Genomic DNA, 57671 nt, shown 5'->3' on the forward strand with positions numbered 1-57671 from the left:
ATTGCTAATGAATCAGCTATTATTTCTAATACAGTAAGTGATATAGCTAATAATATCTTAGAAGATGTTAAGAAGAAAAGATTTTAAAATATTCAAGCCCAAAGAAAGGGCTTGAATATTAAAAATTATGCTATGATTTTGTATATTTTATAAAGGAAAATATATGAATTTATGGGATAAAAAGGCTAAAACTTACGCAAGATATCAAAACACTTTAAACACTATACAAAAACAAACTTTTGAATATTTACAAAATTTAAAGATTTCCTTTCAAGATAAAAGTATTATAGATATAGGATGTGGAACTGGGGTTTGGACTTTACATTTAGCCAAAGAAGCTAAAGAAATTTTAGCTCTAGATAGTGCAAATGTTATGCTTGAAATTTTACAAGAAGATGCAAAAACTCATGCTATATCAAATGTAAAAACTTTAAATTTAGATTTTGAAAACTTTTATAAAAATAATAACGCAAAATTTGACTTAGCCTTTTTGAGTATGTCTCCTGCTTTACAAAATGAAAAAGACTATAAAGCTTTTTTAAGCTTGGCTTCTAAAAAGGTGTATTTAGGCTGGGCAAGTAGGCGTAAAAGTAGCTTTTTAGATCCTATATTTGAGCATTTTAACACTCATTTTAAAGGTTTTTATGAAAGTGATTTGCAAGGTTTTTTAAATACACAAAATATCCCTTATGAGTGTGAAATTTTTAACGAAACTAGAGTGGTAAAAAGAGACAAACAAAGTGCGATAGAAAATGCTTTGTGGCATTTAAGTATGAATGGTATTAATACAAACAAACAAGAGTTAGAAAGCTTTGTAAAAGATGAAGTAGAAGAGATTATAGAGGCTAAGATAAAACTTTTAATCATTAGCTAGTATATACTAGCTAAGATTGATTTTTGAAATTTCATCTTGTATTTTTAAAGTCTCATTTAAAGTTTGTATGATTAAGGTAAAATGATTATGATCTATGTCTTCTTCTTTGTGGCTTTTTAAGTATTTATCTAGCACAGCATAGCCGCCTATTTTAAACTCATAAATTTCAAGACTTACTTTACTAAAATACAAGCTTTCATTTATGAAAAGTTCTTTTGTGCCTTTGTTGTATTTGATTTTTTGTATTTTGAAATTTTTATTTTTAATGTCTTTAAACAAAGCTTCGCCTACATTAAAATCTAACTCATCATTTTTTAATAAATGTAAATTTACAAGTTTTAAGCCTAGTTTGCTTAAATTTTTAAAAGTATTTTTATCTTTTGTAAAAGGAATTTTTGGAAAATCAATTTTTAAAAAATCAAGATATTTTTCTCTATAAATTTTATGAAAAAGCACAGCATAGATATAGCCTAGTATGTTTTCAGGTAAGAATTTTTCTTTGTAAAGCTCATCTATGAAAGTTCTAAAGCTTTCTTTGAAATTTTCTATTTTTGAGGTGAAATTTTCTTCATTAAAATTCGGATTTTCTTTTTTTAGGAATTTTTTACTTCTAGTTGTAGGGTAAAGATAAAGTGGAAAAATATAAGCACTTGCATTTCCTGTTTCCAAGATATGCAAATCAGTTATATGTTGTGTTATAAAACTATGATTGAATGTTTGTAATGACACAGTTCTATTGCAAATTAATCCTATATTTTCATTTTCTAAAAAATGCTCAAAAATATCATAAACAGGACGAGCCATAAACCCGCAATTTTTACCAGTATAACAAGTATATTTAAAATCAAAAGGGCGATAATTAACTTTGTATATAGAATTTTCAAATATTATGTTTTTAATGTCTCTTATAGCCCATTCAAGTTTCCAGCCACCGCTATCTTCACCAATATCATAAATTTTATATAACTCATCTTTAGTTTTTGTATTAAAGTCTTTAAGTAGTTGCATTAGATTTTCTTTTTTATTATGAAAAACTATATTATCTCTTTTTGAGCAAATTCCTACACCTGATACCATAAACATATCTTTTACACTTATGCCTTTGTTGTATTCTTCTAATAAATCATTATTTTGTGGTAAAAAAAGATAAAAAGGCTCGTTGTTTTTCACCAAAGTCCATTTTATAGAATTTAAGTCATTTTCATATAAAAATTCGTATTTATCTTTTCTTTTGCCGTATAAATCATGATAATAAATGTTTGTATTTTTAGCTTTTGAATTTTGTTTTATAAAGATATTTATACTCACACCTTGCATGATATCAAAGACATTATCATCTTTGCTTCCATCAGGAGCTTTTTCTTTTTTTCTAGTATCTCCGTGTAAATTAAGTATATAAATTTTATCAAAGCTTTGCATTAAAGAATATCTCATACCTCTAAAGGTAGGATTATCTAAAAAGCTATTATTTGAAATAAAAGCAAAAATTCCACTTTCTTGAGAGTCTATTTTGCTTTGGGCAAAGCGTATAAATTTTACATAATCATCTAAAAGCCATTTTGGATTTTTTTCATTTTCTAGTTTGTGTTTTTCATATATTGCTTTAAAAGTGTTTGTATTTTGCTTAGTTTTTTCTTGAAAATATAAATTTATATATTTTTTTTGTTCTTTGCTAAGATTTGCTTTGCTTGGTTCTAAACCATAGCTTATTTTGATCTCATCTTCGTATAAGCCTTTGTTGCTACTTGCTCCACTATAAGGCGGATTGCCTGTGATGATTAGAATTTGTTCTTCTTTTATTTTTTGTGCTTTTTTGAATTCTTTTGTTAGATCAATAAGAGTAAAAAGCGTGTTTTGATCATTTTGTTCTTTGGATATGCTTTTAAAATATAAAGTATTTGTTAGTGCTATTTTAAGACTTTCATCATCGTTTAATGGAGAGTTAAATTCTTCTTTAAAACTTTGAGAAATTTTTAAATATGCTATGGTGTAAGGGGCTATTAAAAATTCAAAACCACAAAATTTATCTATCAAAGCTTTTGGATTATAATTTACGCTATTTTTATTTATAGGTTCTAAGGCTTTTCTAAAAGCTTCAAGTAAAAAAGTCCCAGTGCCAGTGGCAAAATCAAGCAAGGTTATATCTTTGTTTAAAGCTTCGCTTAAGCCTTTTTTGTGATTGAAATCTTGTTTTAAAATTTCATCTATGGCATTTATGATGAAATTTACCACAGGCGCAGGAGTATAATACACTCCCCTTACTTCTCTAAGCTTTGGATCATAACTTGCTAAAAATGTTTCATAAAAGTGCAAATAAGGATCTTTGTGAGTAGATAAAATATCGCGATCAAATAGATCTTTTTCACTAGTTTTGTTTAGTTCTTTTATAATACTTGTAATGTCTATGTGATTTATAATGTTTATAATTTCTTCCAAAAGCCATTTTATATTTTCTAAATTTTCAAAACTATCATCTAAAAATCCACTCATAGAACGAATCAATGGAAATGATTTTGGTATGAATTTTTTGGCATTATTTAGATCTATTTCTTTTGTAGTGTTGTTATTTAATTTTGCTAAAAATAAACTATAAGTTAGAGTTTGTGCAAAAGAATCACAAAATTCTTCATAATGTAATTCTTTATAAAGTGTTTCTTTGAAGGTGTTAAATAAACTTATTAAAGTTTCATTTTTGCTTGATAATAAAAGTTCATCTTTTAAAATTCTTGTTCTTAAGCTTAAGTGATGTGCAAATTCCAAAGCTGAATTTATAGAATTTGGAATTTTAGAAAAAAATATGCTAAAAAGTTCGTTTAACTCTTGTGTTTTAGTATCTAGTAAAGATTGATTTTTAATAACGCTTTTTATCTCATCAAGAGAGCAGATTTTTACTTCTTTGCAAACTATCACTTCATTTTTCTCATTTAAGCTTAATAATATAAATCTTAAATAATCAGTAAGAATGATATTTGGACTTAATTTTGTGTATTTTAAAATTTGATCGCTTTTTATTATGTTGTCAAGATTTGCATTTACTCTTTTATTTTCAATATAACCTAAAGTTAAAAAATCTTTTGTAATCAAAAAATCCGGAGCGCCTCTACCTTCTTTGTCGTTATTTGGTTCTTGTTTTATGTGTATTTTGTTTTGTTTATCTTGATTTTCTTTTATGGCTTGTAATAAATTTTGCAAAGCTGTTCTATGGGTATGTTCTTTATCGTTTGTAGAAATATCTTTTATATTTTCTAAATAAGTTTTTAGCATTTCATGCCTTTTTAACTTGAAAATTTAAAGTTTTTCCTGCCATAAAAGGCACTACATCGACGTATTTTTGCGGAATTTGCCATTCTTGTTTTTCTAAGATGACGATTTTATCTTTTTCAAATTTAAGAGCGTGAATTTTACAAGCATTATCTGAAATAAATTTTTGTAAATTTGCTTCATTTGAATGTTTTTCAAAAAGTTCAACTAATACAGGTAAAATCACCGGTGCGCTAAAAACCCCAGCCGCACAACCACAACATTCTTTAGTGTGCAATGGATGGGGAGCACTATCGCTTCCAAACATAGCCTTTTCATAGCCACTAAAAGCAAGCTCACATAAAGCGTCTTTATCTTCATAGCGTTTTGCAATAGGCTTGCAAAATAAATGTGGATCCATCTTACCACCCACTACATCATCAAGCGTTATCATCAAATGATGCAAAGTGATAGTTGCGTATAAATTTTCATAATCTTTTAATAAATCACACAAAACCTTAGTGGTAATATGCTCCATTACAATTTTTAATTTTGGAAAGTTTTTAGCTAATTTTTCATATATTTTGGCAAAATTTGCTTCTCTATCCATGACAAAATCATTGGTTTCTCCATGCACAAGTAAGGGTATGTTTAATTCGCTCATAGTATTTAATGTAGGTTTTAACTTTTCTATATCAAAACTTGAAATTCCATTATCTGAGTTGGTAGTGATGCCTGCAGGATAAAGCTTGATAGCAAAAAGCTCGTCTTTAGCTTTTTCTAAAAATTGCTCATCATAGTCTTTGAAAAATAAAGTCATCAAAGGCGTAAAATCTTCATTTTTACATGCTTTTAAAATGCGTTCTTTATAAGCTTTTAATACATCTATTTCAGTAAGTGGGGTGATTAAATTTGGCATGATAACCCCTGCCTTAAAGTCTTTTGCACTAAAAGGAGCTACAAGCTCAAGCATACTTTCATCGCGTAAATGTAAGTGCATATCAAGTGGATTTTTAATTTTCATAATCATCTCCTATATTTTTAGCTGATAAAATCCATTTTTAAGACGCTTAAAAAGCTTTTTTTCTTCTAAAAATTTAAAAGTAGCGATGATAGTGGGCTTGCTTTGGTTTAATTTTTCTTCAAGCTCACTGATTTTAATCATAATAAAACCATTTTCATCAGCATTTTCGCATAAAAATTTTAACAATTCAAAACGCTTTTTTCCCAAAATTTCTTGTATTAAATTTTCAAATTTCATAAGTAAATACTATATAAAATAAAACTCCAAACAAAAAGAGCTAAAAGCACACTAAAAAACACTGCCGCACTCGCACAATCTTTAGCAATTTTTGCCTTTTCATGCCATTCATTTGTAATCAAATCAACACAAGCTTCAATAGCCGAATTTAAAGCCTCGATAATTAAAATAAGCATTAAAACACTTACCAACAATAAATGCTCCAAAAAACTAACTTTTAAGAAAAAACTACAAATTATCGCTGGGATAATAATACAAAGTTCAATTCTAAATGCCGTTTCATTTTTAAATAAAGCAAAAATCCCTTCTAAAGCATATCTTGAGTTATTTAAAAAATGATATTTAGGCTTCATGGATTTGCCTTAAGTTTAGGATTTAATAAATCATATTCTGGCTCATAAACACTTGTTTTTACATCAAAATATCCTAAAAGAGTACTAAAAAGATTATCTTGAGAAAGTTTTAAACCTTTATGCTCTTTAGCTAAATTCATTAATTTTTCATCATTACTCCAAAAAATAGCAGGGATATGGGTTTGATAACTTGGCGCTATAGCATAAGGCATACCATGAAGATAAATACCATTTTCACCCAAACTTTCGCCATGATCTGAAAGATAAAACAAAGAACTTTCATAGCTTTTTTGCTCTTTCAATAGTTTTATAATCTCACTTAAAAGATAATCTGTATAAAGTAAAGTATTGTCATAAGTGTTGATTAAAGCCTCGCTATCACATTTTGAAAGCTCATTAGTATCACAAGTTGGAGTGAATTTTTTAAATTCGCTTGGATAGCGTTTATAATAAGTTGGCCCATGAGAACCTTGCAAATGAAGAACTATTATATTTTGATCACTTAAATGATTTAATTTTTCTTTAAAAGGAGCGAGTAAATTTTCATCCAAATCACTAGAAAGTTTTTGACTTTGTCCAAGTCTATCACAAACTCCTTTGCAGCCACCTGAGTTGTTATCTATCCAAATGGTATTAACTCCACTTTTATGGAGTACATCCATCGCATTTTCTTGAAATTCTGAACTTGAATAATTTTCACGCTTAGAAATAGAAAACATACAAGGTAAACTTACCGCTGTTGCTGTTCCACATGATGAAAAATTATCAAAAAAAACTACATTATCTTTTTTGGTATAAAAATTGGTATCATTTTTAGCATATCCACCCAAAGAGTAATTTGCCGCTCTAGCAGTTTCACCCACTACCAAAACTAAAAGTTTTTTAGTGTGATTGTTTTCTCTATAAGCATCATTAGCTATAGTTTTAAATTCTGGCTTGACGCTATACTCTTTTTCTAAAAAACGAAATAAAGAATAAATTGGATAAAAAGGCGCATTATGAAATCTGATTTCATTATGAGATCTATAAAAAGGTATAAAGGTTTTAGTCAGTGGTATAAAAATTGCTAAAGCCACAGACAAACTTATTAGAATACTAAAAAATTTAATTTTAAGATGTATTTTAAAAGAGTTATAAATAATTTTTGTCTTTACAATTAAAATTATAACCACAAGCATAAGACAAAGAGTTAAAATAAGTTTTAAATTTAACAAATCTCTAACTTCTTTCATATCAGTGGCAAAAACATTACGAATCATATCAGCATCAATTATAGTCCCATAAAAATAACTAAAATAAAGACTGATAAAAGAAATGCTAATAAATATAATCGATAAAATTTTACTTAAAAATCTAACATATATTAAAGAAAAAATTGCTAAAAGTGTAAAGAAATAAATCCCAAAAAAAGCTAAATTTAGCCAAAAATCAGATAAAATATTACAAACATAACCAAAGAGTTTAAAATTTAAAATTGTAATTAAAATAGTATTTAAAACAATAAATTTAAACCATGTAATTTTTAACATTAAAAACCTTAATAAAAATAATAAAAATTAATTTTAAAAAAAACTTATTAATAACTTGTAAAGAATTAAATTTTTATGTTATGATTTACACTTTTAATGAAAATTTTAAGGAAAATAATGAAACTACTTTCATGGAATGTCAATGGCTTAAGAGCTATTTGTGATAAAAATGCACTTGATTGGATAGCACAAGAAAAAATTGATTTTATAGGTTTTCAAGAAATCAAAGCACATGAAGATAAATTTCCTAAAAAAATTTATGAATATCCTTTTAAACACATGTATTTTAATTCTGCTAAAAGAGCGGGATATTCTGGGGTAATGAGTCTTTGTAATTTTGATAGCGAAGTAAAAAAATGTGAATTTTTTGATGATGAAGAAGGCAGAGTTTTAGAACATCGCTTTAAAAATATCGCACTTTTTAATATCTATTTTCCAAATGGTCAAAAAGATGAAGAGCGTTTAAATTTTAAGATGAAATTTTATGCAGATTTTTTAGTATATTTGGATAAGCTTTTAAAGGAGGGATTTGAAATTATCATTTGCGGTGATGTCAATACCGCTCATAAAGAAATCGATCTTACCCACCCAAAAGCCAATGCTAACACTTCAGGTTTTTTACCTATAGAAAGAGCTTGGATTGATGATTTGCTAAAACTTGGTTTTATAGATACTTTTAGAGAAATTAATGGTGAAATCAAAGAAAAATACTCGTGGTGGAGCTATAGAATGAAAGCAAGAGAAAGAAATGTAGGCTGGAGGATTGATTATTTTTTCATTTCAAAGGGTTTAAAAGATAAACTTAAAAACGCTTTCATAAGAGATGATATTTTTGGCTCTGATCACGCACCTGTAGGTATAGAAATAGATATTTAATATCCCAAAAATGGGATATTATTTTTTAACGAATTTTTTTGCTTTTTCCCAAAGTCTTACACCGAGCTTTTTAGCTTTTTTGGAATTTAAATCTTTGTATTTTTCACTAGCAATTTTTTCTAATTCAAAAATTTCTTGTTTAAAACGATTTAATTTTCTTTGAGTAAGTTTGTTAAAATCATTAATCTTTGGATTTTTCTTAATATCATTTAAAACTAATATTAGTTGCTCTCTACTTTCACCTGCAAGACGTCTAAATTTAGCAAAAAGATTATCAAGCTCATGTTCTAGCAAATTCTCAACTATACTCTTACAAGGATCATTTTGCAATTGAATCTCTTTTTTTAAAAGAGCAATAAAATCATCTTCTATACCTATTAGTTCTTTGCTTTTTAAACTAACATCTTCTTCAAAATTTGCATAAGTTAATGAAGCTTTAAATTTTTCCATTGCCAAAACAATACCATCTCTTGTGCCTTTAATCACACCTAAGCAAAGATCTTTTGCATAAGCCATAGATTCATTGGCTATTTCAAAAGCAGTATTTAAAATAATACTTGAAATTTTTAAAATTCTTTCTTTTTCAAAATGAGCTTCACAAATGGCATTATATACGAGATTTTTAGCTATTTCACTACTTGTAAGTTCTATATCTTCAGCCTTTTCTAATGTAGTTAAAAAAGCACTTTCAGCGGTTTCTTTTAAGATTCCAAGCATTTCTATATCAAATAAAATAGCATCATTTAAACCACCACTAAATTCATCGCAAAAAGAACATTCTTGTAAAATATTCTCGAATTCAAAAAAATTATCGCTGATTTGATTTTTAATCAAATTCTTTTGATTTTCAATCTGTTTGTTTAATAATTCAGCTTCGCTAATATACTCATAAAGCGAATTTTGAGCATCTACAATACTCGCCTTAACCAAAGCTTTGATAACCTTTGTAACATTTTCATCATCAAAAAAATCAAGTTTTTTCAAAATAGTTAAAAATTCAACCAAAAGAGAATTTAAAACTTTTTTTGTTTCATGAGGATTATGCGAAATTTGCTTATATGCAAGATTAAAACTCAAGTCTTCAAGTAAATCACTTGCTTCATCTTTACTGAGATTTGATAAAGAATTTTCAAAAATAATTAAAGTATTTTTCATTTTTCCTTCTTTCTTAAAGTACAAATTTTGCTTTAGCTTTTAATTTATCAAATATATCCAAACGATCTTTTTTGCTATCAACATAAACATTTAATAAATAACTTTGATATTTTCCACTCGCACTTGAATTCGAATGTTCAAATTTATATTCTCTTTGGCCTAAAATTTCTTGAAAAATTTCACTTGCCCTAACATGCACCTCAAAAATCACCTTATAATCCCAAAAAGTAGGATAATTGATCTGGGGTTCTTTTTTAAGATCGCACAAATTTACCACTTTTGCCTCCTTCTTTGCTTTCAAGCACTATATCCGTAATCCTCATTGATTTATCTATAGCCTTAATCATATCATATATAGTTAAAAGTCCTATACTAACCCCACTTAAAGCTTCCATTTCAACCCCTGTTTTACCTTCACACTTAACTGTTACAATAAGCTTAAATGCACATTCTTTAACAAATTCCATAATATCAGTTTCGACTTTAGAAAGCATTAAAGGATGGCACATAGGAATAATTTCACTTGTTTTTTTAGCCCCCATTATAGCCGCAATAATAGCTGTTTGAAGAACAGGACCTTTTTTTGCGGTATTGTTTTTAATTACATCAAAAGCTTCTTGACTCATATATATCATACCACTAGCTGTGGCTATTCTTGAAGTAATATTTTTATCGCTTACATCTACCATTTTAGGATGATTTTTTTCATCTAAATGACTTAATTTCATAAATTCACCTTTTAAAAAATTATAAAAATTATAGCAAAACCAAACAAATTTAAGATAAAATAAGCTTTGTATTTTTATTTAAGGAGAAAACAATGGCTTATGAAGATGAAGAAGATTTAAATTACGATGATTATGAAAACGAAGATGAAGAATATCCACAAAATCATCATAAAAATTATAATTACGATGATGATGATTATGAATACGATGATGATAACAATGATGATGATTTTTATGAGATGGATTAAGAATGAGCAAAACCCTTAATCAAAAAGATATAAAAGTTTTAGGACTTTCATCATTAGGTGGAACTTTAGAATTTTATGATTTTATTATTTTTGTATTTTTTGCAAATTATATTTCAACAAACTTTTTTCCAAAAGATTTAAGTAGTTTTTGGCAAATGTTTAATACTTATGGAATATTTGCGGCTGGATATTTAGCGCGTCCCTTGGGAGGTGTGATACTGGCGCATTTTGGAGATAAATTTGGACGCAAAAGAATGTTTATGATTAGTATTTTGTTAATGGTTATTCCAACTTTTACTCTAGCTTTTATTCCAAATTACGAAAGCATAGGTTTTCTTTGTATTGTGCTTTTAGTTTTTATACGCATTTGTCAAGGCATTGCTATAGGTGGAGAACTTCCTGGAGCTTGGGTTTTTGTATACGAACACGCACCACAAGGTCAAAAAAGAACTTATTTGGGAATTTTAACCGCTTCGGTTGTAGGTGGAATTTTATTAGGTAGTTTAGTTTTTTTAATTATGAATAAAATTTATACCCAAGAAGAACTTCATGAATGGGCTTGGAGAATTCCATTCTTTTTAGGTGGAATTTTCGGGATTATTTCTGCTTATTTGAGAAAATTTTTAAGAGAAACTCCTGTTTTTGAACAAATGAAAAAAGACAAGGCTTTAGAAAAATTTCCTTTAAAAGAAGTGTTTAAAAAAGCTAAAATGGGAATTGTTCTTTCTATGATGATTACTTGGGTTTTGACAGGTTGCATTGTTGTAATGATTTTGCTTATGCCTAGCTATATGGCAAAAATACTTCAAATTAACACTTCTATACAAGCCTATCTTCAAATAGGTGGAATTTTACTTATTTGCCTAGGGTGTATTATAAGTGGAATTTTAGCGGATAAAATAGGCATTATCAAATCTTGTGTATTTTTTAGTGTTTTTTTTGGAATTGTAAGCTTGCTTTATTTTAATACTCTATATAGACAAAATGCTGATTTTAACCTAGTAGCTTGCTTATATTTACTTGTATGTTTTTTTAGCGGAGTGATGAATTTTTGCCCTTTAATAATGAGTGAAGTATTTGATGCAAAAATTAAATTTTCAGGACTTTCTTTTTCATATAATATTGCTTATGCTATAGCTGGAGGTTTAACTCCGCAACTTGCTTTTTTCTTGCATAGTTTTGCCTTAGATAATTTAAGTAATTTTTGGCGTTTTTCTTTGGGGATTTATGTTTTCTTTTTGGCTATTATAGCTTTGCTATGTGCATTTATTTTTTCTTATCTTAATAATACCCAACGCACATACTCTCAGTGATTTTAATACGCTTTTCAAAAGGAGCTGGGCTAAAAAAATGGCATTTTTCTATATAAATATGCTGATGATAATTTAGCCCTAAAAAATCATAAAATTTTTTTAGATTAACAAATTTAATCCCACAAATCTCCTTAAGCTCTAAAAGTTTGTAAATAGAAGAATTATTTTTTTCCACTAAATGAGAGGGGGCTAATCCAGTAAAAGAACAAAAAGCACTTGCCAATACAAAACCATTTAAACCACTACATTGCCTTAAAGCTTGCTGATGTTTTTCTAAAATGCAATTTCTATGCAAAAATATAATTCTTGTTCCTTGATATCTACCTATTTCTACATTTTTCCAAAATTTATAAGCATTTTTTGAAATTCCAGCAAAACGATGAAATTCGGCGTTTAAAATATAGTGATCTAAAAATTCATTAGGAGGTAAGATTAAACTTTTCATCACTATAATTTAGAGCCTTAAAAAGGCTCTTTAATCTTCTTTGTTTAAATTTTCCTTAGCTTTGCTAGGAAGCTTAGATAAAAGATTGTTTAAATCAAAATTAATTCCTTGAGTTTTTGCCTCTTCAAGTAAAGCAACTGCAGCTTTTGCGTTAAATGGAGAAGAGCCATCATGCGGAGCAAAAAGATGATCTGTTATTGCTAAAGCATAAGCGGATTTTTTCACTTCTTCACGAGCAGCATGAGGAGTGCGAACAAAACATATACTTTCAATCAAAACATCATCAAAATTCCAACGATGTAACAAAAATCCCAAGAAAGAAATATGATCTACGCCTAAAAATTCATTCTCCGCTAAAGCAAGATTTTCATTTTTATTTAAAAAAGCTAAAAAATCCTTATCCTTATGATTTTGTATAAGAAAATTTGAAAAAATAACAATACCAAGCCTTAAAAGCATTGCACAAGGAACTAAAAGATGAGAAAGTTTTTTATCTTCATCATTAAGCCAATTTGTAATAAAAGTTGCCTCTTCATTGCACGTTTTTAAAAAATTTTGAGTATTTAAACCATAAGGTGAAACATCTATTTTAAAATTATCTCTAATGGAATCAGCTGTAACTATATTGATGATATTACCAACGCCTAATAAAGTAATCACTTGATTTATGGTTGTAATTTCTCTTGTAAAACCATAATAAGGAGAATTTGCTAATTGCAAAAGCTTAGCCGTCATCAACGGATCGCTTGAAATGATTTCAGTAACTTTCATGGTTTCTATATTTGAATTAGCCTCGCTGACATATTTTCTTAACTTACTTACAGTATCAGGTAAAGGTGGCAATACTTCAACGCTTTTTAATAAAAGCTCATTCATATCCATTATTCATCCTTTAGGGTAACAAATTTTTGATACTTAGATTATAACTTATTTTTGTATATATTTTTCTAAGTTTTTTATAAAAATTTAAATAAAAAAAAATATAATTCTCCATATTCTGTAAGTTTATTTTTATAAGGAGTATTTTAATGCTTTTTTATAGCAAAAAATCTAACAATATTCAAACTTATCCATCTATGTTAAGCCTTTATATTACACAAAGCGAAATTCAAGAGAAATTAAAAAATCTTGAAATAAAACCTAAATTAGTACTTGGTTATATTATGCCCGATATGGATTTTAACTCTACTAGTCTTTTGATTAAAGAAACTTTAAATAATGATTGTTATGTAGTTTTAGCTAGTTCTTGTGGGCTTTTATGCAGCAAAAATACCAGTCAATTCTACGGAAATGGTATACAAGGAGAAGGCATAGTCTTGCAAATTTTTTCTGAGGATATGATTGAAAATGTGCATGTTGCAAGCATTAATTTAGGAATGAAAATTCAAAATACTAATGAACAAATCGCTTTTATTAAAAAAGAAATTCAAAATATTTCTATACCTTTTAGAATAGATTACAAAAATACCATAGCTTATACACTTATTGATGGATTAAGTGCAAGTGAAAGTTTTTTTATGGAAGCACTTTATAATGCAGAACAACTACCTTGTCTTTATATAGGTGGTAGTGCAGGAGGCAAGCTTGATTTTAAAAATACTTATATTTTCAATAATGATAAAGTCATTCAAGGTAGTGCGGTAGTAACCTATATAAAGTTAAAACCAAACTACCATTTTGGCATATTTAAATCTCAAAATTTTGAAGAAACAAATTACAAATTTACAGTGCTTTCAGCCGATGTTAAAAATAGAACAGTAAGTTTATTTTTAGATAAAAGCGGTAAAAATTCTATCAAGGCTATAGATGCTTTATGTAATTTTTTCCATTGTAAGGAAAATGAACTTGAAGTTAAAATGCAAGATTATACTTTTGGAATTAAAATTAATGGCGAATTTTATGTGCGTTCAGTATCTAAACTTGATTTTGAAAGTAAAAATATTTCTTTTTATTGCGATATTGAAAATGCTGAAGAGCTTATTTTATTAAAAAAAATCGATTTTCTTAAAGCAACTACGAAAGATTATGAAAAATTTGCCCTTCATAAACCTAAACCGATAGGAGCTATATTTAATGACTGTATACTAAGAAGGCTTAATAATAGTGATAAAATTAATGAACTAAATTTATTTAATGATATGAATGTTGTTGGTTTTTCAACCTTTGGAGAGCTTTTGGGAGTGAATATTAATCAAACTCTAAGTGCTATTTTCTTTTACAAAACAGATGAAAACTTTAAAGATGAATATATAGAAAGTTTTATACAAAGATACAGTTGTTTCAAAGCATATTTCTTGCAAAGAAAAATTAAACGTTTAGAACTTATAAATAATATTAGCAATTTAATGATAGAACAGCTTAAAATTAGCATTCCTGTCATTTCAAATGTTTCTCATACTCTTAGAAATATTTCACAAGATTTTAAGATTGTGCAAGATAGTCTTAATCATATGGATAATAATTTTAACACCTTTACAGCATCCCTTTCTCAAAGTCTTCAAGAAGGAAGTGATCGTATGAACCTTGAAAAAGATATATCTCAACTTTTGGAAAATATTACCAACTTAAGTAAAATTTTTGAAATTATTTCAGACATTGCCGATCAAACTAATCTTTTAGCTCTCAATGCAGCTATAGAAGCAGCTAGAGCAGGTGAATACGGAAGGGGGTTTGCGGTTGTAGCAGATGAAGTTAGAAAACTTGCTGAAAGAACTCAATTAAGCCTAAAAGAAACTGAAGTTTCAGTAAAAGCGGTAACTCAAACCATAGGGGTTATAGAAAAAAACACTCAAAATACTAGCAAAGATATGCTTGAAATTTCTAATCACTCGAATGAAATTTCTAAACTTATTTCAAATCTTGTAGCAAGCGGAAGTACAATTTCAAAAGATTTGAGCGATAAAGGACAAATAGGAGAAATGTTAGATGAAGAGCTTCAAAAGATCAAACATTACGAAGATATATTATCTATATTAAAAAATAAGAGAGTTTAAGTTAAAACTCTCATAAAGCATTTTTTGCAATTCTTGTTATTTTTGCAAAAGCAGCGGCATCATTCATAGCTAAATCTGCTAAAATTTTTCTATCAAGTTCAATACCTGCTTTTTTAAGACCATTGATAAATCTTGAATAACTTAAATCATTAAGTCTGCAAGCAGCATTGATACGCACAATCCAAAGACGACGGAAGTCTCTTTTTTTACGGCGTCTATCGCGATAAGCATAAACTAGACTTCTTTCTAATTGTTCTTTTGCTTTTCTAAAATGCTTGCGGCGTCCACTATAAAAACCACGCGCTAATTTTAAAATTTTTTTGTGTCTGCGGCGTCTAACAACACCTGTTTTTACTCTTGCCATTTTTATTTCCTTTCATAAAGTGGCGTCCAAATTTGGAGCTTGCCCTTGAAATTTTATCTCAGAGGGGAGTTTGAATGACTTTTAGTCAAAAACTTAAATTCCTAGCATTTTTTCAACAGCTTTTACATTTGTGCTATGCACATATTTAGCTGTGCGAAGATCACGCATTCTTTTTGCAGGTTTTTTAGTCAAAATATGACTTCTAAAAGCTGAGCCTCTTTTGATTTTATTTTTACCTACTTTGAAGCGTTTAACTGCGCTTTTAACGCTTTTCATCTTTGGCATACGCTTTCCTTATTTAGATAAATTTTTATTTTTCAAATTAAAAGAAAAGCTAAATACTATCAAATTTTTTCTAATTTTTGACTGAATTTAATTTTTAAAAAACTTGGCACACCTTTTGCTTATAAAAAATCAGCAATATTTTGGAAAGATTTAAAATGACTATAAATTCGGCAAATCCATATCAAAATTTAACCTTATCTAATCCTTTGCAGAATAGCTCTGCTCTAAATTTGATTAAAGATAGCAAAGCTTTGGATCAAGAAGGAAATGAAAATAGCTTAGAACAATTAAGTTATATTTTTAATAATACCACTTATGCTAGTGAATTTGGATTTAGAATCAATGAAGAAGGTTTTTTTGATAAAGATTTAAATAAAATTGCAAATATACCAGAATCTTATGATATCAACATTAAAAGTGTTAGAAGCATAGCAAAAGAACTCGCAAAACAAGATGAAAATTTAAACTATAATAAAATTGATCTACCTTATCTTTTAAATAGCTATCATAGTTCATTAAAATCTATAAATTCAGAATTTTTACAAGATGATAATGCTTATTTAAGTCGCGATCTTATTTCAAAACTATCATCAGGTTTTTCAACAGATAATGGAGAATTTTTAGGCCAAATTTCAAGAATTTACAACAATCAAGAAGAAATTGATTTGTCATTAAGCAATATCACAAATTTAAATACTTTAATGCTAGATAATAAAATAACTAATTTTCATTTTGATAAAGCCATAGAAAATACTTCTTCTAATGAAATTTTAAAACCTTATTTAACTAAAAATGCAGAAGTATCAAAATCTGGTCTTTTAATGAATTTTATCTACCATGATATAAAAACTCAAAACGAAAAAGAATTTAACTTTTTTATGAAACCTGCCACTTTAGAACTAAGCTCTCATCAAAATTTACAAAAAATTCTCAAGGGCGAAACAGATATAGAAGATTACATCAAAAAAGAAAATGAAAAAAAGATGAGTTTTGATCTTTATCTTTATGTTAATGGCGTAGATAAAAAAACAAGCACTCAAGACAAACTATCTGTATTTTTTCAACAATATATTAACTACCAAAAAGATATGGATTTAAGAGAATTTGCAAATTCAAGTTCAATATTTCAAATTTATATCGATCAAAATCGTAATGATTTTGATGCTCTTAAAAAACAATATCAAAACCAAAGTCAAGATACGCAAAGATTAGAAGAAGCAAATCAACTACGTTCTAGCTCTATAGAAAATTTTTTAGATCGTCGTCAAAAACAAGCAAATATAAATAAAATTTTAAACTCTTATATGTCTGTGATGGTTTAAAATAATTTTTTAAAAAATATATAAATTATAAATACTTTAATAATAATTTTTATATAATTAATTAATAAAATTTTAAGTATTATAGCATTATAATCCGCTCTCGAAAAATATAAATATAAAAGTACTCAAAACCATGACTTAATTATTTCGATGAATAATGATCTTTTAGATCATCAACATAAAGAACTTTTTGAAATTTCTAAAAAACTCTCTTTAATGAACCAACGTCATGTTGGAACAAAAGAGTTAAAAATTGTCTTAAGAGAGTTGTTGATAATGATCAATAGACATTTTTCAGATGAAGAAGCCTTTATGAGAGAAATAGAATATCCTTATATCAACCATCATACAAGAATTCATAGAAAAATTATCTTAGAAATTGAAGAAATTATCATCAGTGAAGCTAAATTTGTAAATATAATGACCGAAAAATTAAATCTCGTTGTTCAAGATTTTATCTTTAAACATACAACCAAAGAAGATTCAAAAATAGTAAAGTATTACGAAGAAAAATTTAAGAAATAGTATTTCTCATTTTTGCTATATAAAATTCACAAAATATTTCACTTTAAAATTTTACTTTAGCATTTTATTTTTGTTATAATTTTTAACCTAATTTTTATAAATTTTTGTTATTATCCGTTTTCAAATAAAGATAAAAAATATCCTAATTAAAATTAAGGATAAATTAAGGATTTTAAAGTGAAAGTATATTTAGATAACAACGCAACGACAATGCTTGATCCTAATGCTTATGAGTTGATGCTACCTTTTTTAAAGGATATGTATGGAAATCCAAATAGCCTTCATCAATATGGTAGCGCAACACATCCTGCCTTAAGAGAAGCTTTGGATAAACTTTATGCAGGACTTGGAGCAAATGACCTAGATGACATAGTTGTAACCTCCTGTGCGACAGAAAGCATTAACTGGGTGCTTAAGGGTGTGTATTTTGATCATATTTTAGATAAAGAACGCAATGAAGTGATTATTTCTAGCGTAGAACACCCTGCTGTTACTGCTGCTGCTTATTTTTTAAAAAATCTTGGAGTAAAAGTTATAGAACTTCCTGTAAATGAAGAAGGGGTTTCTACTGTAGAAGATTTGCGTAAAGTGATTAGCGATAAAACAGCACTTGTAAGTGTTATGTGGGCAAATAATGAAACAGGTATGATTTTTGATATTAAAGCGATGGCAGAACTTGCGCATGAATTTGGTGCTCTTTTTCATACAGATGCTACTCAAGCAGTAGGTAAAATAAAGGTTAATTTAACTCAAGTAGGAGTTGATTTTGCTTCATTTTCAGCACATAAATTTCATGGACCAAAGGGCGTGGGTGGACTTTTTATAAAAAAAGGACTTAAACTTACTCCACTTTTACACGGTGGAGAACACATGGGTGGTCGTAGAAGTGGGACTTTAAATGTACCTTACATAGTGGCTATGGGCGAGGCTTTGCGTATTGCAAATACTATGCTTGATTTTGAAGATTCTCATATACGCCGTTTAAGAGATAAACTAGAAGATCAAATTTTAGCCTTGCCTGATACAACAGTGGTTGGAAAAAGGGAACACCGTGTGCCTAATACAATCTTAGCAAGTATTAAAGGTGTTGAAGGCGAAGCAATGCTTTGGGATTTAAATAAAAATGGTATAGCTGCAAGTACGGGCTCAGCCTGTGCAAGTGAAGCTTTAGAAAGCAATCCTATTATGGAAGCTATCGGTGCGGAGCATGATTTAGCGCATACAGCTTTAAGGCTTTCTTTGTCACGTTTTAACACTGAAGAAGAAATTGATTATGCAGCAAAACAAATTAAAAATGCAACACAGAGATTAAGAGCAATTTCTTGTACTTATGCTTATAATCCAAATAATTACAAATAAGGATGAAAAATGGGAAAAAATAGTTTAATTGGTGGATCCATTTGGGATGAGTATTCACAAAAAGTTCAAGATAGAATGAATAATCCTCAACATATGGGAGAATTTAGTGAAGAAGACGCTAAAGCACGCAATGCAAAATTGATCGTAGCTGATTTTGGTGCAGAAAGTTGTGGCGATGCAGTAAGACTTTTTTGGCTTGTAGATGAAAAAACTGATAAAATTATCGATGCAAAATTTAAAAGTTTTGGTTGTGGTACAGCTATAGCAAGTAGTGATACTATGGTGGATCTTTGTATAGGAAAAACTGTAGATGAAGCAGTAAAAATCACAAATTTAGATGTGGAATTTGCTATGCGTGATAATCCAGAAACTCCAGCTGTTCCACCTCAAAAAATGCACTGTTCGGTTATGGCTTATGATGTAATCAAACAAGCAGCAGCGCATTATAAAGGTATAAGTCCTGAAGATTTTGAAGATCAAATTATAGTTTGCGAGTGTGCTAGGGTAAGTCTTGGAACTATTAAAGAAGTGATTAAACTTAATGATTTGCATAGCGTAGAAGAAATCACACAATATACTAAAGCGGGTGCTTTTTGTAAATCCTGTATCAAACCAGGCGGACATGAAAAAAGAGATTATTACCTTGTAGATATTTTAGCTGAAACTAGAGCTGAAATAGATAGAGAAAAACTCAAAAATACAATGAAAAGTGATGTGGCTTTTGATGAAATGACCGTAGTGGGACAATTAAAAGCAGTTGAAAGTGTTTTAGATGCTGAAATTCGCCCTATGCTTCATAATGATGGTGGAGATTTGGAAGTGATTGATATACAAAAGGCTGAAGGTGCAGCAATTGATGTTTATATTCGTTATCTTGGTGCTTGTAGTGGTTGTTCTAGTGGAAGTGGTGCAACACTTTATGCTATTGAAACAATTTTACAAGAAGAATTAAGTCCAAATATACGCGTTATGCCAGTTTAAAAAAATAGCAAGATAAAATCTTGCTATTTTATAGCTTTTGCTTGCAAATCAAGGGGTGGTAAATTTTCTATATAAATACTACGACTTGGGAAAGCAAAGGTTAAACCATTTTTTTCAATTATACGCATAAACTCAAGCATTAAACTTTGTCTAGCTTCTCTAAAATCTTTTCCGCCTATTTCTTTGGTATAAAAATAAAGCTCTATATTAATACTACTATCTGCAAATTCACTTAAAGCCACATAACAAGCATTTTTATAGCCTTCTAAATCATTAATAGATACAAGATTTTGACGATATTTTGTTGTATGATCGCCATATTTTAATGCACTATCCTCATCGTGAGCTACTAAATCACTTGTATGCAAAAATTCTCTTAGATCTTTTACGCATTGTTCTAGTTTTTCAGGAGTAGCATCATAACCAACACCCAAATACATTCTAACATGGCGACCCATGCGTCTTTTACTCCAATTTTTGATATTAGCTCCCATAATAGTTGAATTTGGTAAAAATACAAGACAATTATCAAAAGTTCTAATGGTAGTTTTTCTAAGTCCTGTTTCAACCACGGTTCCTTCTATGCCTGAAACCTCTACCCAATCTCCTTGATTAAAGCTATTATCAAAAAGTAAGAGTATAGAAGCAAAGAAATTTGCAATGATATCTTTCGCCGCTAAAGCAACAGCTAAACCACCAATTCCCAAAGATGCAATAATAGCCGAAATATTAAAACCAAGTTGAGCAAGAATATATAATAAAGCTATGATAATAATGACAAAATATAAAATTTTAATAATTAAATTTACAACTTCTTTTTTTCCACTTTTTTGAGCAAGTTTAGAAACCAATACCACGCCATAACCATCAAGCATTCTTAAAATAAGCCATGCAATTAAAACTGCATAAACTATATGAAAAAAATTACTTAAATTTACACTCAAAGGTGCAGGATAAGTTGCTATAGTAAGACAAAGAGAAATAGCATAGACAATCAACAAGAAACCTACGGGTTTTTTAATATTCTCAATAAAAATGACTTTAATATCATCTACATCATTTTTATTTCTATAAAAAAGCTGAACAAGGAAAAAATATACTATATTTGCAAAAAAACGTCTTAAAGATATAAAAAATACTAAAACCAAAGCAGAAATTACTATTTTTCCGATATTAACAAAACTTACCCCAATTGTCTCATTTATACGATCTATCCAAACTTGAAGCTCGAGTAATGAAAAAATATAATTACTTTCAAGCAAATCTGCATTTGAGCGTAAATACTTAAGAATTTCAGAATAAGAATCTACAGCATTACTGATATATCTTTCTTTTAGGGTAATTTTTTCCAATTCTTCTGGATTTGTAATTTTGCTTTTAAAACTATCTAAATTAACATTAGAAGAATTTTGTAAATTTTCCATTGCCTTATCAACAGTAGCAATCAAATCTTCACTGCTTGCTGTATTTTTAAAAAGTTTTTCCACTTCAAACAAAGAAGAATAAAAACTTTCCACAATATTAAAATAAACTAGATTAAGAGTGGCATCTGTATAAATATAAGGCTTATTAATATTCTTTTTTTGAACATCTAGTAATTTTTCTTTTGCTTTTAAAAATCTAGCCACTGCCTCTTCATTAATCTTTTGTCCTACTATCATATCGGGTATTTTTGCTAAAATAGTCTTTTTGTCTTTTTCAAATTCACTTAAAATACCATTAAAAGTGCTTGAATTTTCATCATTGTTTTTCTTAAATTCTTTAATTTGATTGTTAAGATCAACATATTTTTCAACTAAAGCATAAATTCCTTCATCCTCTTTACTAATATTTGCATCAATAAATTTAAATTCTTGTGCTCCAAGGTATAAAATAAAAAAACATAAACTAAAAATAATTTTTTTCATTGAACTTTCCTATCCTGTATTAAAGTAAAAATTTTTGCTTTAAAATCATACTCATAAATTTCACCTGTCTCTATAATATAATACCAAGCATGTACTTCTATTTTTCCTTCATCTAAAGCTTCTTGCACGCCTGGATAAGTAAGTATATTTTGCAAAGAATTTACTAAATTTAATTTTTCTGTAAGCCATGAACGCATAGCCAAATCGTCTCTTGCAAAAATCATCACATCTTTTTTTATCGGATCTAACATGGTAAGCCATTTTTTCACGTTAGGAATTTTATTTAACTCTTCATCAGAATAATAAAGAGCATTGCAACCTCCACAATTACTATGGCCACAAACGACGATATTTTTAATATGCAATGAATTTAAAGCATACTCTATTGCTGAAGTTGTCGCCAAGCAATCTTCTCCAACGCGATAAGGTGGAACTATATTTGCAATATTTCGTATTACAAAAAGCTCACCTGGACCCGTATTAGTGATCAAATTTGGAATTACTCTAGAATCAGAACAACCTATAAAAAGAGTATGGGGATTTTGCTTATTTTTTAGACTTTCAAAAAGTTCTTCATGCTCCTTAAAGTCTTCTTGCATAAACTTAATCGCACCGCTAATAAGATTTTCCATAAAACCAACCTGAAACTAAAATCTTGAAATTATAACAAAATTTCAGCAAAGATTTCATTTAAGCATAAGATATTATATAAATTAACTTTTTATTTAGTCTAATATGTTAGATTTCGCTCAAGATTTTAAAAAATCTAACAATTTTGCAAGGAGAATTTTATGAGTCTTTATGATAGAGACTACTCAAGATCAAAAGAATTTGAAAATACACGCTCAAGCGAATTAAGTATTTTTATTAAACAAACTTATCAACTTTTTGCTGCTTCATTATTAGCTGCAACAGTAGGTGCGTATGTAGGAATTTTTGCTTTAGCATCATTTTTTATACAATCACAAGTAACTTTTTGGATCCTTTTTGCTGTTGAAATCGGACTTTTATTTGCTTTGCAATGGAAAAAAAGAGAGGCTCCATTAAATCTTGTTTTACTTTTTGGTTTTACTTTCTGCTCAGGTTTAACGCTTACACCTTTACTTATTTCAGTTTTAGCTCTACCAGCTGGAGGAATTATCATCGCTCAAGCTTTTGCTTTAACAACAGTTGCTTTTGCAGGACTTAGTGTATTTGCTATGAATACAAAAAAAGATTTTACTGTTATGGGTAAAGCTTTATTTATAGTATTAATCGTTATTGTAGCAGCATCTTTACTAAACCTTTTCTTCCAAAGCAGTATAGTTAATCTAGCTATTTCAGCAGTAGCTGCAATATTATTTTCATTTTACATTCTTTATGATACGCAAAATATTATCCGCGGAAATTATGAAACTCCAATCGAAGGTGCAGTAGCACTTTATCTTGATTTTGTTAATCTTTTCGTATCTTTACTTAATATCTTAAGAAGCTTCAATAGCAGATAAGTTTTTGTGGGATTTTTCTCACAAAAACTTTTCAAGTTTCAAAACTTTTCAAGTTTTATTTAGCTAAAATAATCATTTAAAAATTAACTTTTAGGAAATTTCAATGATCACTCTTTTAATCATTTTACAATTTATCATCGTTGTAGTTATTTGTATAGCAGTTTTACTTCAAAAAAGTTCAAGTATAGGACTTGGAGCTTATAGTGGAAGCAATGAAAGTTTATTTGGTGCCAAAGGACCGGCTGGATTTTTGGCAAAATTTACCTTTGTCATGGGAATTTTACTTATTGCAAATACTATTGGTCTTGGTTATTTATACAATAAAGCTAGCAAGGACTCTCTAGCAGAGAAAATTAAAGTAGAAAACAACAACACTACTATTCCAAGTGCTCCTATTGTGCCTACTACCCCAAACACAAATTCTATCGCTCCAAGTGCACCACAACTTCCAAGCGATGTTAATTCAAGTAAATAATTAAAGGAAATGATAATGCTAAATGAAATTTTTAACAAACAAAAAACCCAAAGTGAAAAATCTTTAGAAGCCTTAAAAAAAGACTTTACCACTTTAAGAACTGGAAAAGTTAATACCCATATTTTAGATCATATTACAGTGGATTATTATGGAACTCAAACTCCTTTAAATCAAGTAGCAACTGTTTTAGCAAGTGATGCTTCAACTATTAGCATCACTCCTTGGGAAAAACCTTTACTAAAAACCATAGAAAGCGCTATTGCAGCTGCAAATATCGGTGTCAATCCAAACAATGACGGCGAAAGTGTAAAATTATTTTTCCCTCCGATGACTAGAGAGCAAAGAGAAGAAAACGTAAAGCAAGCTAAAGCTATGGGTGAAAAGGCAAAAGTTTCTATAAGAAATATACGCAAAGATGCCAACGATGCAGTTAAAAAACTAGAAAAAGATAAGGCAATAAGCGAAGATGAAGCAAAAAAAGCTTATGATGAAGTGCAAAAACTTACCGACACCTATACAACAAAAATTGATGAGAGTGTAAAAAGCAAAGAAAGTGAACTTTTAAAGGTTTAACGATGAATTTAGAACAAATTTATAAAGATTGTGGTGCTTATTTAGAAGGGCATTTTTTACTAAGTTCAGGTAAACATTCGCAATTTTATCTTCAAAGTGCAAAAGTTTTAGAGGATCCAAAATTAGCAGCAAAACTTTGTGATGAACTTGCAAAGATTATTGCAAGCTATAAGATAGAATTTGACAGCATTTGTTCTCCTGCTTTAGGTGGAATTTTAGCAGGTTATGAGCTTGCAAGAGCTTGTAGCAAACGTTTTATCTTCACTGAAAGAGTAAATAAAGAAATGACTTTAAGACGTGGTTTTGAAGTAAAAAAGGGTGAAAAATTTATAATTTGTGAAGATATCATTACTACAGGTGGTAGTGCTTTAGAGAGTGCAAAAATCATTGAAAGTTTAGGTGGCATTATTGTAGGTTTTGCAGCATTGGCAAATCGTGGTTTTTGTGCAGTAGAAAATTTAAAATCTCCAAGAAAAGATAATGCGAAATTACCTGAAAATTTACCACTCTTTACTCTAGGAAATTTTGAATTTGAAATTTATGATGAAACAAATTGCCCACTTTGTAAAAAAGGGAGTAAAGCTATAAAACCAGGAAGTCGTGGAAATTAAATGAAAACTAAAGCAAAAATTAGCTCTAGATGGCTAAGATTTAGAGCTTTGCTTATAGATATTTTTCTTATTTATGTTCCTATTTTGTATTTATTTTATTTTCTATTAGGCTCTAAAGAAGCTTTTTTAAACAACCATTTTATCACAACTTTATGTACTTTTTTATTTGGTTTGATTCAAGCTATTTTTTTAACAAAAAAGGCACAAAGCCCAGGTCTTAAAGCATATGATTTATATCTTATTGATATAAAAACGGGAAAGAAACTAAGTTTTCTTAGAATTTTACTAAGATATGTGATATTTATTATAAGTTTTGGCTTACTCTTTGGTTTATTTGTCAGTTTTGTAAGAAAAGATCGTTTAAATTTACACGATATTTTAACTCAAAGTTGTATAGCTACTAAAGCATAAAGAAAGGTTAAAAATGCAAAGAAAAAGAATTTACAATCCAAGTTCAAATGAAACCCTAGGAGATCGTAAAGTTTTTGATGGTAACCCACATGGAATTTTAAATTTCACTAAGGCAAAATATACTTGGGCTTTAAAACTTTGGGATTTAATGGAGGCAAATACTTGGTTTCCAAAAGAAGTGGATACAACTAAAGATGCACTTGATTATCGCTGTAATTTAACTGCAGGTGAAAAAAGAATGTATGATTTGGTTTGGAGTCAGCTTATTTCTATGGATAGTTTTCAAACCAATAATTTAGCAGACAATATCAACCCTTACATCACAGCTCCTGAAATCAATGCAGTTTTGGCACGCCAAGCTTATGAAGAGGCAAACCATTCAAAATCTTACGCTGTTATGGTAGAAGCGATTTGCGATAATACAGATTTGATTTATGAAATGGAAAAGCATGATGAAACTTTGCGTGAAAAAAATGACTTTATTTCAAGCATTTATGAAGAATTAGCAGGCGATGTAGATGATAATAAACTTCTTTTAGCTATGGTGGCAAATCAAATTTTAGAAGGAGTATATTTTTATAGTGGTTTTACTGCTATTTACGCACTTGCGCGTGCAGGAAAAATGCTAGGTTCAGCACAAATGATCCGCTTTATCCAAAGAGATGAAATCACACATCTTTTATTATTTCAAAATATGATCAATTCAGTACGCAAAGAAAGACCTGATTTGTTCCATGATGAAAATATCAATAAAATTTATGATATGTTTAAAAAAGCTGGAGATCTTGAGATCAAATGGGGTAAATACATCACTCAAAATCAAATCATGGGCTTTACTGATGATATCATAGAAGAATACATCCATTATCTTGTAGATCAAAGATTAAGTGCGATCAATTTAGATAAATTATACAATGCAAAACATCCCATTAAATGGGTGGATGATTTTTCAAAATTTAACGATCAAAAGAGCAATTTCTTTGAAAGTAAAGTAACGAATTATTCTAAGGGTAGTATAAGCTTTGATGATTTCTAAAACTTCTTTAGCCTTGCTTTGTGATTTTTATGAATTTACAATGTCTCAAGGCTATTTCAAAAACAATAAAAAAGATCAAATTTGTTATTTTGATATATTTTTTAGAAAAATTCCAGATTCAGGTTCTTTTGCTATTTTTGCAGGTCTTGAAGATATTTTAGACTTTGTTGAAAATTTGAGTTTTGATACAGAAGATATAGAATTTTTAAGAAAACAAGGTATTTTTGATACAGAATTTTTAGATTTTTTATCTAGCTTTAAATTTAAAGGCGAGATTTATGCCATGCGTGAAGGAGAAGTGATTTTTCCAAATGAACCTTTACTTTGCGTTAAAGCTACAACTATAGAAGCACAGCTTTTAGAAACTTTTTTACTTTTAAGTTTAAACCACCAAAGCCTTATTGCTACCAAAACCAATCGTATCGTGCGTGCAGCTAAAGACAGTAAAATTTTAGAATTTGGTTCACGCAGAGCACAAGGAAGTGAAGCAGCCTTAAAAGGAGCAAGAGCAGCTTTTATAGGAGGTTGCATAGGAAGTGCTTGTACTTTAGCAGGAAAAATTTATAATATCCCTATCAATGGAACTATGGCACATTCTTGGGTGCAAATGTTTGAAAATGAACTTGAAGCTTTTAAAGCTTATGTGAAAATTTATCCAAAAAATCCTGTTTTTTTGATCGATACTTATGATTGTCTAAATAGCGGACTTAAAAATGCGATTAAAGTTTTTAAAGAATTTGGTATCCAAGAAGGCGGTGTGAGAATAGATTCTGGAAATTTGCTTGAGTTGAGTTTGAAAATCAGACAAGAACTTGATCAAGCAGGACTTCAAAAATGTAAAATCATAGTTTCTAACGCCCTTGATGAATGGAGTATTAAAAAACTCAAAGAACAAAATGCACCTATTGATATCTTTGGTGTAGGCGAAAGATTGATCACTGCTTCAAGCAATCCTATTTTTAGTTGCGTTTATAAACTCGCAGCCTTAGAAGATCAAGGCATAAAACCTAAAATCAAAATCAGCGAAAATAACGAAAAATCAACCCTACCTCATTTTAAAAAGCTTTTTAGGGTTTATGATAAAAACACGCAAAAAATCCTTTTTGATGAGCTTTATGTTTTTGACGAAAACCCAAATCAAGATGAAAATTTAGAACGCAAAGAACTTTTAGAATTAGTCTACAAAGAAAAAAGACTTCTCAAAAAGTCATCTTTAAATACTATTCAAGATTATACAAAAGAGCAAATTTCAAAACTCGATGAGAGTTTTTTAGATCTTGATCGTTTTGTGAAATTTGAAGTAAAACTCTCGCCTAAACTTCAAAATATCACTGAAGATCTTTTAAAAACTCGTTTTTAAAATCCACATAATTTAAAGCGGATTGTTTTAGAAAGCTGACTTCTTCATCGTTTAATTCACGCACAAATTTTGCAGGATTTCCAAGTATCAAAGAGCGTGGCGGAAATTTTTTACCCTTTGTTACAACGCTTCCAGCACCCACTATGCTATCTTCTTCTATCAAAGCATTATCCATGATAACAGCATTCATTCCGATTAAAACACGATTTTTTATCACACAAGCATGGATAACGCAATTATGTCCTATAGTTACATCATCTCCTATTATTGTAGGAAAACCAGCGTCTTTTAACTTTCCTTTTTCATCAAATTCCCTATGCCAAACATGGACTGTGCTAAGATCTTGAATATTGGTTCTTTTGCCAATTTTTATAAAATTAACATCGGCTCTTAAAACACAATTAAACCAAATACTACTTTCATCTCCTATTTCTATTTCTCCTATGATTTTAGCGCCCTCTGCAACAAAAACATTTTGACCTAATTTAGGACTATGATTTTTAAATTTTATAAGCATTTTTTTCCTTTTTATTTAAGTATAGCTAAGTTTAACTCTATTTCAACTTTTTTAGTTACAATTTTTATTTAAATTTATAGGAGAAGTAATGAACGCATTTGAACAAAAAAGATGTCAAAATATGGCTGAAGAAATTGCACAAAAAGTTTTTATCAATGAAGAACTTTTTAATGCTTTTTGCCAAATTCCGCGTGAAATTTTTTCTCCTTTAAAAGCTCATGCTTATCGCCTTGATGCTTTGCCTTTGGCAAATTCTCAATGGATTAGTTCACCTTTAACTGTGGCTAAAATGACTATGGCTTTAGATTTTAAAAATGCTGATAGTATTTTAGAGATAGGTTGTGGAAGTGGCTATCAAGCTGCGATTTTAAGCAAAGTCATAAGGCGTGTTTTTACCATAGAACGCATAGAAAATTTAGCCAAAAAAGCCGCTCAAACTTTCAGAGAATTAGAACTTTTTAATATCAATGTAAAATTTGATGATGGGCAAAATGGCTGGAAAAATTATGCTCCTTATGATAGGATTTTATTTTCTGCTTATGCGACACAAATTCCTGAAATTTTACTCGATCAATTAAGTGATGACGGGATTTTAGTCGCTCCTATTTTACACAATGGCAAACAATTCATCACACGCCTTAGAAAAAATGGCACAAATTTACAAAAAGAAATTTTAGAAGAATGTTTATTTGTGCCTATAGTAGATGGGAAAGAATAAACTTTTTTTACAAAATTTATTAAAAACTCTTTAGAGCCTTTCTTAACTTTTCACTCATTTCATCAATATGTTCTTTTTGCAAAATCAAAGGAGGTAAAAATCTCAAATCATTCTCCCCGCAACTTATCAGTAAAAGTGCATTTTCTTGGCATTTTTGAATGACCTTAGCTACTTTTACATTTTTATCAAGACTCAGCCCTTGCATAAACCCTAAGCCTTTGCGTTTTTTACAAAAATCAAATTCTTTGATCAACTCATCTAAACTTTGCTCTAAATAAGGCGTGAGTTTATTGACATTTTCTAAAATTTTTTCTTCTTTAAAAATTTCAAAAACCGCATTCACTCCTGCACAAACCAAAGGATTTCCTCCATAAGTGCTTCCATGATCACCCGCTTCTAAAGAATTGCTTGCTACCTTTTGATTAATCACAAAAGCACCCACACTAAGCCCACAACCTAAGGCCTTAGCCGAAGTCATGATATCGGGTAAAATTTGCGCGTGCTCATAGGCAAAAAATTTTCCACTTCTACCCATACCACATTGAATTTCATCAGCGATTAATAATATATCTTTTTCATCGCAAAGCTTTCTTAAGGCTTTGTAAAAATCTTTATTTGCAGGATTTATCCCACCTTCTCCTTGCACGCTTTCTAAGATAATGGCGCAAGTTTTTTCATTTACCAGTTTTTCAACGCTTGAAATATCATTATATTTTGCAAATTTAACCCCTGAAATTAAAGGTTTAAAAGGCTTTTGATATTTTTCATTAGCAGTAAGCGATAAAGCCCCTAAAGTACGCCCATGAAAAGAATGCTTAAAAGCGATAAATTGTCCACCCTTAATACCTTTGTTAAAGGCGTATTTTCTAGCTGTTTTCATCGCTCCTTCTATACTTTCTGTACCAGAATTTGTAAAAAAAACACGTTCTAAAGCACTAGCTTTGGCTAAATTTTTAGCTGCAGCGGCTATGTTTTCATTATAATATAAATTGCTAGTATGCAAAAGCTTATCCACTTGCGCTTTGATTTTAGCATTAAATTTAGCATGATTATATCCTAAAGCACAAACACCTATGCCACTTGAAAAATCAAGATATTTTTTAGCCTTATCGTCAAAAAGATAAACCCCCTGCCCTTTTTCTAAAACTATATCAAAACGCTTATAAGTAGGGATAATATGACTTTGTTCTTTATAATCCATTTTTCATCCTTTAACCCACCAAAGTGCCTATACCTTCATCGGTAAAAAACTCAAGCAACAAAGAATGCTTCACGCGCCCATCTAAAATATGCACCTTTTTGACTCCATTTTCACAAGCATCAATGCAAGATTTTAATTTTACATGCATGCCGCCTTCTATTTTAGGCGCTAAAATTTTAGCCTGTTCAAGGCTGATTTTAGAAATTAAAGAATTTTTATCATTAAAATCCTCATAAAGCCCTGCAGTATCGGTTAAAAAAGCAAGTTTTTCAGCCCTTAAAGCCTTAGCGATCGCACAAGCTGCGTTATCAGCGTTGATATTGTAAGTATTAAAATCCTCATCCATGCCAATAGGAGCAATGATGGGTAAAAAATCTTTTTCCAAAAGCTCTTCTAAAATTTTCGAATTTACCTTTTGTATCGTGCCAACAAAAGCTAAATTTTCATCTTTTTTCACACATTCTAAAAGTGCGCCATCTTTACCACAAAGCCCTATGGCTTTAACTCCTAAATTTTGCAAACTATGGACTAAATTTTTATTGATATGATTTAAAACCATGCTAGCTACTTCTGTAGTGGCTTTATCGCTAACCCTAAGACCGTTTTTAAACTCGCTCTTTACACCTAATTTTTCACACATAGCAGAAATATCTTTTCCTCCACCATGTACGATGATAGGCTTTAAACCCACGAGTTTTAAAAGAGCTATATCTTGCATCACGCAATGCTTTAGCTCTTCATTTTCCATAGCTGATCCGCCGTATTTTATAAGTATAATCTTGGAATTAAATTTGCGTATATAAGGCAAAGCTTCGATTAAGACATTGGCTTTTTCTAAATATTTTTGCATGATCATTCCTTAAGCATTAAAGCTAGTTTGATTATACTCATTTAAAGAAAGATCGTAATAATTCGCATCCTCTCTTAAGGTAAAACCATAATGTTTCCAAAACTCATTGCCTAAATCATTGTTTTTAAAAGCGATTAAGGCGATTTTATTGATCTTTTGAGCTTTTAAGGCCTCAAGACAAAATTTTGTCATCTCGTGTGCTATACCCTTTTTTCTATGATCTTTATGCACACATACATGATAAAATCCCCCTGTGCGTCCATCATGCCCGCAAAGTATGCTTCCTACAATTTCTTCACCAAGCACTGCTACAACACTAAGATCTGGGTTTCTATCTAAAAAATTTTCTATATTTTCTTTGCTATCATCAATGCTTCTTATCCCAAAGCCTTTTATCTCACACCAAAGCTTATAAACGGCTTCATAATCGCTTTTTTGCATAGCTCGTATTAACATTTTTATCCTTTACAAATTTGCAAAGAATTTAAGTCCTTCATCTTCATCAAAATCAAACATTAAATTCATATTTTGAACAGCTTGTCCTGCTGCACCTTTGATTAAATTATCAATAGCACCAAGCACAATAACACGCTTTGTGCGTTGATCTACACTAAAATTTATATCCGCAAAATTGCTTGATTTAACCCACCGAGTCTGCGGAAGCGACTGCGGCGGTAAAAGCCTTATGAATTTATTGTTTTGATAGTATTTTGTATAAATATCGCGTATATCTTGTTCTTGCAAATTCTCTTTTAAATTTGCATAAGCACTGATTAAAATTCCTCTTTGCATAGGTACAAGATGAGGGGTAAATTGTAGAGTGATTTTCTCTTTGGCCGCATAGCTTAAATGCTCTTCAATTTCAGGAGTATGGCGGTGTGAAGCTAAACCATAAGCTTTGATATTTTCATTAACTTCGCAAAAAAGATTTTCCACCTTTGCACTTCTTCCTGCTCCACTTACTCCACTTTTTGCATCAATAATAACTGAGTTAAAATCAATGATCTTTTCTTCAAAAAGCGGATAAAGACTTAAGATAGAACAAGTGGTATAACAACCTGGATTTGCCACTAAACTTGCTTTTTTTATTTCTTCTTTATAAAGTTCGCAAAGTCCATAAACCGCATTTTGTAAAAGCTTTTGATTAGGATGAGTGAATTTATACCAAAGCTCATAATCTTTAGGATTTTTAAGACGAAAATCCGCACTTAAATCAATGATTTTCATCTTTTTTAACAAATTCTCATTTAAAAGCTTAGCACTAAATTCATGCGGAGTAGCCAAAAACAAAAGATCAAGTTCAAGTTCGTCTAAATTTTTATTTTCAAAATATAAATTTAAAGAGGTATTAGGATAAAGATCTTGATAATTTTGCCCCACGCTAGAACTCGAACCTAAATAGGAAATTTCAACTTTGGGATGATTAAGCAAAATGCGTACAAGCTCATTGCCTGCATAACCACTCGCTCCTAAAATCCCAACTTTTATTTTCATCTTTATCCTTTAAATGTAAAAGCAAGTATTATAAACAAAAAAAGCTTAAAATAAAAATACAATTTTTAAATTATTTTTTATTTAAAAACTATATCTTAAATTAGCATTTACACTCCAATCCACATTTAAATCGCCAAAAAATGTCTTTTCAAATTCAAAACTAAAGCGTGTTTTATCATTAAGCTTATAATCACTTCCTAAATTTATAAACATTCTTTGATCTTTTTTTCCTTCATATCTTCTCTGACTTGCTTGATCCTCTAAAATTTGATCTCCTGTTTTAATCAGATCTGCATACAAACCAAGTCCTGTTCTAAAATTTAAATTTTGATTTTGACTTCCTATGAAAAATGCTGTTTTTGCGACTAAAGGAACATAAGAAGATCGTTTTAAACTAGCAATATCTCCTTTTAGATCCATAGCTCCTACATAACCACTGATAAATTCCAAACTCGGCTCAAGATAAAATTTATCATAATTTTTTCTATAACCTAACTCAGCACTTAAGATGATATTATGCGAACCATCATTATCATCTAATCTACCTTGATTTCCTGGGATAAAATTTGCATTTACTTCATTTTGATGATAAATATATCTTAAAACAAAATCACTATAAAAACCTTCATTAAACAAAAGGCTAAAATACTGTCCTATTCCATAACCATTTAATTTCGCACTCAAATCAGTAGCACTTAAATTCATATTTGTATAATTGATCATCACCCCGCTATAAAGCTCGAAATTCGAATATTCATTTAATTTATCATATCCACTTTGAATTTCAAAGTATTTTCCACTATTATACTCATCACTCGTACCCCCTCCAAAAGTTCTTAACCATACACCACTTTCGTAAGGATTATTGCGTAATTCCCCCATTCTTTTATGCATATTATTCCATTCTATCATGGAGCCTAAAGTAGCTTGAGCAAGTATAGATTTAGCTTTTGCAATAGCTTGAGTATTATCATTAGTAAAAAAATACTCATCTTTAATTTTAGAATCAATTTTTTCTAAATTCCACTGGGCAAAATTTTCCTTATTGTGAGAAAAAACAACATTTGGGGTATAAATACTAAAACCTTGCTCCACATTTGGTATAGTAAAAAATTCCTTTGTTAAATGTTTATTTTCATCTTTTAAATGAGCTAGTAAGATATTTAAACCCTCTTTTTTACTAGGATTATTAAGAAAATTTAATACTAAAGTATTATTTGTTCCTTGCGCGCTTTCCTTAGAATTAACATAATCTGCTTTAGATTTTTCAAAATCCACATTGATTTTAAATATTGTATTATTTGCATTTAATTTGTTTGTATCAACTTTCCCATAAATGGCACTTTTTTCTGCTTGAATATTACTCATTTGTATATTAGACTCAAGCAAAGAATCTTTAATCACAAGATTTTTTTGTGCATCATCAACACCTTTAATATTACCGCTAAAAACTATGTTTTGTAAAGTAGCATCAGAATGATCAAGATTTAAATTCCCGCTAAAATAAACCTTTTCTATCTTAGCATTTTGAGTATTTTGAAGCTTTTACTCAAAAGCCATTTCTTTGCCAACTCCTGTTTGTGCAACATCTCCATAAGAATAATCATCAGTCTTATCAATAATATTTCCCCCATCTTTTTCATCGATCCATAAATTTTTACTTCCAAGCTCTATTTTAGAATTTTTAGCATTAAGATTTTCTACTTTTAAGCTTGCATTACGCCCTAGATAAAACTCGCTTTTTTCTAAATTAAGCTCTTTTAAAACAAAAACCCTATCTTCCCAATCTTCTTGTGTAAAACTTACAGGTTTGGTTAAAGCACTTAAACCTTGCTCTTGAAGTTTTTTAGCTTGTTCTTCGCTTACATAAGCGTGTATTCTAGCATGTCCTTGAAAATTTAACTTGGCATTTTCTGCCTTAAAAACACCTTCTTTATTGTAAATATTGCCATCAAAAATCAAAGCTTTATCTGTATTAGCACTAATTGTTATGGCCTCATCTGAAAAAATATTGCCATGATAAAGATAATTTTGCTTGTTTTTTAAATTTAAATTTGCCCCTGCTTTAGAGCTTGTAATAAAAACATTATTAGAGTTAGCTTTAATTTGATCAAAATTTAATGTTAAGCCCGATAGATCCAAAGCTCCACCATTCATATATAAAGTATCAGTTTTTAAATTTTGTGCGTTTTTAAATCCTAAAGTTCCGCCATTCATATAAATTTCGCCAAAACTCAAACCTCCACCCTCAAGACTTACCTTGCCCTCACCCATTCTAAGTCCTGCATCCACACTTTGACTTTTGACAACAAGCTCTCCTTCGCCCATTTTATAAAGAAAATCATCTTTTTTGGTTTTAACATTATATTCTACACTTGAACCCTTATCAGCATAAATTCCGCCATGTATAAGCCATTTATCGCCTGTTATTTTCCAATGTGAATTTTTATCAAAATTTAAAACACTAGCGCCTAAATCCACATCGCTATTTAAATTTATACTTCCATTTTGAGAAAAATACAAATCCTTGCTATTTTGCATTTCTTCAATTCTCTTATCATATTTAGTCTTATCATCAAAAGAATTTTTATAGCTTACATAACCCGCATTAGTCCCAGAAATCAAACTTACATTTTCTATTTTTTTACCATCTTTCATTAAACCATCACTACTAAGTGTATAAGTTCCAGATCCTATGGCTACTTTATGAGTATTTTGAAATTCATTGATCTTTGCTTGATTGATCAAAGCATAATCAACCTGTGAACAAGTATATCCATCAGTAAAATGGGCATTACAATTACTCGTACTTACTACACCCACTAAATACCATTTTTTATCAATCTTATCATAAACATAAACTCCACTTCCAGAATCCCCAGGTGTTGATGAACTTGTAAAAGGATTTCTTTTATCATTGGTATAATTAAGAAATTGCAACTTAAAACGCTTATCTTCAGTATTTTTAGGAGCTAAACTGACAAAACCTCCTAAATTAATTTCATTAGAATCAAAAATCTTAATGGGTACTTTATTTGCATCTTCCAAACCTAAAGCTACAATACCACTTCCCTCTCTTACAAAGTACTCATAACGCGAACTATCAAAAAGCTTGCCTTTGCCTTTAGAATAATCACATTTTCCACTTTGACAACTATCCCAAAAAGGATCCTTGTATTCATAAATATCTCCACCATCGCCAGAATCTTTTTCAATAAAATTGAAATCTTTACTCAAATTTGCACTTTTATTGAGATTGATCTTACTCATTTTTAAAACAGCAAAATCCACATTTTCTTTCTTATAAGTAAAATTATCACTTGAGCTTACGATTCTATTTGCTACACCTCCAAAGTGTAAAACACTACCTTGTTTCACATAGCCTTTATTTACTTCCCCAGTATTTGAACTTGTACTCATATGAGAAGCACTGACTATATAAGATTGTCCTATATTGGTAAATTCTCCTTGGAATTTTCCTCCACGATTTGAAGTAGAAAAATCAATCATAGGTACATTGAAAGAGATGTTTTGACTAGGATTTTTTGCTAAAATTTCAAAGCCAATTTGACCTACTTGAAATTTACCCTTATTGCTAGCAAAATCAAGATATTCTTGAAAATAAAACTTTGGATCAATGGCCGAAGCAAAAAGATAATTAGAAAAACCAAATGCCATTAATGCACAAAAAGATAATTTTAGTTTCATAAATCCCTCCTTTTTATAAATATAATTTTAGCACAAAATTTAATTTTTAACTAAAATATAAAGTTGTTCATGAAGATGGATATTACGATTTTTAAGATTGCGAGAAGCTCTAAAAGTATTATATTTTTGTTCTAAAATCCGACATTTTCCAAGAGTACTTAAACGCTTTAAAAAAATTTCTTTTTTTACAAAACCTTCACAATTATAAGAAAGTAAAATCACTCTTGCTTTTAAATCATTAATAAGTTCAAATAAAGCATCTTGGGCAAATTTTGGCTTATTAAAAGTACTGCGGTTCCAATCTTTTGGAATGCCACTGATTTTAGAAATTTCTTCAGGTTTTTTATAATTTGCGATTAAATTTAGCATAAAATAATTAGAACTATAAGGGTGCTGATTATAAGGGGGGTCAAGATACACTACATCAAAAAAATCAAGTTCTTTTGCAAGCATGCTTGCATCCTTTTGCATCACTTCAAATTCACAAGAAAAATTTGAAAAAATAGGCATTTTAAGCTCTATTTCTCCTTTAATGCGTTTAAGTGCATTTTGTCCTTCGCCACCAAATTTTCCGATGCCATCCTTACCCTTATAAAAACCTTTAAAAACTCCACTAGTATTTGAATGAACACTGGCTTCATAAATCAAAGGAGCTATAAAGAAATGCCTCAATTCTTTTGGAATTTCATTTTCGATTTTTTGCCTTATAGTATCAAGATATAAAGCATTTTTAAAAGTATAAAAAACCCTTTCATTTTTTTTAATATCATCATCATCTTTTGGAGCATAAAGCTCACTGATAAAACCTTTTTGAAAATCTAAATTTTGGATTAAATTTTTATAATACTTTTTTATATTTTGAAGTAAATCTTTGTCTTTATTAGCAAGATAACACTCATTGATGAGTTTTGAATAATCCTCTAAATCATTGGCTAAAATATAATTTGAGTGCGCTTTTGCAAAACGACTTACAACACCTGAGCCACTAAATATATCACAAAAACTAAATTTATCTTTACCAAGTTCTTTTTTAGCTACCTTAAAGCCCTTATTTAAAAAACTTAAAAGCGCTCTTTTATTTCCAAGATAAGTTATAATTTGCTCTTTTAAAAAAGAAGGATTTTCTTTCAAAATTTAAAACCTTTAAAAGTCTTATCCACAAAAGTGGATTAAGCTTTTTTTGGAGTTACAAGCATATTTACATAACGACCTTCAAAATTTGGCTCTTTATCACGATTAGCTTCATTTTCTATCATAGTCCAAATTTTTTCAAGCAAAGCTACACCTGCTTCAGGAGTTGCCATTTCACGTCCTTTTAAGAACACACGAAATCTCACATGCTTACCTTGTTCTAAAAATTCTAAAGCATGTTTTACCTTGTAATTAATATCATTTTGAGCAATTTTTACAGAAAGTTTGATTTCTTTTATATCAATCACTTTTTGTTTTTTCTTTGCTTCTTTTTGTTTTTTCTCTTGTTGATAACGGAATTTACCATAGTCCATGATCTTGCAAACAGGTGGCTTAGCATCTGCAGCTATCATTACAAGATCAAGTCCTAAACGATTTGCAATTTCTAAAGCTTCATCACTACTGATAATACCATAAACTTTGCCATCATCGCCAACACATCTGATTTCATCCGCTCTTATTTCTTCATTGAGCAATACTTCTTTTTCTTTACTCAAAAGTGTACCTCACTCATTTTCTCCTTAACTAATTTAATAAATTCATCTAAGCTAAGATTTTTTTGTTCTTTAGCTCTTCTATCTCTTAAAGCAACGCTACGCTTTGCCACCTCATCATCGCCTAAAACTAAAATCATAGGTAATTTTTGTTTTTCAGCGATACGAATTTTCTTACTTAAACTCTCATTTTTTTCATACACCTCGCTATCGATATTAAGCTCTAATAATTCTTTTTGAATTTCTTTTGCGTAAGCAATATGTGCTTCGCCTATTGGCACTATACCCACCGCAGTTGGTGCGATAAAAAATGGAAACTCACCCGCACAATGCTCGGTTAAAATTCCTATAAATCTTTCAAAAGAACCTAAAATCGCACGATGCAACATTACAGGCTGTTTTTTTTCATTATCACTATCAGTGTATTCAAGTTTAAAACGACTTGGCAGGTTAAAATCTACTTGTATGGTTCCGCATTGCCACTTTCTTTTTAAAGCATCGGTGATTTTAATATCAATCTTTGGCCCATAAAAAGCCCCGCCACCTTCATCAATACCGTATTTTAAACCTTGTTCATCTAAAGCTTCTTTTAAAGCCTGAGTCGCTACTTCCCAAATTTCATCATCACCTATAGCTTTTTCAGGTTTAGTTGAAATTTCCATTTCATAGCTAAAATCAAATAATTTCATCAAATTATCCACAAAGGCTAAAATTTCTAAAACCTGCTCTTTAATCTGACTTGGCATACAAAAAATATGTGCATCATCTTGAGTGAATTCTCTCACCCTAAAAAGTCCATGCAAAACCCCACTTTTTTCATGACGATGCACTACGCCATATTCAAAAAATTTCAAAGGCAAATCACGATAACTTCTTACATCACTTTGATAAATTTTAATATGCCCCACACAGTTCATAGGCTTAATGCCATATTCTTGTTCATCAATTTGTGTAAAATACATATTTTCTTTATAGTTTGCATAATGCCCGCTGATTTTCCATGCATCTGCTTTTAAAAGTTCAGGCCCGCGCACAGGTTCATAACCACGTAAACGATGAATTTTATAAAGCATATGTTCAAGTTTAGATCTAAGTCTTGCACCATTACTTAACCAGATAGGAAGACCTCCTCCGATCTCATCATCAAAAGTAAAAAGCTTAAGCTCTGTTCCAAGCTTTCTATGATCGCGTTTTTTAGCTTCTTCGATAATGGTTAAATACTCTTTTAAACTTTCCTTATCTGCAAAAGCAGTTCCATAAATTCGAGTAAGCATTTCTCTTTTTTCATCGCCACCCAAATACGCTCCTGCAACACGAGTGAGTTTAAAAAAGCGTAAAAATTTCGTATTTGGCACATGAGGACCACGACACAAATCTTCAAATTCACCTTGTTTATAAATACTTACAGCTCCATCAGGAATACGCAATAAAACTTCTTGTTTTAAATCATCATTTTGAAATTTAGCCAAAGCTTCGCTTTTTGTAATTTCATATTTTGAAATTTCAATCTTTGCTTCAGCAAGTTCTTTCATCTTTTTTTCAATTTTTACTAAATCTTCTTCGCCAATCTTACTTTCTACACGAAAATCATAATAAAATCCATCTTCTATAACAGGACCAACGAAAAATTTAGCTTCAGGATACAAACTCTTAATCGCCTGTGCCATTAAATGCGCACAAGAATGACGGATTACTTCTAAACTTTCTTTAGAATTATCAAAATAAATTTCTTTTAAATTTGTATTTCTCACACTTTGAGAGTCAATTATTGTCTCATTGTCCAAATACGCAATAACTTCTTTTTCCATATTTTTAACCCTTTGTCGCTCACTTACCCTGTGAGTGTTTATGAAGTTCTAATTTTAACTTTCTAAGACTTAATTATTTTTGAAATTCAGCTTATTTTTAAAAAAAATCTTAGAATAAATTTAATATTTATTTATAGCTTAAATTCACTTCCAGCATTTAAAATCCCACTATAATACAAATAAAAGAAAACAAATCCTAAAATAATACGATAAATTCCAAAAGGGATAAAGTCGAATTTAGAAATAAATTTTAAGAAAAATTTTATAACTAAAACTGCAACAATAAAAGCAGTGATAAAACCTATGCCTAAAGGAATTAAAGAATTTGCATTGCTAAGAAGCTCAGGCTCTTTATAAATGCTATAAGCTGTAGCGATAATCATCGTTGGAATGGCAAGCAAAAAACTAAACTCAGCCGCAACTTTTCTATTAAATCCTAGCAAAAGTCCACCAATAATACTTGCTCCACTTCTTGAAGTACCAGGAATCATGGCTAAAGATTGAAAAATACCTATGCAAAAAGCTTGTTTAAAACTTATTTCTTCTAAAGAATTGATACGATATTGTTTATTTTTATGTGCAAGTTCTATAAGAATAAACACAACACCGCCAAAAATGAGCATTCCAACCACAACCCAACCATTAAATAAAGCATTTAAGTATTTTGCCACAAAAAGCCCTATAACTCCAGTAGGAAAAAATCCAACTGCAAGTTTTAACCAAATATCAAGCCCTTGAAACAATTTACGCCAAAATACAAAAATGACCGCCAAAATAGAACCAAGCTGGATGATAATCAAAAAGCTTTTCCAAAACTCATCTATATCGATACCTAAAATAGTCGTACCTAAAATCATATGTCCTGTTGAAGAAATAGGTAAAAACTCAGTCAGACCTTCTATAATTCCAAGTATTAAAGCATATAAATTTTCCATTTTAATCCTTGAATGATAATTGCAAAAGAAAAATTATATCAGAATGGATTAAATGGGGTTTTAACCCCAAAAATTAAGCATCTTTTTTAACAATACGCTTAATGAAATATAATACAACTCCCACAAAAAAGATAAGTGCAAAAAGCTCGCTATCATGAAAATTTGCTAAATTTAAAGCTAAAGGATTTTCACTACCACCCATACTTACTGAAAATACAGTAATTCCTGCGATAATTACCCCAAAAATACTTTCACCCACTATAAGCCCTGAAGCAAAAAGCGTGCCTCTTTGCTCACAACTTGCAAGTTTTTCTTCTTTATGAGAATTTTTTGCATATTTTTTAGTCAAGTATTGCATTACAATATATTTTAAAATTCCGCCTATAACTAAAGGTATATTTACAGCAGGCGGAAGGTAAATACCTATTCCAACGGCTAAAGGCGGCAAAGACATTTTCTGTGTTCTTCTTAAAATTTTATCTATAATAATCATTAAAATTCCTACAAATACACCAAAAGCCATATAACCCCACTCTATATTGTGATGAAAAATTCCTTGAGCGATAGTACTCATTAAATTCGCTTGCGGTGCTGCTAAAGCCGATGAAGCATCCATACCTTCTCTTGGCATTGCTCCAACAAAACCATAGGCTTGATAAAGCAAATTTAAAACAGGAACTATAGCCAAAGCACCAAAAACACAGCCTACAAGTAAAGCAACTTGTTGCTTCCAAGGAGTAGCTCCGACTAAATGTCCTGTCTTTAAATCTTGTAAATTATCATTCGAAATAGCAGCTGTAGCCAAAATAACACTAGTAGTAAAAATAGCTAATGCTACTGCAAATTTAGAAAGCATAGGATCTTGAAAAAGTTCCACACCTAAAACCAAAAAAACAATAGAAGAAATAATAACACCAATAAGTCCGATTCCAGAAATAGGACTAGAAGAAGATCCTACAAGTCCTGCCATATATCCGCAAGCTGCTGCAACAAAAAAACCTATTAAAACAGAAACTAAAGTTCCAACAAATGAAAATAGCATTTGATAATAAATACTTAAGTTAGCATCTTCAACAAAACTATAAAAAGTAATAAATAAACCCACAACCATTAAAACAAAAAGTATAAAAATACTTTTTAAAGAAAGGTCTATATTTGTTCTTTCATTTTTTTCTTGATTAGTAATTTTAACATTTTTAACAATTTCTTTAATACCTTCAATAACGGGTTTTAAAAGTTCTATTAAAGTCCAAAGCGCTGCTATAGCAATAGCTCCTGTTCCTATAAGCCTTACTTTAGAACTCCATACATTAGAAGCTAAATCTACGGCATTTTTTGCACTATCGAATTCAAAATTTGAAAGATAGGGAGTAAAAATACCCCAAGCTAAAAACATACCTACAAAAAGAGCTATAGCACCTGCTAAACCAACTAAATAACCTGCTCCTAAAAGTGCCAAAGAATATCCCATAGAAAAACCAAAAGCCATTTTATTCCAAATAAAAGCAAAATTACTCTCACTTGCAGCGAGTTTAAAACCATTGCTTAATAAACTAAAAATAGCAGCTATAAAAGAGCCTAATGCTATTTCTTTAATGCCTTGTTTTCCTTTTTTATTACTCTGATCTTTATTGGCTACTTTTAAAATTTCAGCTGCGGCTCTACCCTCAGGATAAGCAAGTTTGCTTTCAACCACCATAGCCCTTCTTAATGGTATAGTAAAAAGCACTCCAAGTCCGCCACCACAAAGACATATCATAAAAGTTTGCCAAAGTGGAAATTCACTCCAATACCCACACATAAAAAGCCCTGGGATAACAAAAATAACCGATGATAAAGTTCCTGCTGCTGAAGCTTGAGTTTGAACCATATTATTTTCTAAAATATTTGAAGTCTTAAAAAGACTCAAAACCGCCATGGAGATGACCACAGCTGGAATTGATGATGAAAAAGTAAGTCCCACTTTTAACCCCAAATATACATTTGAAGCTGTAAAAATAATAGTTAAAATACTTCCCAAAATCAAACCCCTTAAGGTAAGTTCTGGTAAATTTTGTTTTTTGTACATCATTTCTCCGTTTTAAAATTTACTTTCAACTTAAAAAATATTCTTATAAGTTTAAATTTATAATTTTTCTCTAAAGCAAAATAAAATAATACAAAAAAACGCTTATATTTTTATAAATTTTTGACTCAAAAATATCATAAAACAATGAACCAATCATTGAAAAATCAAAAGTTCTTTTATTTTAATTATATTATCCCAACTACCTCAGCAAAAATCAAGCAAATAATACTTATACCCCATATATAAAAAAAGCTTCTTTTGATATGATCTTTAATATTAACCTCTGCTAAACCACAACCTAGCAAAGTTGCAGGCACAACAGGAGAAATAAATGTCGCACAATTTCTTGCTATCACCATGATAATAGCTATAGTCAAAGGTTCAGCGCCAAAAGCCTTAGTTACACTCAAAACTATAGGCATCACTCCATAAAAATAAGAATCTGTACAAAAAATAATTGCCATTGGAACAGCCAATATCCCTACCATCAAAGGAATATAAGCGCCTAAATAATCTGGAACAAAATTTAAAATCAAAACACCCATTTTCTCCATAATACCACTTTTATCAAATACGCCTATTAATATCCCAGCACCAATTAAAGTAATATACATAAGCATTGCACCACCACTTGCACGATCTAAAACTTTTTTAGCTGTTTTTAAATTAGGATAATTAAGCGGTAAAATTATTACAAGTCCTATCATAAAGCAAATATAACTAGGAATAATACCGCTAATTAAAAGCCCAATAACCCCAATAGCTACAAGTAAATTTAACCAAAACCATTTTTCATTATGGTGTTCGCTTTTTTCTATATTTAAATTTATTCCCGACAAGTTACCTACACCTGCGCCTCTTTTTATTTCTATCTTAGCAATCCAAATTGCCAAAAGAAGGGATAATACCAAACCTACAATCTGAATAGGTATAATATGGTGCCAAAGCAAATTTGCATCCATTCCTATATTAGTAGCCGCTCTTAAAGTAGGACCACCCCAAGGAATAACATTCATAACCCCCATAGCCGAAGTAATAATCAATAACATTGAAGTCTTTCTTATACCTAAACGCTCATAAATAGGTAATAATGCAGGTATTACAATAAGAAAAGTAGAAGCACCCGAACCATCTAAATGTACAGCAGCAGCAATAAAAACAGTAAGAATGCAAACTTGATATACATTAGCTTTCATTTTTGATAAAAATGCATTTAAAATTTTAGTAAAAAAACCACTTGCATTTAAAACACTAAAAAAGAGTATAGAAAAAACAAACAAAGCTGCCGTATCCGTTACGCTTTTGACTCCATCTTTAATAAAAGCAACCAATGTTTTAATATCAAAAACACCTCCTTTAACCCCTAAAGCTACACCCACACCAAAACCAAGCTGTTCAAGAATAAGTAAAATACAAGCTACACTAATACTTACACTTATAAAAGCTAGTGCTGGAGTAGTATAATCTTTTAGCAAAAGCCAAACTATCAATCCTAACGAGAAAAAACCCAATAAAGCTAAAAAAATTTCCATATCCTATCCTTTTGTATCATTTTTATTCGATAATAAAATAGGATATTTTAAGTCCGACTTATATGTGCTTAAATTATAGCTTTTTGAAAAAAATATATTTTCCAATGTAACCATTTTAAACAAGAATAAAAAATAATTTTTAATTATTTTGCTATAATTATGAATATTTTAATTTATACTATCAAAGGAAAAAATGAAATTTTTCAAACTTTTTTTCTTGGCTTTAGTTGCCTTTTTTGTAGTGGCTTGCGGTTCTTCAAATCCTGAAGATTTAGCTAAAAATTTTACAAAAGATCTTTACAGTGGTGATGCTAAATCTGTTATGAGCTACATTGATCTTAGCGAAGCTAAAAATGATGAAGAAAAAACATTTGTTAATGGTAAAATCACTCAAGTTGTTGCTGAAAATGCAGCCAAAGCAAAAAGAATGGGTGGTGTTAAAGATATTCAAATTGAAGAAAAAACAATCAATGAAGATTCTGCTAAAATCAGAGTTTTAGTATTATTTAATGATGATAATAATCAAAGCAGTAATGTTTTCCTTGTTAAAAAAGATGGAAAATGGCTTGTTTTACTTAAATAAAATTTTATATTTTTTCTTAATTTTATTTTTATTGATTGGAATTTGGGGTTTCTTTCTAAATTCCAATCCTTCAAATCAAATCATCAAAAAACCCCATCTACCTTCTCTTGAAATAGGCGATCTTGTCTTTCGTGCAGGAATAGGAAGTGAAAGTTTTTTAATAGAAAATTTAAGTCAAAGCCCTTATTCTCATATCGCTATGGTAGTTAAAACTTCTCCAACTATACTCATACATGCTACAACAGATGATGACAAAAATGCTAAAAACCAAGTTATTTTAAGCTCTATGGATGATTTTTTAAAACTGAGTCATAAAATCGCTATTAAAAGATTAAAATTTGATGAAAAAACCAAGCAAAAAATAGTTACTAAAGCTTTGGAATATTTAGGCAGAAAATTTATCATAAACACAGACAAAGATGCTTTTTACTGCACTACTTTTTTAGAACAATCTATTAACTCCATTACCCCATTTCATCTTCAATACACTCTAATCAAAGCTCCTTTTAATGAAGGTTTATATCTTTTTCCACAAACTTTTTTTGAAAATAATCAAAGCGTATTAATTTATGAAAGTCAAAATTTTTAACTTCACATTCACTTCACTTAAAAATTTTATAATGTCATCACTTTACATTAAGGAGAAATAATTATGAAAAAAAATATTTTATTCGCATCAGCACTTTTAACTAGCTCAATGCTTTTTGCAGATAGTCTAAAACTTGAAGGTACTATTGCACAAATTTATGATAACAATAAAACCTTACTTATTGACTCAATTTATGGCGGACAAATGGCTATAAAAGTTCTACCAAATACCGAAATAGAAATGGATGATTGTGGTATTTTTGGAACAGATAAAGATGGAACTTTTAAAGATTTACAAGTTGGAAATTTTTTAGAAAGTAAAATTTCTTATGGAGTACCTGCTACACCAAATACTCAAGCTATTCCAGTAGCTAGAAAAATTGAAATTCAATGTTATAAAAAAGCTTATTAATATAAATCCCTTAACAAGGGATTTATAAAAATCATTCTTTACTAAACTACTTCATCACTCTTAAATAAAAATTTAAACTCTTTTTTAACAAGCAATTTATAAAATAACACTTATATTTTCATCTAAGGCAAATAATGAAAAAATGGATTTTTATTGTTTTTTGTTTTATATTAGGTTTTATTATTCATATATTTTATATAGGATACACTAACGAACTTTTATTTAATAAATTTATTAAAAACAGCAATCCTGATTATACAATTACAGATATTTACTTCAAAAAAGGTTTTTTAACTTCTAAAGGAAGTTTTACTTTAAATCACTCTCATACACAGCTTTCAACCAAAATCAACCTTAAATTTAATAATTATTTTTTCTTAAATAAAATTATAAAAGGAAATTTTACAAATCCTTTTGATTTTTTAGATGAAGTGTTAAAAAACAATAAATTAGGAACCTTTACTCTCAAATTACACGATAACAACTCTAAAATATTTCTAAATATTAAAGATATAAATTTAAGCAATGAAGGCGGAGATACCATCATAAACGGTGGATATATTGAAGCTTTAATGAATAAAAATTTAGAAATTAAAAACATTAAAATACATTTTGATATGATTAATTTTTCTCAATTTTATACTAAATTTGTATTGCAAAATTTAAATTACGAACAATTTTTTAATAATCCTGTGCAATTTTATGAGTTAAATTTATTTAACGATAGCCAACAAGAGATCAACTTTGATTATCTTATACTAGATAATAATAAAATCAATTCTTTTTATAGTAAAAACCAAATAAATTTTAATGAAAAAAATTTAGTAGTAAACTTAAACATACAAGGAAAATCCAATGAAATTAATATTGATCTTAAATCTTTATTGGGTCAGAATTTGAATTTTAACAAAACAAAATTTAATATAACCATAAATAAATTTCTTAATTCAAATTTCAATATCTCTCATTTTATTCAAAAAAATCTTGATCTAACAATACAAAATTTAATTCTTGAAAAAAATAAACAAAATATCAGCCTACAAGGCAATTTAAATATTAACAACTCTTATCAAGCAAAATTGCAAGTTATCAGTTCAGATGAGCCTGATGAAATTTTTCCTTGGACAAAGGATTATGGAGGTTTAAATCAATATTTTTTAAAAGAAAATAATAACTTTTTTCTAAATTTATCTTATGATAGTTTAGCCAATCCTCAGCTAAAAATTAATGGTAGTGAATTTTCAAATATGGATTTAAATTAATGAGCCTAGCTTTGACCTTTCGCCCTGAACATTTTGATGATATTTTAGGACAATATGAGCTTATAGAAATTTTCAAAAAATTTACTGCTTTACAAAAACTTCCTCATAGTATTTTTTTTGGAACAGCAGGTTCTGGAAAAACAACTTTTGCTAGAGTTGTAGCCAAAGAATTTGGCTTAGATTTTTATGAATTTGATGGAGGAAATTTTAAACTCGAAGAACTAAGAAAAATTTTAGATAATTATAAAAATAGTCTTTATAAACCTTTAATTTTTATTGATGAAATTCACCGCCTTAGCAAAACCCAACAAGAAATGCTTTTAATTCCTATGGAAAATTACCGTTTAATTTTAATCGGCGCAAGCACTGAAAATCCCTATTTTGTTTTAAGTTCTGGCATAAGAAGTCGTTCCATGCTTTTTGAATTTAAATCTTTAGGGGTAAAAGAACTTGAAACTTTACTCTTGCGTGTACAAGAAAAAATGAAATTTAGTATTGATAAAGAAGCTAAAGATTTTCTACTTAAAAGCGCTGATGCAAGAGCTATGCTAAATTTGCTTGAATTTGTCTTGGTTTTAGATGAAAAACATATCAGTCTTGAAAATCTTAAAAAACTTCGCAACACCATAAATAGTGAAGGTGTTAGCTCAAAAGATACACATTATATTTTAGCAAGTGCAATGATAAAAAGTTTACGCGGAAGTGACGTTGATGCAGCTATTTATTATCTTGCAAGACTTATTGATGCAGGAGAAAGTGCGGATTTTATCGCTAGGCGTTTAGTGATTTTTTCAAGTGAAGATATCGGAAATGCCGATCCAAATGCTTTAAATTTAGCAGTTTCGACTCTAGAAGCTGTTAAAAATATAGGTTATCCTGAAGCAAGAATTATCCTAGCCCAATGCGTAGTTTATTTAGCAAGCACAATCAAATCCAATGCAAGCTACAAAGCTATCAATGAAGCTTTAAACTATGTAAAAAATAATGAAGCTTTAGAAATACCTAATTATCTTAACAACAATCATCAAGAAAAACAAAACTATCTTTATCCACATGATTTTGGTGGCTGGGTAGAGCAAAAATATCTTAGTAAAAATTTAAAATTTTATCATAGCAAGGGCTTAGGAGAAGAAGCAAAATTGTTAGATAATTTATATAAATTAAAAAACTATAAAGCTTAATTTTATTATTTAAAATTTACAAAATAAATGCTAAAATCAATATTTTATTTTCAAGGAAAAAGATGATTAAAATAGGAATTTATGGCGCTAAAGGACGAATGGGAAAACAGATTGAAGAATGTTTAAAAAGCGAAACACAAGTACAAATTTCGATACTTTATGATAAGGGTGGAAATTTAAAAGAGCTTTTTGAAAAAAGCGATGTGATTATTGATTTTTCTTCCCCAAGTGGAACTCATGAGCTTTTAAATTATGCAAGAACTATGCCTAAACCTTTGGTAATAGGTACAACAGGGCTTGATGAGAAAATTTTACATTTAATGCAAAGTGCTAGTGAAGTAATGCCGATTTTTTACGCGACCAATATGTCTTTAGGTGTTGCGGTTTTAAACTATCTTGCTAGTAAAGCCGGTCAAATGCTAAGAAATTTTGATATAGAAATTTTAGAAATGCATCATCGCCATAAAAAAGATGCACCAAGTGGTACAGCTATGACTTTAGCTCAAAGTGTAGCAAAAGCTAGAAATTTAGAACTTGAAAAAGTAAGAGTAAGTGGAAGAGATGGCATCATAGGTGAAAGAAGTAAAGATGAGATTGCCGTGATGAGTTTAAGGGGTGGCGATATAGTAGGACGTCATACGGTAGGTTTTTATGAAGATGGAGAATTTTTAGAACTTAATCATACCGCTACTTCAAGGGCGACTTTTGCTAAAGGTGCGATTAAAATCGCTATTTGGCTTAGTAAACAAGAAGCAAAAATGTATTCAATCAATGATTTTTTAGGAATTTAAAATGTGTGCAGTTGTAGGAGTTATTAATTCAAAAAATGCTAGTACTTATGCGTATTATGCCCTTTTTGCTATGCAACACCGTGGACAAGAGGCAAGTGGTATTAGTGTGAGCAATGGTAAAAATATTAAGACTATTAAAGCTAAAGGTGAAGTGAGTCAAATTTTTAATCCCGATAATTTAAAAACTTTAGAAGGTGAAATCGCTATAGGGCATAATCGCTATTCTACAGCAGGAAATTCAAGTTTAAACGATGCCCAACCCATAGCAGCCACTTCGGTTTTAGGTGATATTGCTTTAGCGCATAATGGAAATTTGGTCAATAAAGAAGAAGTAAGATCAAGACTTATTCAAGATGGGGCTATTTTTCAAACCAATATGGACACAGAAAATGTTGTTCATCTTATCGCAAGAAGTAAGCAAGAAAGTCTAAAAGATAGATTTATTGAGAGTTTAAAAGAATGTATAGGAGCTTATTGTTTTGTTTTAGCAAGCAAAGATAAACTTTATATTGTAAGAGATCCTCATGGGGTACGTCCTTTGTCTTTAGGACGTTTAAAAGATGGAGGCTATATAGTTGCTAGTGAAACTTGTGCTTTTGATCTTATAGAGGTTGAATTTATTCGCGATGTTAAACCAGGGGAAATGCTTATTTTTACTCAGGGAAATGATAAATTTGAAAGCATAGAACTTTTTTCTCAAACTCCTAGAATTTGCGCTTTTGAATACATTTATTTTGCTAGACCTGATAGCATAGTAGAAGGTAAAAGCGTGTATGAAGTGCGTAAAAAAATGGGCGAAGCTTTAGCTAAAAAATTTGCTTATAAAGCAGACTTTGTCGTGCCTGTGCCAGATAGTGGAGTAAGTGCAGCTATAGGTTTTGCTCAATATTTACAAATCCCTCTTGAAATGGCAATAGTAAGAAATCATTATATAGGAAGAACTTTTATAGAGCCAACTCAAGAGCTTAGAAATTTAAAAGTAAAATTAAAGCTTAACCCTATGCGTAAAGTTTTAGAAGGCAAAGAAATCGTAGTCATTGATGATAGCTTGGTGCGTGGCACTACTTCTAAAAAAATAATTTCCTTACTTCGTGCTGCAGGAGCGAGCAAAATCCATCTTGCCATAGCTTGTCCTGAGATCAAATTTCCTGATACTTACGGTATAGATACTCCAACTTTTGAAGAACTTATCAGCGCAAATAAAAATGCTGAAGAAGTGCGTGAATATGTAGAAGCTGATACGCTAAGTTTTTTAAGCATAGAAGAGCTAACTCAAAGCATAGGCAATGAAAGAAAATATTCTTTAATCAGTTTTGATGGAGATTATTTTATCAAATAATTTTATTTTAAATTAGGATTAGGCAAGGTTGCACTTGCACTTCCTACATTTATATTTTGAGTTGGTGGCAAAGGAGTATTTGGCGTATCAATTTGACTTAAGAGCTCTAAAGTTTGGTTAAATTCAAAGCTTTCCTCAGGGTTTTGTCCTAAGAATTTTTGCATAAATTCTTTTTTAGAAATAGCTTCATCAAGTTCTTTATCACTTCCTTTTTGATAAGCACCAATGCGAAGCAGTACTTCATTTTCTTTTAAAAGCGAGTTTAAACGCTTAAATTTTCTTGCCCAAAGTTTGTGTTCAGGACTTATAATATCACTCATTACCCTTGAAGCAGAGTTTTGTATATTAATAGGAGGATAAATTCCAAAGTCTGTTAATTCACGACTTAAAACAATATGTCCATCTAAGATAGAACGACTTTGATCGGCGATTGGATCGCTCATATCATCTCCATCTACTAAAACGGTAAAAAAGGCTGTTATAGTGCCTTTACCTTCTTCTTTACCCGTTCTTTCCATGAGTTGAGGCAAAAGACTTAAAACGCTTGGCGGATAACCTTTGGTTGTAGGAGGCTCCCCAAGAGCTAGTCCTATTTCTCTTTGCGCCATAGCAAAACGCGTTACACTATCCATGATAAAAAGTACATCTTTACCTTGTTCTTTAAAATATTCTGCCACACTCATTGCACAAAAAGCACCGTATTTACGCATCAAAGCACTATCATCACTTGTAGCAACAATAATCACTGTATCATCGAGCTTTCCGCCTAAATTTTTTTGTATAAATTCAGGAATTTCACGCCCCCTTTCTCCTATGAGAGCCACTACTTTTATAGGAGCTTTGGAATTTTTAACTATCATTCCCATAAGAGTGGATTTTCCTACCCCACTTCCTGCAAAAATACCAAGTTTTTGTCCTACACCACAAGTTAAAAGCGCGTCTATAGTTTTAACACCCACGGGAAAAACTTCTTCTATAAGCCCTCTTTTCATCGCATCAATAGGTGCACGCATTATAGGCATATATTTACTTACTTCTATAGCTCCTTTACCATCTTTTGGGCGCATAAAAGGATCTACTACTCTGCCTAAAAGTTCATCACTAACGCCTATTTGCATACCTGCATCACTTATGAAAGCACGATCGCCTATTTTAAAACCTTCTATAAAAGAAAACGGGCTTAAGTAACTAAATTGCTCTTTAATTTCTACTACCATAGCTAGAGTGGTTAAATTTTGATTTTCATTAGAGACTAGCTTCACTATATCTCCAACTCCTGTTTTAAGCCCACGAATTTCTATATTTGTAGCAGAAATTTTTGTAATCTCTCCAAAAATAGCACTTAAATTTTCTTTGCCAAGTTTGGAACGAAGTTTTTCAAGATTCATTAAAATCTTACCTGTTTAGCAGAGTTTATAAGAGAAAAAAATTCCTCTCTAGTTTTTTCATTTTTCAAGAAAATTCCACGCAAAGCTGAAGTTGTAGTGGTGGAATTAGCTTTTTGTACTCCACGCATTTCAACACACATATGTCTTGCTTCTATGACTACGCCAACACCTTTGGCATCGACATTTTCCATTAAAGCTTGTGCGATTTGTTCGGTAAGTTGTTCTTGAATTTGAAGTCTTCTTGCAAACACCTCTACAAGGCGTGGAATTTTGCTTAAACCTACTACTTTTTTATTAGGAATATAGGCTACATGAGCACGCCCAAAAAAAGGTAAAAGATGATGTTCGCAAAGACTATAAAATTCTATATCACGCACCAAAACCATTTCATTATTAGAGCTTTCAAATAAAGCATTATTTAAAATTTCTTTGACATTTTGCGTATAACCACTAGTAAGAAATTCATAAGCTTTAAAAACACGATTTGGTGTTTTAATAAGCCCTTCACGATTTGGATTTTCTCCTATAATTTCAAGCATGGTTTTAACACAATCTTCAAATTTTTTTTGCAAATTTTTCTCCAAAAATATTTTTATATTTTAATAATAATGTTATATTGCAATTTTATCATAAATTACTTTAAAATTTTATGCAAGTAATAAGGAAAAATTTGCTATCATTAAAAGCAAATTTTATTTTATAAGGAAAAAAACTATGGAAGTAAAGGCAAAGCAACTAGATTCTGTTAATGCGACTGCTAGTGTAAAAATTCCTTCAGGAATGATCAAAAATGAAATAGAAAATTTAGCAAAAAAAGCTTCTAAAAGTGTAAAAATGGATGGGTTTAGACCAGGAAAAGTTCCTGTAAGTGCTGTACTTAAAAGATATGAAAGAGAACTCACTCAAGACGCAGAACAAAATCTTTTTAAATCCGCTGTAAATAGTGCTTTACAAGAACTTAAAAAAGAAAGTAAAGAGCTTGTAGGTGAGCCATATTTTGAAAAATTTGATCGTAAAGATGGAGAAATTATTGCTGAGTTAATACTTTCTTTTAAACCTGAAATCAAACTTGAGGGTTATGAAAAACTTATCCCCGAATATCAAACTCCAAAAGTAAGTAAAAAAGAAATTGATGAGAAAAAAGATGAACTTTTAAAGCGTTTTGCTACTCCTGAAGCTATAAAAACAAAAAGAGCTTTAAAAGAAGGTGATTTTGCAAAATTTGATTTTGAAGGTTTTGTAGATGATAAAGCTTTTGAAGGTGGCAAAGCTGAAAATTATGTTTTAGAAATTGGTTCTAAGCAATTTATTCCAGGTTTTGAAGATGGTATGGTAGGAATGAAAATAGGTGAAGAAAAAGATATCAAAGTAACTTTCCCTAAAGAATACGGTGCGGCGCATTTAGCGGGTAAAGATGCGGTATTTAAAGTAAAACTACATGAAATTCAAGAGCTTAAAATTCCAGAACTTGATGATGAAATGCTTAAAAAACTTTTACCAGGAGAAGAAAAAGCTAGTATTGAAGTTTTAGATGAAAAATTAAAAGAGCAAATCAAAAATGAAAAACTTTTCAAACTTGTAAGTGATGAATTAAAAGGCAAATTTGCAGATGCTTTGATTGAAAAATATAATTTTGATTTACCTAAAGGCATAGTAGAACAAGAAACTGATATGCAAATGCGTGCAGCTTTTAATACTTTTAGTGAAAAAGAAATTGAAGAGCTTAAAGCAAGCAAAGAAAAATATCAAGAAAAACGTGATTCTTTTAAAGAAGAAGCACAAAAAAGTGTAAAACTTACTTTTATTATTGATGAGCTTGCAAAATTGCGTAAGATTGAAGTAAATGATCAAGAATTGATTCAAGCGATTTATTTTGAAGCATATCGCTATGGTATGAATCCAAAAGAACATTTAGAAAACTATAAAAAACAAGGAGCTTTGCCTGCTGTGAAAATGGCTTTAATTGAAGAAAAACTTTTTAATGATATTTTTATGCCAAAAACAGAAAAATCGGAAAAAGTGAGCAAAAAAGAGAAAGAAGATAAATAATGTTTATTCCTTATGTTATTGAAAAATCTAGTCGTGGTGAAAGAAGTTATGACATTTATTCACGCCTTTTAAAAGATAGAATTATTATGTTAAGTGGTGAAATTCATGATGAACTTGCCGCTTCTATCGTAGCACAACTTCTTTTTTTAGAAGCTGAAGATCCTACAAAAGATATTTATCTTTATATCAATTCTCCAGGTGGTGTAATTACAAGTGGTTTTAGCATTTATGATACTATGAACTATATCAAACCTGATGTTTGTACGATTTGTATAGGACAAGCTGCTTCCATGGGAGCATTTTTGCTTAGTTGTGGCGCAGAAGGAAAACGCTTTGCTTTGCCTAATTCACGTATTATGATTCATCAACCTTTAGGTGGAGCTAGAGGTCAAGCCACAGATATTGAAATTCAAGCCAAAGAAATTTTAAGACTCAAAACTATACTTAATGATATTTTGGCAAAAAATACTAAGCAAAAAGTTGCAAAAATAGCAAAAGATACAGAAAGAGATTTTTTCATGTCAGCACAAGAAGCTAAAGAATATGGGCTGATTGATAAGGTTTTGGAAAAAAGTTTTAAATGATTTCTTTGGAGATCATTTAAAACAAAGGCTTTTTAATGGTTAGAAAAATTATCACTTATCCCAATCCTAGACTTTTTTTAAACTCTGAAATTGTAAATAAATTTGATACAGAACTTCACACCTTACTTGATGATATGTATGAAACTATGATAGCAAGTAATGGAGTAGGTTTAGCAGCTATTCAAGTGGATATTCCTTTGCGTGTTTTACTTGTGAATATTTTTAATGAAAATGATGAACAAAAAAAAGAAGATTTGCTAGAGATTATCAATCCTGAAATTATTCCTTTAGATGAAGAAATGATCACTTGCACAGAAGGATGTTTGAGTGTGCCAGATTTTTTTGAAGAAGTGAAACGCTATAATCATATCTTGCTTAAATATCAAGATCGCTTTGGAGAATTTAAAGAACTTGAAGCAAAAGGTTTTTTAGCTGTGGCTATTCAACACGAAAATGATCATTTAAATGGACATTTATTTATAGAAAAAATTTCCTTTGCTAAGCGTCAAAAATTCGATAAAGAATTTAAGAAAAAGAAGAAAAATCATAAAAAAGAGAAATGAAAAAACTAAAGTGCATAAGCTTTCATGAAGGCTTAGACATTATAGAGGTAGAATCCACTTTTACAAGAGGTTTGCCAAATTTAAGCATAGTAGGGCTTGCAAGTGCAGCGATTAAGGAAAGTGTCGAACGCATCAAAGCCACGCTTTTAAGTTGTGATTTTGCTTTTCCTGCTAAAAAAATTACTATCAATCTTAGTCCTTCAGGCATCCCAAAAAAGGGATCGCATTTTGATTTGGCTATCGCTTTATTAATTCTTTTACAAAATGAAGAATTAGATGACTTTTTTGTAGTAGGAGAATTAGGACTTGATGGAAGTATTAAAAGTACAAACGAGCTTTTTTCTTTGATTTTGTTTCTCTCTGCTAAAATTAAAAAAACTAAGATCGTTGTTCCAAAAAGTATAGCACAAAAAGCTTCCATGATACCAAATTTAGAGGTTTATGGACTTGAAAATTTAAATGAAGCAATAGAGTTTTTTAAAGAAAAAAATTATGAAAATTTTCGCTTTTCTCACAATCATCCTTTATTTACAAACCCTTTACAAATAGAAAATGAAATTTTTTTACAAAATATGGATTTTAAACTTGACTTTAAAGATATCAAAGGACAGGAAAAAGCCAAAAGAGCTTGCATGATAGCTGCTTTAGGTATGCATAATATCTTATTTGAAGGAAGTCCAGGAAGTGGTAAAAGCATGTGTGCTAAACGCCTTGTTTATATCATGCCCCCTCAAAGTTTAAGTGAAATTTTAATGCAAAATGCTTATATGTCTTTAGATTCAAAAGATTGTGAATTTACTAAAATTCGTGCTTTTCGTCATCCTCATCATACTTCTACAAGAGCAAGTATTTTTGGCGGAGGAACAAAAAATGCCAGAATTGGAGAAGTAGCACTTGCAAATGGCGGAGTATTATTTTTTGATGAATTTCCACATTTTAACAAGCAAATCATAGAGAGTTTAAGAGAACCTTTGGAGGATTATAAAATTCATATTTCAAGAGTAAATTCCAAAATCACTTATGAAACAAAATTTAGCTTTATAGCTGCCCAAAATCCTTGTCCTTGTGGAAATTTATTCTCCAAAAATCTTTCTTGCGTTTGTAGCGAAAATGAGATTAAAAAGTATAAAAATCACATTTCAACTCCTATTATGGATAGGATTGATCTTTATGTAGCTATGGATGAGATCAGTAAGGATGATAAAGCAAGTATAAGTTCTAAAGAAATGAGTGAAAAAATTTTACAAGCTTTTATTTTTGGTAAAAAACGGGGGCAAAAAGAATTTAATGGGAAATTAAAAGATGAAGATTTGAGTCGTTTTTGTGTATTGGAAAAAGATGCTAAAGATACGCTAGATTTAGCAATTTCACGTTATAATCTTTCTTTGCGATCACTCAATAAAATTTTAAAAGTTTCAAGAAGTATAGCGGATTTAGAACAAAGTCTTAATATTAACAAAACCCATATTTTAGAAGCTTTAAGCTTTAGAGCAAGGAATTAAAATGGAAAATAAAAGTATAGCTATCTTTATAGATGCAGAAAATATCCCTGCAAAATACGCTAAAAGTATTTTTGATATCGCTTCAGATTATGGAGAAGTTATCATTAAACGCATTTATGGAGACTGGACTCAAAAAAATATACAAGGTTGGAGAGAGCAAATTGCTGAATATTCTTTAATCGCTATGCAACAATTTAATTTTGCAGCCAATAAAAACTCAAGCGATATGTATTTAATCACTGAAATCATGTCCATATTTTATGAAAAAAATATAGATATTTTTGTTATTGTTTCAAGCGATAGTGATTATACTTCACTCATTCAAAAATTAAGAGAAAATAAAAAACAAGTTATAGGAATGGGGCTTGAAAAGTCTATAAAATCTTATATAAATGCTTTTAGTGAATTTTTTTATTTAGATAAAGATGAGAGTAAAAAAGAAGATATTTTAAGTAAGGATTATTTAAGAGCTTTAATCAATATCACCGAACAGCTTATCGATGAAAAAGGGCGTGCCGAATACGCACAAATCCGCACTAATATGAACCGCAAATACTCGGATTTTCATCCACAAAATTATGGTTTTAAGAATTTTCGTGCTTTGATCCAGAAATTTTTACCCAAAATGAAAAAATTTGAAGAAGAAAGAGAAAAAAATATATATTTTTTGGTGAAAAAAGATTATGAAAGCTATTATTGATAATATAAAAATTTTAGAACAAAATGCTATAAATAAAGGTTTAGATGAGCTTATTTTAATGGAAAATGCAGGATTAAATTTAGCCAAGCTGATTAAAAAAGAAGCTAAAAAAATCCGCATTCAATGCAAGATTAAAAAAGTAAAAATACTTTTTTTATTAGGTGGGGGCAACAACGCTTCAGATGGCTTGGTGGCTTTAAGAAATTTAAAACACGTTAAAGCTTATAAAATAGGCTTTAAAGAAAATACGCTTTTTAAAAAACAAGAGCAAATTTTACAAAATTATGCTTTTAAATTTTGTAAAAAAGAACCTGATTTTAAGAAATTTCATATTATTGTTGATTGTATTTTAGGCACAGGTTCAAATCGTTGTTTAGATGAAAAAACAAGTTTAATCATTCAAAAAGTTAATCAAAGCAAAGCTTTAAAAATAGCTTGTGATATACCTACAAATTTGGGATTTTATCCTTGTTTTAAAGCTGATATTACACTTTGTATGGGA

General features: G+C 29.8%; 57 protein-coding genes and 2 pseudogenes (1 of these 59 running past the window's edge). 31 read left to right on the top strand and 28 right to left on the bottom strand.

The window, feature by feature from the left end:
* The first annotated feature begins 163 nt into the window (after positions 1-163).
* Positions 164-874, top strand: a complete 711-nt coding sequence (locus ELQ04_RS07455; RefSeq protein WP_044777990.1) for a class I SAM-dependent methyltransferase — start codon at positions 164-166, stop codon at positions 872-874.
* 6 nt (positions 875-880) lie between these two features.
* On the opposite strand, the gene ELQ04_RS07460 is transcribed toward ELQ04_RS07455, so the two are convergent.
* From ELQ04_RS07460 to ELQ04_RS07480, 5 genes are read right to left on the bottom strand one after another with little or no spacing between them, the layout of a single operon-like run.
* Positions 881-4138, bottom strand: coding sequence for a type ISP restriction/modification enzyme (locus ELQ04_RS07460; RefSeq protein WP_134224491.1), 3258 nt, complete (start codon positions 4136-4138; stop codon positions 881-883).
* A gap of 1 nt (position 4139) precedes the next feature.
* Positions 4140-5138, bottom strand: a complete 999-nt coding sequence (pyrC, locus tag ELQ04_RS07465) for a dihydroorotase (RefSeq protein ID WP_002938789.1) — start codon at positions 5136-5138, stop codon at positions 4140-4142.
* A gap of 9 nt (positions 5139-5147) precedes the next feature.
* A complete protein-coding gene (locus ELQ04_RS07470) occupies positions 5148-5375 on the bottom strand; it encodes a replication/maintenance protein RepL (RefSeq protein WP_002867802.1) in 228 nt (75 codons plus the stop codon).
* Entirely contained in the window at positions 5372-5728 is a 357-nt protein-coding gene (locus tag ELQ04_RS07475) for a diacylglycerol kinase (protein ID WP_044777987.1), read from the bottom strand. The genes ELQ04_RS07470 and ELQ04_RS07475 overlap by 4 nt, the downstream gene beginning before the upstream one ends.
* A complete protein-coding gene (locus tag ELQ04_RS07480; RefSeq protein WP_044777986.1) occupies positions 5725-7257 on the bottom strand; it encodes a phosphoethanolamine--lipid A transferase in 1533 nt (510 codons plus the stop codon). The genes ELQ04_RS07475 and ELQ04_RS07480 overlap by 4 nt, the downstream gene beginning before the upstream one ends.
* A gap of 117 nt (positions 7258-7374) precedes the next feature.
* On the opposite strand from ELQ04_RS07480, the gene ELQ04_RS07485 reads away from it, so the two are divergent.
* Positions 7375-8133, top strand: coding sequence for an exodeoxyribonuclease III (locus tag ELQ04_RS07485; protein ID WP_044260805.1), 759 nt, complete (start codon positions 7375-7377; stop codon positions 8131-8133).
* 18 nt (positions 8134-8151) lie between these two features.
* Here ELQ04_RS07485 and ELQ04_RS07490 read toward each other — a convergent pair whose 3' ends face one another.
* Genes ELQ04_RS07490 through moaC form a run of 3 tightly spaced genes read right to left on the bottom strand, consistent with a single transcriptional unit; the run spans position 8152 to position 10016 of the window.
* A complete protein-coding gene (locus tag ELQ04_RS07490) occupies positions 8152-9312 on the bottom strand; it encodes a hypothetical protein (RefSeq protein ID WP_072238665.1) in 1161 nt (386 codons plus the stop codon).
* Positions 9302-9565 (bottom strand): DUF493 family protein, encoded by a 264-nt coding sequence (locus ELQ04_RS07495; protein WP_002869152.1) that lies wholly within the window; start codon positions 9563-9565, stop codon positions 9302-9304. The genes ELQ04_RS07490 and ELQ04_RS07495 overlap by 11 nt, the downstream gene beginning before the upstream one ends.
* Positions 9543-10016, bottom strand: a complete 474-nt coding sequence (moaC, locus tag ELQ04_RS07500; RefSeq protein ID WP_002857323.1) for a cyclic pyranopterin monophosphate synthase MoaC — start codon at positions 10014-10016, stop codon at positions 9543-9545. The genes ELQ04_RS07495 and moaC overlap by 23 nt, the downstream gene beginning before the upstream one ends.
* Positions 10017-10108: 92 nt before the next feature.
* Between moaC and ELQ04_RS07505 the strand changes: the two genes are divergently transcribed.
* Positions 10109-10264 carry a highly acidic protein gene (locus ELQ04_RS07505; RefSeq protein ID WP_002851965.1) on the top strand — a complete coding sequence of 52 codons (156 nt, stop codon included), beginning with the start codon at positions 10109-10111 and terminating at the stop codon, positions 10262-10264.
* 2 nt (positions 10265-10266) lie between these two features.
* Entirely contained in the window at positions 10267-11577 is a 1311-nt protein-coding gene (locus ELQ04_RS07510) for an MFS transporter (RefSeq protein ID WP_044777985.1), read from the top strand.
* Here the strand turns inward: ELQ04_RS07510 and cheQ are convergent.
* Both cheQ and cheP read right to left on the bottom strand, forming a co-directional pair.
* Complete coding sequence (gene cheQ, locus ELQ04_RS07515) at positions 11546-12025, bottom strand: cheVAW transcriptional regulator CheQ (protein ID WP_002854628.1); 480 nt, start codon at positions 12023-12025, stop codon at positions 11546-11548. The genes ELQ04_RS07510 and cheQ overlap by 32 nt on opposite strands.
* A gap of 27 nt (positions 12026-12052) precedes the next feature.
* Positions 12053-12904: a cheVAW transcriptional regulator CheP gene (gene cheP, locus ELQ04_RS07520; protein ID WP_134224492.1), complete on the bottom strand. Its 852-nt coding sequence runs from the start codon at positions 12902-12904 to the stop codon at positions 12053-12055.
* Positions 12905-13098: 194 nt separating this feature from the next.
* On the opposite strand from cheP, the pseudogene ELQ04_RS08905 reads away from it, so the two are divergent.
* Positions 13099-14184 (top strand): annotated as a pseudogene (locus ELQ04_RS08905) (FIST N-terminal domain-containing protein); the annotation flags it as partial.
* Positions 14161-15015, top strand: coding sequence for a methyl-accepting chemotaxis protein (locus ELQ04_RS08980; protein WP_306721073.1), 855 nt, complete (start codon positions 14161-14163; stop codon positions 15013-15015). The pseudogene ELQ04_RS08905 and the gene ELQ04_RS08980, both read left to right, overlap by 24 nt.
* 10 nt (positions 15016-15025) lie before the next feature.
* Here the strand turns inward: ELQ04_RS08980 and rplT are convergent, their stop codons facing one another.
* On the bottom strand, positions 15026-15379 hold the full coding sequence (gene rplT / locus ELQ04_RS07530) for a 50S ribosomal protein L20 (protein ID WP_044305732.1): 354 nt from the start codon (positions 15377-15379) through the stop codon (positions 15026-15028).
* 93 nt (positions 15380-15472) lie between these two features.
* On the bottom strand, positions 15473-15664 hold the full coding sequence (gene rpmI, locus ELQ04_RS07535; RefSeq protein ID WP_002777995.1) for a 50S ribosomal protein L35: 192 nt from the start codon (positions 15662-15664) through the stop codon (positions 15473-15475).
* A 155-nt stretch (positions 15665-15819) separates the two neighbouring features.
* Here rpmI and ELQ04_RS07540 point away from each other — a divergent pair, with 155 nt between their 5' ends.
* From ELQ04_RS07540 to ELQ04_RS07555, 4 genes are all read left to right on the top strand, one after another.
* Positions 15820-16986, top strand: coding sequence for a hypothetical protein (locus ELQ04_RS07540; protein WP_002938846.1), 1167 nt, complete (start codon positions 15820-15822; stop codon positions 16984-16986).
* 150 nt (positions 16987-17136) lie between these two features.
* Complete coding sequence (locus ELQ04_RS07545) at positions 17137-17511, top strand: hemerythrin domain-containing protein (RefSeq protein WP_002937245.1); 375 nt, start codon at positions 17137-17139, stop codon at positions 17509-17511.
* A gap of 177 nt (positions 17512-17688) precedes the next feature.
* Entirely contained in the window at positions 17689-18870 is a 1182-nt protein-coding gene (locus ELQ04_RS07550; protein WP_002937244.1) for a NifS family cysteine desulfurase, read from the top strand.
* A 9-nt stretch (positions 18871-18879) separates the two neighbouring features.
* A complete protein-coding gene (locus tag ELQ04_RS07555) occupies positions 18880-19851 on the top strand; it encodes an iron-sulfur cluster assembly scaffold protein NifU (protein WP_002840050.1) in 972 nt (323 codons plus the stop codon).
* 23 nt (positions 19852-19874) lie between these two features.
* Here ELQ04_RS07555 and ELQ04_RS07560 read toward each other — a convergent pair whose 3' ends face one another.
* Positions 19875-21758 (bottom strand): mechanosensitive ion channel family protein, encoded by a 1884-nt coding sequence (locus tag ELQ04_RS07560; RefSeq protein WP_002937243.1) that lies wholly within the window; start codon positions 21756-21758, stop codon positions 19875-19877.
* Positions 21755-22390, bottom strand: a complete 636-nt coding sequence (locus ELQ04_RS07565; protein WP_002937242.1) for a carbonic anhydrase — start codon at positions 22388-22390, stop codon at positions 21755-21757. Before ELQ04_RS07565 ends, ELQ04_RS07560 begins: the two co-directional genes overlap by 4 nt.
* A 159-nt stretch (positions 22391-22549) precedes the next feature.
* Here ELQ04_RS07565 and ELQ04_RS07570 point away from each other — a divergent pair, with 159 nt between their 5' ends.
* The 7 genes from ELQ04_RS07570 (at position 22550) to ELQ04_RS07600 (ending at position 27711) form a co-directional block, all read left to right on the top strand.
* Complete coding sequence (locus tag ELQ04_RS07570; RefSeq protein WP_002851668.1) at positions 22550-23245, top strand: Bax inhibitor-1/YccA family protein; 696 nt, start codon at positions 22550-22552, stop codon at positions 23243-23245.
* A 103-nt stretch (positions 23246-23348) separates the two neighbouring features.
* Complete coding sequence (secG, locus tag ELQ04_RS07575; protein ID WP_002851915.1) at positions 23349-23720, top strand: preprotein translocase subunit SecG; 372 nt, start codon at positions 23349-23351, stop codon at positions 23718-23720.
* Positions 23721-23729: 9 nt separating this feature from the next.
* The gene (gene frr / locus ELQ04_RS07580; RefSeq protein ID WP_002860618.1) at positions 23730-24293 is read left to right on the top strand and encodes a ribosome recycling factor; all 564 of its coding nucleotides are present in this window, start codon (positions 23730-23732) and stop codon (positions 24291-24293) included.
* A 2-nt stretch (positions 24294-24295) separates the two neighbouring features.
* On the top strand, positions 24296-24904 hold the full coding sequence (gene pyrE, locus ELQ04_RS07585; protein ID WP_002866374.1) for an orotate phosphoribosyltransferase: 609 nt from the start codon (positions 24296-24298) through the stop codon (positions 24902-24904).
* Positions 24905-25315, top strand: coding sequence for an RDD family protein (locus ELQ04_RS07590; protein WP_002851998.1), 411 nt, complete (start codon positions 24905-24907; stop codon positions 25313-25315).
* Positions 25316-25328: 13 nt separating this feature from the next.
* Positions 25329-26351: a ribonucleotide-diphosphate reductase subunit beta gene (locus ELQ04_RS07595; RefSeq protein WP_002851758.1), complete on the top strand. Its 1023-nt coding sequence runs from the start codon at positions 25329-25331 to the stop codon at positions 26349-26351.
* Entirely contained in the window at positions 26338-27711 is a 1374-nt protein-coding gene (locus tag ELQ04_RS07600) for a nicotinate phosphoribosyltransferase (RefSeq protein WP_074469247.1), read from the top strand. Before ELQ04_RS07595 ends, ELQ04_RS07600 begins: the two co-directional genes overlap by 14 nt.
* Here the strand turns inward: ELQ04_RS07600 and ELQ04_RS07605 are convergent.
* Positions 27680-28228: a gamma carbonic anhydrase family protein gene (locus ELQ04_RS07605; protein WP_002851622.1), complete on the bottom strand. Its 549-nt coding sequence runs from the start codon at positions 28226-28228 to the stop codon at positions 27680-27682. The genes ELQ04_RS07600 and ELQ04_RS07605 overlap by 32 nt on opposite strands.
* Positions 28229-28316: 88 nt before the next feature.
* Here ELQ04_RS07605 and ELQ04_RS07610 point away from each other — a divergent pair, with 88 nt between their 5' ends.
* Positions 28317-28946 (top strand): protein-L-isoaspartate(D-aspartate) O-methyltransferase, encoded by a 630-nt coding sequence (locus tag ELQ04_RS07610; protein ID WP_002851780.1) that lies wholly within the window; start codon positions 28317-28319, stop codon positions 28944-28946.
* A 19-nt stretch (positions 28947-28965) separates the two neighbouring features.
* Here the strand turns inward: ELQ04_RS07610 and ELQ04_RS07615 are convergent, their stop codons facing one another.
* The 11 genes and pseudogenes from ELQ04_RS07615 to ELQ04_RS07670 all read right to left on the bottom strand — a co-directional run bounded on the left by ELQ04_RS07615 (position 28966) and on the right by ELQ04_RS07670 (position 44227).
* Positions 28966-30147, bottom strand: a complete 1182-nt coding sequence (locus tag ELQ04_RS07615; protein ID WP_002937236.1) for an aspartate aminotransferase family protein — start codon at positions 30145-30147, stop codon at positions 28966-28968.
* Between the two features lie 10 nt (positions 30148-30157).
* The gene (gene argB / locus ELQ04_RS07620) at positions 30158-31003 is read right to left on the bottom strand and encodes an acetylglutamate kinase (protein WP_074469248.1); all 846 of its coding nucleotides are present in this window, start codon (positions 31001-31003) and stop codon (positions 30158-30160) included.
* Positions 31004-31006: 3 nt separating this feature from the next.
* A complete protein-coding gene (locus tag ELQ04_RS07625; protein ID WP_002857401.1) occupies positions 31007-31453 on the bottom strand; it encodes an N-acetyltransferase in 447 nt (148 codons plus the stop codon).
* 9 nt (positions 31454-31462) lie between these two features.
* The gene (gene argC / locus ELQ04_RS07630) at positions 31463-32491 is read right to left on the bottom strand and encodes an N-acetyl-gamma-glutamyl-phosphate reductase (protein ID WP_002937232.1); all 1029 of its coding nucleotides are present in this window, start codon (positions 32489-32491) and stop codon (positions 31463-31465) included.
* A gap of 81 nt (positions 32492-32572) precedes the next feature.
* Positions 32573-36199, bottom strand: a pseudogene (gene vvfC, locus ELQ04_RS08800) (autotransporter serine protease VvfC).
* Positions 36200-36238: 39 nt separating this feature from the next.
* A complete protein-coding gene (locus ELQ04_RS07645; protein WP_002937211.1) occupies positions 36239-37330 on the bottom strand; it encodes a DNA adenine methylase in 1092 nt (363 codons plus the stop codon).
* Positions 37331-37368: 38 nt separating this feature from the next.
* Positions 37369-37887: a translation initiation factor IF-3 gene (infC, locus tag ELQ04_RS07650; protein WP_002851726.1), complete on the bottom strand. Its 519-nt coding sequence runs from the start codon at positions 37885-37887 to the stop codon at positions 37369-37371.
* Positions 37884-39692 carry a threonine--tRNA ligase gene (gene thrS, locus ELQ04_RS07655; RefSeq protein ID WP_002937208.1) on the bottom strand — a complete coding sequence of 603 codons (1809 nt, stop codon included), beginning with the start codon at positions 39690-39692 and terminating at the stop codon, positions 37884-37886. Before thrS ends, infC begins: the two co-directional genes overlap by 4 nt.
* 131 nt (positions 39693-39823) lie before the next feature.
* A complete protein-coding gene (locus tag ELQ04_RS07660; protein ID WP_002854708.1) occupies positions 39824-40627 on the bottom strand; it encodes an undecaprenyl-diphosphate phosphatase in 804 nt (267 codons plus the stop codon).
* A gap of 73 nt (positions 40628-40700) precedes the next feature.
* Positions 40701-42698, bottom strand: a complete 1998-nt coding sequence (locus tag ELQ04_RS07665; protein WP_134224495.1) for an oligopeptide transporter, OPT family — start codon at positions 42696-42698, stop codon at positions 40701-40703.
* Positions 42699-42880: 182 nt separating this feature from the next.
* Entirely contained in the window at positions 42881-44227 is a 1347-nt protein-coding gene (locus tag ELQ04_RS07670; protein ID WP_002937202.1) for an SLC13 family permease, read from the bottom strand.
* A 241-nt stretch (positions 44228-44468) separates the two neighbouring features.
* Between ELQ04_RS07670 and ELQ04_RS07675 the strand changes: the two genes are divergently transcribed.
* The 7 genes from ELQ04_RS07675 (at position 44469) to purF (ending at position 50383) form a co-directional block, all read left to right on the top strand.
* Positions 44469-44810 carry a DUF4878 domain-containing protein gene (locus ELQ04_RS07675; protein WP_032595130.1) on the top strand — a complete coding sequence of 114 codons (342 nt, stop codon included), beginning with the start codon at positions 44469-44471 and terminating at the stop codon, positions 44808-44810.
* On the top strand, positions 44794-45399 hold the full coding sequence (locus tag ELQ04_RS07680) for a YiiX/YebB-like N1pC/P60 family cysteine hydrolase (RefSeq protein ID WP_002937199.1): 606 nt from the start codon (positions 44794-44796) through the stop codon (positions 45397-45399). Before ELQ04_RS07675 ends, ELQ04_RS07680 begins: the two co-directional genes overlap by 17 nt.
* 63 nt (positions 45400-45462) lie before the next feature.
* The gene (locus tag ELQ04_RS07685; RefSeq protein WP_002937196.1) at positions 45463-45810 is read left to right on the top strand and encodes a hypothetical protein; all 348 of its coding nucleotides are present in this window, start codon (positions 45463-45465) and stop codon (positions 45808-45810) included.
* Positions 45811-45944: 134 nt separating this feature from the next.
* Positions 45945-47072, top strand: a complete 1128-nt coding sequence (locus ELQ04_RS07690) for a hypothetical protein (RefSeq protein ID WP_002937192.1) — start codon at positions 45945-45947, stop codon at positions 47070-47072.
* Positions 47072-48253, top strand: coding sequence for an AAA family ATPase (locus ELQ04_RS07695; protein ID WP_002937186.1), 1182 nt, complete (start codon positions 47072-47074; stop codon positions 48251-48253). The genes ELQ04_RS07690 and ELQ04_RS07695 overlap by 1 nt, the downstream gene beginning before the upstream one ends.
* Before the next feature lie 62 nt (positions 48254-48315).
* Positions 48316-49044 (top strand): 4-hydroxy-tetrahydrodipicolinate reductase, encoded by a 729-nt coding sequence (dapB, locus tag ELQ04_RS07700; protein ID WP_002937185.1) that lies wholly within the window; start codon positions 48316-48318, stop codon positions 49042-49044.
* Position 49045: 1 nt separating this feature from the next.
* Positions 49046-50383: an amidophosphoribosyltransferase gene (gene purF / locus ELQ04_RS07705; protein ID WP_002937181.1), complete on the top strand. Its 1338-nt coding sequence runs from the start codon at positions 49046-49048 to the stop codon at positions 50381-50383.
* A 2-nt stretch (positions 50384-50385) separates the two neighbouring features.
* On the opposite strand, the gene fliI is transcribed toward purF, so the two are convergent.
* Complete coding sequence (gene fliI / locus ELQ04_RS07710; protein WP_044777978.1) at positions 50386-51771, bottom strand: flagellar protein export ATPase FliI; 1386 nt, start codon at positions 51769-51771, stop codon at positions 50386-50388.
* On the bottom strand, positions 51771-52343 hold the full coding sequence (gene folE, locus ELQ04_RS07715; RefSeq protein WP_002937171.1) for a GTP cyclohydrolase I FolE: 573 nt from the start codon (positions 52341-52343) through the stop codon (positions 51771-51773). The genes fliI and folE overlap by 1 nt, the downstream gene beginning before the upstream one ends.
* A 142-nt stretch (positions 52344-52485) precedes the next feature.
* Here folE and tig point away from each other — a divergent pair, with 142 nt between their 5' ends.
* The 6 genes in view from tig to ELQ04_RS07745 are tightly spaced (at most 35 nt apart) and all read left to right on the top strand, a layout consistent with a single transcriptional unit that may run on beyond the window.
* A complete protein-coding gene (gene tig, locus ELQ04_RS07720) occupies positions 52486-53820 on the top strand; it encodes a trigger factor (RefSeq protein ID WP_002937169.1) in 1335 nt (444 codons plus the stop codon).
* Positions 53820-54404: an ATP-dependent Clp endopeptidase proteolytic subunit ClpP gene (gene clpP, locus ELQ04_RS07725; RefSeq protein ID WP_002806309.1), complete on the top strand. Its 585-nt coding sequence runs from the start codon at positions 53820-53822 to the stop codon at positions 54402-54404. The genes tig and clpP overlap by 1 nt, the downstream gene beginning before the upstream one ends.
* 35 nt (positions 54405-54439) lie before the next feature.
* Positions 54440-54967, top strand: a complete 528-nt coding sequence (def, locus tag ELQ04_RS07730) for a peptide deformylase (protein WP_002869061.1) — start codon at positions 54440-54442, stop codon at positions 54965-54967.
* Positions 54964-56469 carry a YifB family Mg chelatase-like AAA ATPase gene (locus tag ELQ04_RS07735; protein ID WP_002937167.1) on the top strand — a complete coding sequence of 502 codons (1506 nt, stop codon included), beginning with the start codon at positions 54964-54966 and terminating at the stop codon, positions 56467-56469. The genes def and ELQ04_RS07735 overlap by 4 nt, the downstream gene beginning before the upstream one ends.
* Position 56470: 1 nt before the next feature.
* Positions 56471-57169 carry an NYN domain-containing protein gene (locus ELQ04_RS07740; RefSeq protein ID WP_002937165.1) on the top strand — a complete coding sequence of 233 codons (699 nt, stop codon included), beginning with the start codon at positions 56471-56473 and terminating at the stop codon, positions 57167-57169.
* A protein-coding gene (locus ELQ04_RS07745; RefSeq protein WP_002937163.1) for a bifunctional ADP-dependent NAD(P)H-hydrate dehydratase/NAD(P)H-hydrate epimerase crosses the window boundary here: on the top strand, positions 57153-57671 show its beginning. Its footprint extends 852 nt past the window's final position; 519 of the gene's 1371 nt are visible here — the first part of the coding sequence; it begins with the start codon at positions 57153-57155; its stop codon lies off the right edge, out of view. Before ELQ04_RS07740 ends, ELQ04_RS07745 begins: the two co-directional genes overlap by 17 nt.

The organism is Campylobacter sp. CH278 (genome assembly GCF_004378845.1).
GTDB classification, from domain to species: domain Bacteria; phylum Campylobacterota; class Campylobacteria; order Campylobacterales; family Campylobacteraceae; genus Campylobacter_D; species Campylobacter_D jejuni.

Coding starts and splice junctions, on each gene's coding strand:
- ELQ04_RS07455 (WP_044777990.1), top strand. CDS start 164: ATGAATTTATGGGATAAAAAGGCTAAAACTTACGCAAGATATCAAAAC.
- ELQ04_RS07460 (WP_134224491.1), bottom strand. CDS start 4,138: ATGCTAAAAACTTATTTAGAAAATATAAAAGATATTTCTACAAACGAT.
- pyrC (WP_002938789.1), bottom strand. CDS start 5,138: ATGAAAATTAAAAATCCACTTGATATGCACTTACATTTACGCGATGAA.
- ELQ04_RS07470 (WP_002867802.1), bottom strand. CDS start 5,375: ATGAAATTTGAAAATTTAATACAAGAAATTTTGGGAAAAAAGCGTTTT.
- ELQ04_RS07475 (WP_044777987.1), bottom strand. CDS start 5,728: ATGAAGCCTAAATATCATTTTTTAAATAACTCAAGATATGCTTTAGAA.
- ELQ04_RS07480 (WP_044777986.1), bottom strand. CDS start 7,257: ATGTTAAAAATTACATGGTTTAAATTTATTGTTTTAAATACTATTTTA.
- ELQ04_RS07485 (WP_044260805.1), top strand. CDS start 7,375: ATGAAACTACTTTCATGGAATGTCAATGGCTTAAGAGCTATTTGTGAT.
- moaC (WP_002857323.1), bottom strand. CDS start 10,016: ATGAAATTAAGTCATTTAGATGAAAAAAATCATCCTAAAATGGTAGAT.
- ELQ04_RS07505 (WP_002851965.1), top strand. CDS start 10,109: ATGGCTTATGAAGATGAAGAAGATTTAAATTACGATGATTATGAAAAC.
- ELQ04_RS07510 (WP_044777985.1), top strand. CDS start 10,267: ATGAGCAAAACCCTTAATCAAAAAGATATAAAAGTTTTAGGACTTTCA.
- cheP (WP_134224492.1), bottom strand. CDS start 12,904: ATGGATATGAATGAGCTTTTATTAAAAAGCGTTGAAGTATTGCCACCT.
- ELQ04_RS08980 (WP_306721073.1), top strand. CDS start 14,161: ATGAATGTTGTTGGTTTTTCAACCTTTGGAGAGCTTTTGGGAGTGAAT.
- rplT (WP_044305732.1), bottom strand. CDS start 15,379: ATGGCAAGAGTAAAAACAGGTGTTGTTAGACGCCGCAGACACAAAAAA.
- rpmI (WP_002777995.1), bottom strand. CDS start 15,664: ATGCCAAAGATGAAAAGCGTTAAAAGCGCAGTTAAACGCTTCAAAGTA.
- ELQ04_RS07540 (WP_002938846.1), top strand. CDS start 15,820: ATGACTATAAATTCGGCAAATCCATATCAAAATTTAACCTTATCTAAT.
- ELQ04_RS07545 (WP_002937245.1), top strand. CDS start 17,137: ATGAATAATGATCTTTTAGATCATCAACATAAAGAACTTTTTGAAATT.
- ELQ04_RS07555 (WP_002840050.1), top strand. CDS start 18,880: ATGGGAAAAAATAGTTTAATTGGTGGATCCATTTGGGATGAGTATTCA.
- ELQ04_RS07560 (WP_002937243.1), bottom strand. CDS start 21,758: ATGAAAAAAATTATTTTTAGTTTATGTTTTTTTATTTTATACCTTGGA.
- ELQ04_RS07565 (WP_002937242.1), bottom strand. CDS start 22,390: ATGGAAAATCTTATTAGCGGTGCGATTAAGTTTATGCAAGAAGACTTT.
- ELQ04_RS07570 (WP_002851668.1), top strand. CDS start 22,550: ATGAGTCTTTATGATAGAGACTACTCAAGATCAAAAGAATTTGAAAAT.
- secG (WP_002851915.1), top strand. CDS start 23,349: ATGATCACTCTTTTAATCATTTTACAATTTATCATCGTTGTAGTTATT.
- frr (WP_002860618.1), top strand. CDS start 23,730: ATGATAATGCTAAATGAAATTTTTAACAAACAAAAAACCCAAAGTGAA.
- pyrE (WP_002866374.1), top strand. CDS start 24,296: ATGAATTTAGAACAAATTTATAAAGATTGTGGTGCTTATTTAGAAGGG.
- ELQ04_RS07590 (WP_002851998.1), top strand. CDS start 24,905: ATGAAAACTAAAGCAAAAATTAGCTCTAGATGGCTAAGATTTAGAGCT.
- ELQ04_RS07595 (WP_002851758.1), top strand. CDS start 25,329: ATGCAAAGAAAAAGAATTTACAATCCAAGTTCAAATGAAACCCTAGGA.
- ELQ04_RS07605 (WP_002851622.1), bottom strand. CDS start 28,228: ATGCTTATAAAATTTAAAAATCATAGTCCTAAATTAGGTCAAAATGTT.
- ELQ04_RS07610 (WP_002851780.1), top strand. CDS start 28,317: ATGAACGCATTTGAACAAAAAAGATGTCAAAATATGGCTGAAGAAATT.
- ELQ04_RS07615 (WP_002937236.1), bottom strand. CDS start 30,147: ATGGATTATAAAGAACAAAGTCATATTATCCCTACTTATAAGCGTTTT.
- argB (WP_074469248.1), bottom strand. CDS start 31,003: ATGATCATGCAAAAATATTTAGAAAAAGCCAATGTCTTAATCGAAGCT.
- ELQ04_RS07625 (WP_002857401.1), bottom strand. CDS start 31,453: ATGTTAATACGAGCTATGCAAAAAAGCGATTATGAAGCCGTTTATAAG.
- argC (WP_002937232.1), bottom strand. CDS start 32,491: ATGAAAATAAAAGTTGGGATTTTAGGAGCGAGTGGTTATGCAGGCAAT.
- thrS (WP_002937208.1), bottom strand. CDS start 39,692: ATGGAAAAAGAAGTTATTGCGTATTTGGACAATGAGACAATAATTGAC.
- ELQ04_RS07660 (WP_002854708.1), bottom strand. CDS start 40,627: ATGGAAAATTTATATGCTTTAATACTTGGAATTATAGAAGGTCTGACT.
- ELQ04_RS07665 (WP_134224495.1), bottom strand. CDS start 42,698: ATGATGTACAAAAAACAAAATTTACCAGAACTTACCTTAAGGGGTTTG.
- ELQ04_RS07670 (WP_002937202.1), bottom strand. CDS start 44,227: ATGGAAATTTTTTTAGCTTTATTGGGTTTTTTCTCGTTAGGATTGATA.
- ELQ04_RS07685 (WP_002937196.1), top strand. CDS start 45,463: ATGAAAAAAAATATTTTATTCGCATCAGCACTTTTAACTAGCTCAATG.
- ELQ04_RS07690 (WP_002937192.1), top strand. CDS start 45,945: ATGAAAAAATGGATTTTTATTGTTTTTTGTTTTATATTAGGTTTTATT.
- ELQ04_RS07695 (WP_002937186.1), top strand. CDS start 47,072: ATGAGCCTAGCTTTGACCTTTCGCCCTGAACATTTTGATGATATTTTA.
- dapB (WP_002937185.1), top strand. CDS start 48,316: ATGATTAAAATAGGAATTTATGGCGCTAAAGGACGAATGGGAAAACAG.
- purF (WP_002937181.1), top strand. CDS start 49,046: ATGTGTGCAGTTGTAGGAGTTATTAATTCAAAAAATGCTAGTACTTAT.
- fliI (WP_044777978.1), bottom strand. CDS start 51,771: ATGAATCTTGAAAAACTTCGTTCCAAACTTGGCAAAGAAAATTTAAGT.
- tig (WP_002937169.1), top strand. CDS start 52,486: ATGGAAGTAAAGGCAAAGCAACTAGATTCTGTTAATGCGACTGCTAGT.
- clpP (WP_002806309.1), top strand. CDS start 53,820: ATGTTTATTCCTTATGTTATTGAAAAATCTAGTCGTGGTGAAAGAAGT.
- def (WP_002869061.1), top strand. CDS start 54,440: ATGGTTAGAAAAATTATCACTTATCCCAATCCTAGACTTTTTTTAAAC.
- ELQ04_RS07735 (WP_002937167.1), top strand. CDS start 54,964: ATGAAAAAACTAAAGTGCATAAGCTTTCATGAAGGCTTAGACATTATA.
- ELQ04_RS07740 (WP_002937165.1), top strand. CDS start 56,471: ATGGAAAATAAAAGTATAGCTATCTTTATAGATGCAGAAAATATCCCT.